The 55,766-nt window shown below is 65.9% G+C and carries 54 protein-coding genes, 1 tRNA gene, 3 pseudogenes and 1 other annotated feature (1 of these 59 running past the window's edge); of the genes and pseudogenes, 34 read left to right on the forward strand and 24 right to left on the reverse strand.

Going from position 1 to position 55,766, the window contains the following annotated elements:
• Positions 1–302 precede the first annotated feature (302 nt).
• Both ACFWO8_RS28745 and ligA read left to right on the forward strand, forming a co-directional pair.
• A complete protein-coding gene (locus ACFWO8_RS28745) occupies positions 303–1,967 on the forward strand; it encodes a bifunctional 3'-5' exonuclease/DNA polymerase (protein ID WP_378968362.1) in 1,665 nt (554 codons plus the stop codon).
• 175 nt (positions 1,968–2,142) lie between these two features.
• A complete protein-coding gene (ligA, locus tag ACFWO8_RS28750; RefSeq protein ID WP_378968382.1) occupies positions 2,143–4,134 on the forward strand; it encodes an NAD-dependent DNA ligase LigA in 1,992 nt (663 codons plus the stop codon).
• Positions 4,135–4,155: 21 nt separating this feature from the next.
• Here the strand turns inward: ligA and ACFWO8_RS28755 are convergent, their stop codons facing one another.
• From ACFWO8_RS28755 to ACFWO8_RS28780, 6 genes are read right to left on the reverse strand one after another with little or no spacing between them, the layout of a single operon-like run.
• Positions 4,156–5,766, reverse strand: a complete 1,611-nt coding sequence (locus ACFWO8_RS28755) for an acyl-CoA synthetase (protein WP_378968390.1) — start codon at positions 5,764–5,766, stop codon at positions 4,156–4,158.
• A 24-nt stretch (positions 5,767–5,790) separates the two neighbouring features.
• Complete coding sequence (locus ACFWO8_RS28760) at positions 5,791–7,029, reverse strand: hypothetical protein (RefSeq protein WP_378968400.1); 1,239 nt, start codon at positions 7,027–7,029, stop codon at positions 5,791–5,793.
• A 5-nt stretch (positions 7,030–7,034) separates the two neighbouring features.
• On the reverse strand, positions 7,035–7,586 hold the full coding sequence (locus tag ACFWO8_RS28765; protein ID WP_378968415.1) for a nuclear transport factor 2 family protein: 552 nt from the start codon (positions 7,584–7,586) through the stop codon (positions 7,035–7,037).
• Positions 7,586–7,813, reverse strand: a complete 228-nt coding sequence (locus ACFWO8_RS28770) for a ferredoxin (RefSeq protein ID WP_378968434.1) — start codon at positions 7,811–7,813, stop codon at positions 7,586–7,588. Before ACFWO8_RS28770 ends, ACFWO8_RS28765 begins: the two co-directional genes overlap by 1 nt.
• Positions 7,813–8,607, reverse strand: coding sequence for an SDR family oxidoreductase (locus tag ACFWO8_RS28775; RefSeq protein ID WP_378968443.1), 795 nt, complete (start codon positions 8,605–8,607; stop codon positions 7,813–7,815). Before ACFWO8_RS28775 ends, ACFWO8_RS28770 begins: the two co-directional genes overlap by 1 nt.
• Positions 8,607–9,812: a cytochrome P450 gene (locus tag ACFWO8_RS28780; RefSeq protein ID WP_378968449.1), complete on the reverse strand. Its 1,206-nt coding sequence runs from the start codon at positions 9,810–9,812 to the stop codon at positions 8,607–8,609. The genes ACFWO8_RS28775 and ACFWO8_RS28780 overlap by 1 nt, the downstream gene beginning before the upstream one ends.
• A 231-nt stretch (positions 9,813–10,043) precedes the next feature.
• Here ACFWO8_RS28780 and ACFWO8_RS28785 point away from each other — a divergent pair, with 231 nt between their 5' ends.
• The 9 genes from ACFWO8_RS28785 to ACFWO8_RS28825 are packed head-to-tail and all read left to right on the forward strand — an operon-like array spanning position 10,044 to position 18,554.
• Positions 10,044–10,943: an MlaE family ABC transporter permease gene (locus tag ACFWO8_RS28785; RefSeq protein ID WP_378968469.1), complete on the forward strand. Its 900-nt coding sequence runs from the start codon at positions 10,044–10,046 to the stop codon at positions 10,941–10,943.
• Positions 10,943–11,806 (forward strand): ABC transporter permease, encoded by an 864-nt coding sequence (locus ACFWO8_RS28790; protein WP_378968481.1) that lies wholly within the window; start codon positions 10,943–10,945, stop codon positions 11,804–11,806. Before ACFWO8_RS28785 ends, ACFWO8_RS28790 begins: the two co-directional genes overlap by 1 nt.
• Positions 11,807–11,810: 4 nt before the next feature.
• Positions 11,811–12,854: an MlaD family protein gene (locus ACFWO8_RS28795; RefSeq protein WP_378968495.1), complete on the forward strand. Its 1,044-nt coding sequence runs from the start codon at positions 11,811–11,813 to the stop codon at positions 12,852–12,854.
• On the forward strand, positions 12,854–13,852 hold the full coding sequence (locus ACFWO8_RS28800) for an MlaD family protein (protein WP_378968500.1): 999 nt from the start codon (positions 12,854–12,856) through the stop codon (positions 13,850–13,852). Before ACFWO8_RS28795 ends, ACFWO8_RS28800 begins: the two co-directional genes overlap by 1 nt.
• Positions 13,840–14,844, forward strand: a complete 1,005-nt coding sequence (locus ACFWO8_RS28805; RefSeq protein ID WP_378968510.1) for an MlaD family protein — start codon at positions 13,840–13,842, stop codon at positions 14,842–14,844. The genes ACFWO8_RS28800 and ACFWO8_RS28805 overlap by 13 nt, the downstream gene beginning before the upstream one ends.
• Positions 14,844–15,947, forward strand: a complete 1,104-nt coding sequence (locus tag ACFWO8_RS28810; RefSeq protein ID WP_378968516.1) for an MlaD family protein — start codon at positions 14,844–14,846, stop codon at positions 15,945–15,947. The genes ACFWO8_RS28805 and ACFWO8_RS28810 overlap by 1 nt, the downstream gene beginning before the upstream one ends.
• Positions 15,944–17,008 (forward strand): MlaD family protein, encoded by a 1,065-nt coding sequence (locus tag ACFWO8_RS28815; protein WP_378968524.1) that lies wholly within the window; start codon positions 15,944–15,946, stop codon positions 17,006–17,008. The genes ACFWO8_RS28810 and ACFWO8_RS28815 overlap by 4 nt, the downstream gene beginning before the upstream one ends.
• Positions 17,005–17,961, forward strand: a complete 957-nt coding sequence (locus ACFWO8_RS28820; protein ID WP_378968534.1) for an MlaD family protein — start codon at positions 17,005–17,007, stop codon at positions 17,959–17,961. Before ACFWO8_RS28815 ends, ACFWO8_RS28820 begins: the two co-directional genes overlap by 4 nt.
• Before the next feature lie 17 nt (positions 17,962–17,978).
• Positions 17,979–18,554, forward strand: a complete 576-nt coding sequence (locus tag ACFWO8_RS28825; protein WP_378968540.1) for a hypothetical protein — start codon at positions 17,979–17,981, stop codon at positions 18,552–18,554.
• 5 nt (positions 18,555–18,559) lie between these two features.
• Here ACFWO8_RS28825 and ACFWO8_RS28830 read toward each other — a convergent pair whose 3' ends face one another.
• Entirely contained in the window at positions 18,560–18,706 is a 147-nt protein-coding gene (locus ACFWO8_RS28830; RefSeq protein WP_378968549.1) for a DUF1059 domain-containing protein, read from the reverse strand.
• 88 nt (positions 18,707–18,794) lie between these two features.
• Between ACFWO8_RS28830 and ACFWO8_RS28835 the strand changes: the two genes are divergently transcribed.
• Complete coding sequence (locus ACFWO8_RS28835) at positions 18,795–19,451, forward strand: class I SAM-dependent methyltransferase (protein WP_378968566.1); 657 nt, start codon at positions 18,795–18,797, stop codon at positions 19,449–19,451.
• A 97-nt stretch (positions 19,452–19,548) separates the two neighbouring features.
• Here ACFWO8_RS28835 and ACFWO8_RS28840 read toward each other — a convergent pair whose 3' ends face one another.
• The 6 genes from ACFWO8_RS28840 to ACFWO8_RS28865 all read right to left on the reverse strand — a co-directional run bounded on the left by ACFWO8_RS28840 (position 19,549) and on the right by ACFWO8_RS28865 (position 25,901).
• Positions 19,549–20,571 carry a prenyltransferase gene (locus tag ACFWO8_RS28840; RefSeq protein ID WP_378968573.1) on the reverse strand — a complete coding sequence of 341 codons (1,023 nt, stop codon included), beginning with the start codon at positions 20,569–20,571 and terminating at the stop codon, positions 19,549–19,551.
• Positions 20,561–21,292, reverse strand: coding sequence for a class I SAM-dependent methyltransferase (locus ACFWO8_RS28845; protein ID WP_378968582.1), 732 nt, complete (start codon positions 21,290–21,292; stop codon positions 20,561–20,563). The genes ACFWO8_RS28840 and ACFWO8_RS28845 overlap by 11 nt, the downstream gene beginning before the upstream one ends.
• 31 nt (positions 21,293–21,323) lie before the next feature.
• Positions 21,324–22,568, reverse strand: a complete 1,245-nt coding sequence (locus tag ACFWO8_RS28850; protein ID WP_378968599.1) for a glycosyltransferase family 4 protein — start codon at positions 22,566–22,568, stop codon at positions 21,324–21,326.
• Complete coding sequence (locus ACFWO8_RS28855; protein WP_378968618.1) at positions 22,568–23,827, reverse strand: cytochrome P450; 1,260 nt, start codon at positions 23,825–23,827, stop codon at positions 22,568–22,570. The genes ACFWO8_RS28850 and ACFWO8_RS28855 overlap by 1 nt, the downstream gene beginning before the upstream one ends.
• 18 nt (positions 23,828–23,845) lie before the next feature.
• Positions 23,846–25,198 (reverse strand): cytochrome P450, encoded by a 1,353-nt coding sequence (locus ACFWO8_RS28860; RefSeq protein ID WP_378968629.1) that lies wholly within the window; start codon positions 25,196–25,198, stop codon positions 23,846–23,848.
• Between the two features lie 112 nt (positions 25,199–25,310).
• On the reverse strand, positions 25,311–25,901 hold the full coding sequence (locus ACFWO8_RS28865; RefSeq protein ID WP_378968634.1) for a TetR family transcriptional regulator: 591 nt from the start codon (positions 25,899–25,901) through the stop codon (positions 25,311–25,313).
• Between the two features lie 118 nt (positions 25,902–26,019).
• On the opposite strand from ACFWO8_RS28865, the gene ACFWO8_RS28870 reads away from it, so the two are divergent.
• The 5 genes from ACFWO8_RS28870 to ACFWO8_RS28890 are packed head-to-tail and all read left to right on the forward strand — an operon-like array spanning position 26,020 to position 30,071.
• Entirely contained in the window at positions 26,020–27,489 is a 1,470-nt protein-coding gene (locus tag ACFWO8_RS28870) for an aldehyde dehydrogenase (RefSeq protein ID WP_378968650.1), read from the forward strand.
• A 37-nt stretch (positions 27,490–27,526) separates the two neighbouring features.
• Positions 27,527–28,276 (forward strand): SDR family oxidoreductase, encoded by a 750-nt coding sequence (locus tag ACFWO8_RS28875; protein WP_378968657.1) that lies wholly within the window; start codon positions 27,527–27,529, stop codon positions 28,274–28,276.
• Entirely contained in the window at positions 28,273–29,160 is an 888-nt protein-coding gene (locus ACFWO8_RS28880) for an NAD(P)-dependent oxidoreductase (protein ID WP_378968669.1), read from the forward strand. The genes ACFWO8_RS28875 and ACFWO8_RS28880 overlap by 4 nt, the downstream gene beginning before the upstream one ends.
• On the forward strand, positions 29,157–29,537 hold the full coding sequence (locus tag ACFWO8_RS28885) for a carboxymuconolactone decarboxylase family protein (protein ID WP_378917104.1): 381 nt from the start codon (positions 29,157–29,159) through the stop codon (positions 29,535–29,537). The genes ACFWO8_RS28880 and ACFWO8_RS28885 overlap by 4 nt, the downstream gene beginning before the upstream one ends.
• Before the next feature lie 51 nt (positions 29,538–29,588).
• On the forward strand, positions 29,589–30,071 hold the full coding sequence (locus ACFWO8_RS28890) for a nitroreductase family deazaflavin-dependent oxidoreductase (RefSeq protein WP_378969173.1): 483 nt from the start codon (positions 29,589–29,591) through the stop codon (positions 30,069–30,071).
• Between the two features lie 4 nt (positions 30,072–30,075).
• Here the strand turns inward: ACFWO8_RS28890 and ACFWO8_RS28895 are convergent, their stop codons facing one another.
• Positions 30,076–30,912, reverse strand: a complete 837-nt coding sequence (locus ACFWO8_RS28895; protein WP_378968683.1) for an SDR family oxidoreductase — start codon at positions 30,910–30,912, stop codon at positions 30,076–30,078.
• Positions 30,913–31,003: 91 nt separating this feature from the next.
• Between ACFWO8_RS28895 and ACFWO8_RS28900 the strand changes: the two genes are divergently transcribed.
• Complete coding sequence (locus tag ACFWO8_RS28900) at positions 31,004–31,588, forward strand: TetR/AcrR family transcriptional regulator (protein ID WP_378968689.1); 585 nt, start codon at positions 31,004–31,006, stop codon at positions 31,586–31,588.
• Between the two features lie 3 nt (positions 31,589–31,591).
• Here ACFWO8_RS28900 and ACFWO8_RS28905 read toward each other — a convergent pair whose 3' ends face one another.
• Together ACFWO8_RS28905 and ACFWO8_RS28910 are read right to left on the reverse strand one after the other, a co-directional pair.
• Complete coding sequence (locus tag ACFWO8_RS28905; RefSeq protein WP_378968704.1) at positions 31,592–32,395, reverse strand: MBL fold metallo-hydrolase; 804 nt, start codon at positions 32,393–32,395, stop codon at positions 31,592–31,594.
• 10 nt (positions 32,396–32,405) lie between these two features.
• Positions 32,406–32,876 (reverse strand): grhN, encoded by a 471-nt coding sequence (locus ACFWO8_RS28910; protein WP_378968709.1) that lies wholly within the window; start codon positions 32,874–32,876, stop codon positions 32,406–32,408.
• Positions 32,877–32,978: 102 nt separating this feature from the next.
• Between ACFWO8_RS28910 and ACFWO8_RS28915 the strand changes: the two genes are divergently transcribed.
• Complete coding sequence (locus ACFWO8_RS28915) at positions 32,979–34,097, forward strand: helix-turn-helix transcriptional regulator (RefSeq protein ID WP_378969177.1); 1,119 nt, start codon at positions 32,979–32,981, stop codon at positions 34,095–34,097.
• 15 nt (positions 34,098–34,112) lie between these two features.
• On the opposite strand, the gene ACFWO8_RS28920 is transcribed toward ACFWO8_RS28915, so the two are convergent.
• Together ACFWO8_RS28920 and ACFWO8_RS28925 are read right to left on the reverse strand one after the other, a co-directional pair.
• On the reverse strand, positions 34,113–35,165 hold the full coding sequence (locus tag ACFWO8_RS28920; RefSeq protein ID WP_378968722.1) for a fused (3R)-hydroxyacyl-ACP dehydratase subunits HadA/HadB: 1,053 nt from the start codon (positions 35,163–35,165) through the stop codon (positions 34,113–34,115).
• Positions 35,166–35,264: 99 nt separating this feature from the next.
• Positions 35,265–35,768, reverse strand: coding sequence for a DinB family protein (locus ACFWO8_RS28925; RefSeq protein WP_378968727.1), 504 nt, complete (start codon positions 35,766–35,768; stop codon positions 35,265–35,267).
• A gap of 457 nt (positions 35,769–36,225) precedes the next feature.
• Between ACFWO8_RS28925 and ACFWO8_RS28930 the strand changes: the two genes are divergently transcribed.
• Positions 36,226–36,299: transfer RNA gene (locus ACFWO8_RS28930), tRNA-Pro, on the forward strand.
• Between the two features lie 580 nt (positions 36,300–36,879).
• Here the strand turns inward: ACFWO8_RS28930 and ACFWO8_RS28935 are convergent.
• Both ACFWO8_RS28935 and ACFWO8_RS28940 read right to left on the reverse strand, forming a co-directional pair.
• Positions 36,880–37,269, reverse strand: coding sequence for a hypothetical protein (locus tag ACFWO8_RS28935; protein WP_378968730.1), 390 nt, complete (start codon positions 37,267–37,269; stop codon positions 36,880–36,882).
• Positions 37,266–37,514 carry a hypothetical protein gene (locus ACFWO8_RS28940; RefSeq protein WP_378968734.1) on the reverse strand — a complete coding sequence of 83 codons (249 nt, stop codon included), beginning with the start codon at positions 37,512–37,514 and terminating at the stop codon, positions 37,266–37,268. Before ACFWO8_RS28940 ends, ACFWO8_RS28935 begins: the two co-directional genes overlap by 4 nt.
• Before the next feature lie 177 nt (positions 37,515–37,691).
• Here ACFWO8_RS28940 and ACFWO8_RS28945 point away from each other — a divergent pair, with 177 nt between their 5' ends.
• The 3 genes from ACFWO8_RS28945 (at position 37,692) to ACFWO8_RS28955 (ending at position 40,069) form a co-directional block, all read left to right on the forward strand.
• Positions 37,692–38,432 carry a helix-turn-helix domain-containing protein gene (locus tag ACFWO8_RS28945; protein ID WP_378968741.1) on the forward strand — a complete coding sequence of 247 codons (741 nt, stop codon included), beginning with the start codon at positions 37,692–37,694 and terminating at the stop codon, positions 38,430–38,432.
• A 4-nt stretch (positions 38,433–38,436) separates the two neighbouring features.
• Positions 38,437–38,907, forward strand: a complete 471-nt coding sequence (locus ACFWO8_RS28950; RefSeq protein WP_378968747.1) for an NUDIX hydrolase — start codon at positions 38,437–38,439, stop codon at positions 38,905–38,907.
• Positions 38,908–39,811: 904 nt separating this feature from the next.
• Positions 39,812–40,069, forward strand: coding sequence for a hypothetical protein (locus tag ACFWO8_RS28955; protein WP_378968752.1), 258 nt, complete (start codon positions 39,812–39,814; stop codon positions 40,067–40,069).
• A gap of 255 nt (positions 40,070–40,324) precedes the next feature.
• Here the strand turns inward: ACFWO8_RS28955 and ACFWO8_RS28960 are convergent, their stop codons facing one another.
• Both ACFWO8_RS28960 and ACFWO8_RS28965 read right to left on the reverse strand, forming a co-directional pair.
• Positions 40,325–41,359 carry an HAD-IIA family hydrolase gene (locus tag ACFWO8_RS28960; RefSeq protein WP_378968756.1) on the reverse strand — a complete coding sequence of 345 codons (1,035 nt, stop codon included), beginning with the start codon at positions 41,357–41,359 and terminating at the stop codon, positions 40,325–40,327.
• A 35-nt stretch (positions 41,360–41,394) separates the two neighbouring features.
• Positions 41,395–42,387 carry a LysR family transcriptional regulator gene (locus ACFWO8_RS28965; RefSeq protein ID WP_378968765.1) on the reverse strand — a complete coding sequence of 331 codons (993 nt, stop codon included), beginning with the start codon at positions 42,385–42,387 and terminating at the stop codon, positions 41,395–41,397.
• 225 nt (positions 42,388–42,612) lie between these two features.
• On the opposite strand from ACFWO8_RS28965, the gene ACFWO8_RS28970 reads away from it, so the two are divergent.
• The 10 genes and pseudogenes from ACFWO8_RS28970 (at position 42,613) to ACFWO8_RS29015 (ending at position 52,260) form a co-directional block, all read left to right on the forward strand.
• Positions 42,613–43,590, forward strand: a complete 978-nt coding sequence (locus tag ACFWO8_RS28970; RefSeq protein ID WP_378968777.1) for an L-tyrosine/L-tryptophan isonitrile synthase family protein — start codon at positions 42,613–42,615, stop codon at positions 43,588–43,590.
• Complete coding sequence (locus ACFWO8_RS28975) at positions 43,587–44,369, forward strand: TauD/TfdA dioxygenase family protein (RefSeq protein ID WP_378968783.1); 783 nt, start codon at positions 43,587–43,589, stop codon at positions 44,367–44,369. Before ACFWO8_RS28970 ends, ACFWO8_RS28975 begins: the two co-directional genes overlap by 4 nt.
• A gap of 232 nt (positions 44,370–44,601) precedes the next feature.
• On the forward strand, positions 44,602–45,615 hold the full coding sequence (locus tag ACFWO8_RS28980) for a styrene monooxygenase/indole monooxygenase family protein (RefSeq protein ID WP_378968790.1): 1,014 nt from the start codon (positions 44,602–44,604) through the stop codon (positions 45,613–45,615).
• Positions 45,612–46,754, forward strand: coding sequence for an LLM class flavin-dependent oxidoreductase (locus ACFWO8_RS28985; protein ID WP_378968797.1), 1,143 nt, complete (start codon positions 45,612–45,614; stop codon positions 46,752–46,754). Before ACFWO8_RS28980 ends, ACFWO8_RS28985 begins: the two co-directional genes overlap by 4 nt.
• Positions 46,751–47,971 (forward strand): styrene monooxygenase/indole monooxygenase family protein, encoded by a 1,221-nt coding sequence (locus ACFWO8_RS28990; RefSeq protein WP_378968804.1) that lies wholly within the window; start codon positions 46,751–46,753, stop codon positions 47,969–47,971. Before ACFWO8_RS28985 ends, ACFWO8_RS28990 begins: the two co-directional genes overlap by 4 nt.
• 1 nt (position 47,972) lies before the next feature.
• Positions 47,973–48,491, forward strand: coding sequence for a cupin domain-containing protein (locus ACFWO8_RS28995; protein WP_378968811.1), 519 nt, complete (start codon positions 47,973–47,975; stop codon positions 48,489–48,491).
• Between the two features lie 51 nt (positions 48,492–48,542).
• Positions 48,543–49,715: an MFS transporter gene (locus tag ACFWO8_RS29000; protein WP_378968816.1), complete on the forward strand. Its 1,173-nt coding sequence runs from the start codon at positions 48,543–48,545 to the stop codon at positions 49,713–49,715.
• Positions 49,712–50,600 (forward strand): annotated as a pseudogene (locus ACFWO8_RS29005) (sulfurtransferase). Before ACFWO8_RS29000 ends, ACFWO8_RS29005 begins: the two are co-directional and overlap by 4 nt.
• Before the next feature lie 32 nt (positions 50,601–50,632).
• Positions 50,633–51,364, forward strand: a pseudogene (locus tag ACFWO8_RS29010) (SDR family NAD(P)-dependent oxidoreductase); the annotation flags it as partial.
• A 38-nt stretch (positions 51,365–51,402) separates the two neighbouring features.
• Positions 51,403–52,260, forward strand: a complete 858-nt coding sequence (locus ACFWO8_RS29015) for an LLM class flavin-dependent oxidoreductase (protein ID WP_378968819.1) — start codon at positions 51,403–51,405, stop codon at positions 52,258–52,260.
• A gap of 694 nt (positions 52,261–52,954) precedes the next feature.
• On the opposite strand, the pseudogene ACFWO8_RS29020 reads toward ACFWO8_RS29015, so the two are convergent.
• Both ACFWO8_RS29020 and ACFWO8_RS29025 read right to left on the reverse strand, forming a co-directional pair.
• Positions 52,955–53,787 (reverse strand): annotated as a pseudogene (locus ACFWO8_RS29020) (IS3 family transposase); the annotation flags it as partial.
• Positions 53,378–53,509: a sequence feature (AL1L pseudoknot), on the reverse strand. (Overlaps the previous pseudogene by 132 nt.)
• A 532-nt stretch (positions 53,788–54,319) precedes the next feature.
• On the reverse strand, positions 54,320–55,552 hold the full coding sequence (locus tag ACFWO8_RS29025; RefSeq protein WP_378968823.1) for an IS256 family transposase: 1,233 nt from the start codon (positions 55,550–55,552) through the stop codon (positions 54,320–54,322).
• Positions 55,553–55,702: 150 nt separating this feature from the next.
• Here ACFWO8_RS29025 and ACFWO8_RS29030 point away from each other — a divergent pair, with 150 nt between their 5' ends.
• A protein-coding gene (locus ACFWO8_RS29030) for a hypothetical protein (RefSeq protein WP_378969182.1) crosses the window boundary here: on the forward strand, positions 55,703–55,766 show its beginning. 1,817 nt of this gene lie beyond the right edge of the window; the window shows 64 of its 1,881 coding nt (coding positions 1–64); the start codon lies at positions 55,703–55,705; the stop codon falls past the right edge of the window.

Consider the following 55,766-nt stretch of genomic DNA (forward strand, 5'->3'; position numbering starts at 1 on the left):
ACAGTGTGGCACCGGGGTACGACAACAAACCAGCCACCGGGAAGCACCTGGTCCCGAAAGCCATGCAAGACCATCGCGTTCAGGGCACGCTCGGCCCTGACGGGCCCCGTGTGGGCCTTCACCACCGCCCTGAAGCGCGGCACACTGGCCCACACCCGGTAGCTCCCGCGACTGGTCTGTTCGTGGGCGTGGGGACCCGGAGCAGGCCCGCGATCAGCATTTCGTACGTTCGGCGCGGTCCGTGCTGGTCGTCGGCGTGCGCGTGCCGGTGATTGTCGTACCCCGGTGCCAGACTCTGGCAGGTGCGATGGGCGATAGCGGAGACGGGCGAGGGCGGCGCTCGGTTGTGTCCGCTCGATCAGGACGGGCATCCGGCGGGACCGGTGCTCGACGAGCCCTCGCTCGTCGAGGCGGTGCGCGCCCGCCCCGAGGTCGAGCGGTGGGTATGGCGATCCACGGCCGAGATCTACCGTGCGTTGTCGGCGGCGGGTGTGTGGGTCGAACGTTGCTACGACGTGCAGGCGGCGGAGTCTCTGCTGATCGGGTACGAGGAAGGGCAGTCGGGGCAGGCGCGCTCGCTGGCGGCGGGCTGGGCACGGCTACACAACCTGGCCGTCCCGCCGGATGCTCCGGTGCGGGCCGCCGAGACGCAGCCGTCGCTGTTCGAGTCGGCCCCGGTGCCGCTGCCGCCAGGGATCGACGAGTTCACCGCCTTGCTCGCGGTCTATGCCGGGCAGGTCGCCCGCACTGCTCGGACCGAGCATCCCGAGCGCATGCGACTGCTGCTCGCCGCCGAATCGGCAGGCATGCTCGTCGCGGTCGAGATGGGCCAGCTCGGCATCCCGTGGCGCGCCGATGTGCACCGCGAACTCTTGGATTCGATGCTGGGCGAGCGCTTTCCGGGTGGATCGGAACCGCGGCGGATGGCGGAGTTGGCCGAGCAGGTGTCGCGGGCGTTCGGAACAGGGGTGCGGGTCCGGCCCGACCTGCCCGCCGACATCGTCAAAGCCTTCGGCCGCGCCGGAATCCTGCTGTCCTCCACCAGGAAATGGGAGCTCCAGCAGATCGACCACCCCGCCGTCGCCCCGCTGCTGGCCTACAAATCGCTGTACCGCCTCTACACGGCGCATGGTTGGTCCTGGCTCGAACAGTGGGTGCACGGCGGCCGCTTCCGTCCCGAATACCTACCGGGCGGCACAGTGTCTGGGCGCTGGACCACCAACGGTGGTGGCGCACTACAGATTCCGAAGATCATCCGGCAAGCGATCCGGGCCGACCCCGGATGGTCGCTGGTGGTCGCCGACGCCGACCAGATGGAGCCGAGGGTCCTCGCGGCGATCTCGCGTGACCCGGGACTGATGGACGTGGCAGGTCGTGGCGAAGACCTCTACGCGGACCTGGCCGCCCGCGGATTCGGCGGCGATCGCGATCAGGCCAAGATCGCGCTGCTCGGCGCCATCTACGGCCAGACCTCCGGCGACGCCCTCACCCACCTCGCCGGCCTGCGTCGGCGCTATCCGGCTGCCGTGGCCTACGTCGACGACGCGGCGCACGCCGGCGAGGAAGGCCGCCTCGTGCGCACCTGGTTGGGGCGCACCTGCACGCCGTTGTCGGTCGCGCTCGACGACACGGACGCGCCCCAGGACACGCGCACCGAGTTCGGCGCCAATTCCGCCGCCCGTGCCCGCGGCCGCTTCACCCGGAACTTCGTGGTGCAGGGCAGCGCCGCCGACTGGGCCCTGTTGGTGCTGGCCGGCATCCGGCACGCGATCCGCGACCTGCGCGCGGAACTGGTCTTCTTCCAGCACGACGAAGTGATCGTGCACTGCCCGACCGAGGAAGCCCCAGCGGTGGCCGCGGCGATCGCCACCGCCGCCGACACCGCGGGCCGGATCGCCTTCGGTCAGACCCCGGTCCGGTTCCCGTTCACCACCGCGGTGGTCGGGTGCTACGGCGACGCCAAGTAGGACAGCCACCCTCGGCGGCCCCGCGCGCGTAGACCACCTAGGCGGGAGCGTTTCGCATGTGAAATGTCCTGGTCACAGTGCGTCGGCGAGCGGCCGCGTCCGCATGAGCGTTTCGGTCGGCCGCGGAGCGTGCCAGATGCGCTAGTTGTCGGTGGGTGTCGGTAGCGTCTTGTCTGTGGAAACAGGGGAACGCATCCAAGAACTCGCCGCCCGGATGGTCGCGCTGCGCGACGCCTACTACCAGGGAGAGCCGCTGGTCGCGGACGCGGAATTCGACGCGATCGAAGACGAGCTGCGCGCGCTGATCACCGCGCATCCCGACCTCGCGCCGGACCCGAATCCGCTCGATCAGGTCGGTGCGCCCGCGGTGCTACACGCCCCGGTACGGCATTCGCGGCCGATGCTGTCGCTGGAGAAGGCGACCAAGCCGGAGCAGGTCGAGGCGTTCTTCGGTCGTTTCCCCGGTCAGTCGGTAGTCGTGATGCCCAAGCTCGACGGCTTGTCGCTGGCACTCGTCTTCGAGAACGGAAGACTGGCGCGTGCTGTGACACGCGGTGACGGCACCACCGGTGACGATGTGACCCCGCTGGTCCGTGCCCTCGTCGACGGGGTTCCCGAGCGGATCGACATTCCCGGCCGCGTCGAGGTGCGTGGCGAGGCGGTGATGTTGCGATCGACCTTCCTCGCCTACAACGCCGCGCACCCGGACAAGCCGCTGATCAATCCGCGCAACGCCGCGGCGGGCACCCTGCGGGCGAAGGACCCGGCCACTGTGTCCGAGCGGCGCCTACAGTTCTTCGGCTTCGACTTGGATACTCCCGCCGACGATGCCGCGCACGACCTGGGGGAAGGGCTGCGTGCGCTCGGAGTCGCGGGCGCGCAGATGCGGTTGTGTGCCGATGCCGCGCAGGCGCAGGCGGCGATCACCGAGATCGAGCAGGGCCGCAACGATCTGGACTACGACATCGACGGTGCCGTCCTACGGCTGGCCGACCGTGATGCCTACGCGGCGGCCGGAACCCGGTCCAACTCCCCGCGGGGTGCGCTGGCGTTCAAGTTCGCCGCCGAGGAGAAGACCACACTGCTGCGCGAGGTGATCTGGGACGTCGGCAAGACGGGCAAGATCGTCCCCGTCGCGTGGCTGGAGCCGGTGTTCGTCGGCGGCACCACGGTCACGAAGGCGACCCTGGCGAACCAAGAGGTGATCCGCGCCCGCGACATCAAAATCGGTGACACGGTGCTGGTGCGCCGCGCGGGTGATGTGATCCCGTTCGTGGCAGGCGTGCTCGATGCCGCCAAGCGCACCGGCGAGGAAATCGACATCGTGTCACCCACCGTCTGCCCCTCGTGCGGGCAGCCGGTCACCGAGCAGGGCAACAGTCGAGAACTGTTCTGCACCAACGTTTCCTGTCCGGCGCAGACCGTGCGCAGGCTGATCCACTGGGCCTCGCGCGCGGCCGCCGACATCGACGCCATCGGGGGCGTGTGGATCGAACGCCTCGCCGAGGCAGGCATTCTCGAAAGCCCGTCGGACTTCTACACCCTTACCAAGGAGCGACTGCTCGAATTCGACCGCGTCGGCGAGATTTCCGCCGCGCGCATGATCGATTCGATCGACGCCAGCCGCCAGGTCGGCCTACGCCGCGCCCTGATCGGCCTTGCCATCCCGATGGCCTCCGACGGCACCGCCGCTCGGCTGGCCCGCGCGGGATTCGGCTCCCTGGAAGAAGTCGCCGACGCGGGTGAGGAACGACTCGTCGCGGTGGAAGACATCGGACCGAAGGTCGCCGCCTCCTTGGTCGCACACCTGACACGACTGCGTCCTGAACTGGACCGCCTCCGCGAGCTCGGCGTCAGTCTGGACGTGCGTGAGGAAGACCTGCCGCCCGTCATCGCGGCAGGTGCGCCCCTCGAGGGAAAAACGGTCGTGATCACCGGCGCGATCAGCGACCCACGCTCCGGCGAGAAGGTGGCCCGCCCGACGTTCCAGCGCCTGTGTGAGCAGGCGGGGGCGACGGCGGCCTCCTCCGTCTCGGCGAACACCGACATGCTCATCACCGGCGCGGGAGTCGGTGACAGCAAGCTGGCCAAGGCGGGCAAGCTCGGCGTCGAGGTCGTCGACCAGGGCGAGATCTGGAAGCTGCTGATCGACGCCAAGGTCATCTGACATCGGCGCGATACGCCTCTCTCAATCAGTCCGATGGTCGGGGGAGCGGCCTGCGACGTAGTCCTTGGCCCAGCGGTAGTCGGGTTTGCCGCTGGGTGACCGGGAGATGGTCTCGGCGATCCAGATCTGTTTGGGCACTTTGTAACCGGCGAGATGGGGGCGCAGGTGGGTGCGGACGGCATCGAAGTCCAGGGTGCGGTCGGGGGCGATCGAGATGATCGCGGCGACCTGCTGGCCCCACCGTTCGTGGTCGACGCCGATGACGACCGCGTCGTAGATCGCCTCGTGGGATTTCACCACCGACTCGACCTCCTCGGGGAATACCTTCTCCCCACCGGTGTTGATCACCATGTTGCCGCGCCCGATCAGGGTGATGGAGCCGTCGGGCTCGGCGCGGGCCCGGTCGTCGGTGACCACGATGCGGGCTCCGTCGACCGTCTTGAACAGCCGGGCGGTGCGGTCGGGATCGTTGTAATAGCCGATCGGTACCGCGCCGGTCTTGGCCAGCCAGCCCTCCTCGCCGGGGTCGACGGGCCGTCCGTCTTCGCCGACCACCACCGCGCCGCGCCCGGTCTGCACCCGTGGCCCGCGCGCCGGATCGTCGTCCTTCTGCGCGAAACCGATACCGCCGAAACCGGTTTCGGACGACCCGATCGAGTCCGACACCATCGTCGTCGGAAACTTCTCCAGCAGCGCGTTCTTCACCGGTTGGGACAGCAGCGCGGCCCCCGAAGCGATGACCAGCAGCGACGAGGCGTCCACCGGTTCCTCGTCGAAGGCATCGATGAGCGGGCGTGCCATCGCGTCACCGGTGATGACCATGACGTGCGGATGATGCGTGGCAACCGACTGCCACACCTGCGCCGGATCGAAGCGCGGCTCGAACAGCACGGAATTGCCCGACCAGAGCGCGTTGAACGTCGGCATCATCGCCGCGGCGTGGATCAGCGGCGGGAGCACGAACCAGATGCTCGGCACCGCCTGCACACCGTTCGCGGACTGCTGATATTCGTCGCGCACCGGTTCGCCGCTGTAGAAGTCGACGCCGCCGCCGAGCACGCGCCACATGTCCTCCTGCCGCCACATGACGCCCTTCGGCATGCCGGTTGTCCCACCGGTGTACATCATGAACAGGTCGTCCGCGGTGCGGGTTACCTTGGGGCGGAACGGTTTTCCCGCCTCGATGAGCTGCTCGTAGAGGAGCGAGCCCGCACCGGGCACCCCGATATCGCGGTCGTCGTCGACGCAGATCGACTGACGCACAGTCGGCGTGAGCTCGAGGGCCGCGCGGACGGTGTCGCCGTAACAGGCGTGGTACACCAGCACTTCGAGGTCGGCGTTGCCGTAGACGTAGGCCAGCTCGGTCGGGCCGTACCGGTAGTTGATATTGATCGGGACGGCGGCCAGCTTGAAGCAGGCGATCAACGTCTCCATGGTTTCGATGCTGTTGTGCATCTGGAAGCCCACGTGCGTGCCGTGACCGACGCCCGACTCGGCCAACTGGTCGGCGAGCCGGTTGGCACGAATATCGAGCTCCCGGAAGGTCACTCGACGATCGCGCTGAATGAGGGCGATCCGATCGGGCATGGCGTCGACGGAATGTTCGAACAGGTCGGCGAAGTTGTTGGCCATCTCAGTCCATCTCTTGACGATCTCTCACACGACGGTGAGTGGCAGGGGTTTTCCGCGGTCGGTGAAGGCGAAACCCGCACCGGTGCTGAATCGGGTCACCGCGACCTCGGAAGCTTCTCGGAACGGTTGCTCGGCCAGGTCGATGTCGACGGTCCAGCCGTGCTGGTCCGTCCCGGCGACACGGGCGACGAAGCGCGGGTTGACCCCGCGGACAAGGGCATCGAGGGGCCGCAGATCTTCGGGAGACAGCATCGAAGACCAGGCCCCGTCGGTTCGAGCCCCACTGGCGTGCGGAAAACGCAGGCGCACACCGGATGGCAGCATCGAGATATCGATATCGGTGTAGCTTGCCGGGTTCAGCGCCGGATGTAGGCGAAGGACCGTGGCGAGCGCGTGCGGGTCGTCATCGAGGGCCAGGCATTTGCGGATGCGCTCGGAGGTCAGTCCGGCGATCCCGGCGAACTGTTTGCGCCCGATCCCGAGGGCGGTCGCCGCATCGGTGCGTTCCCTGATGGCGACCATGAACCCGAGGGTCAGTAGATGCTGCTGCAGGCAGATCTCATCGGCCATCCGCCGCAATGCCGCGTGCGAGAAATCGGCGAACCGCAGATCGCTCAGCAGCGGCCCGGTGTAGTCGGCCAGACCTTCCGCACGCGAATCGATCTCCGCCAATTCCAGCCCCGCGGCAACGGAATTCGCGACGAGCGCCGCGTTGCGTGGCACGGCGGGCGGGACGTGCGCGGGATCGATGACGACCGTCCACGCGCACACCGGGGTCCGGTCGGCGGGCCGGCGCGGCGGACGGTGCACCGGTCGGACCTGGGCGTGCGGGTTGGTGGCGAGGGCCGTCGCGTCGAAGGTCGGGTCCTCGATGTCGTGGCACATCGCCACCACGAACTCCTCGCCCATCGGCTCGACATCGGCCAGCGCACCGCAGTGATCGAGCCAGAACTCACCGTGATCGTGGTCGTCGACCCGGAACCGGAAGTCCATGAACTGCGGTGGCGCGCCGATATCGAGTTGCAGCCCTTTGAAGATGGTCTCGACGCTGTCCCCGGCGAACCCGAGTGCTCGCTGCATGCGGCGGGTGTAGATCGGGCTGGCCAGCTGCCACTCCTCGATCGCCACCGCTGTCATTCCCTCGCGACCGAAAGCGGCGATGGTGTGCGCCATCCCGGACCGGTCGATGAGGTGACCACACAGCAGCAACTCGGGGACCAGCGCGGCCAGCTGGTCCCTGGACAGCATGGTGAAGCCGCTCATCGGTGTCACCACAGGGAGGCGGGTGATTCGCCGACGCGGAACCAGCCGGGCAGTGGATCACGCGATACCGAGCGCTCGATGCGCTTGTGCATACCCGGCGACAACGCGTTGTCGGTGATCATGTCGAGGAACATCGCCGAGACATTGCCGAAGTCGAAGAAGTCGCGCTGCCAGGACCATTGGAAGTTACCGCCGTAGCGGAACCAGCTGCCGCCGATGCCCTCGGGAGAGTAGTGGCGGCCGTCGGCGCGCTTGCCCTCGTTGATCTGCTTCCAGAAGCCGATCACGGTGCCGCTGCGCTCGTCGATGACGAACTCCTGATACGGATAGGTCCAGCCTTCGAGGCCGAGCATCTCCTGACCGAGAGCGTAGTCGCGGATCTCCTCGCGGCCGACCGACATGAACTCCTGCTTGGGGCCGTAGTTCCAGCCGTAGGTCGCATCCACCGTGTACATCTCGGCGAGGGGCTTCCAGTCGCCCTTCTCCTCGCACCGCTGGTTCTCCACGACCCAGCGCCGAACCATCTCGTCGAGTTCGGACCGCTCGAAACTTGCCATCAGACTGTGCCTTTCGCAGAGGAGTCGGATTCGCCACCGGCGGCGATCGACAGAGCTTGGGTGGGGCAGTAGCGGATCGCGGCCTCGACGGCCTTGCGTTCCGCATCGCCCGGGGTGGCGTTCACGATCTCGACCAGGCCGCGTTTGGGCACGGTGAAGACGGCGGGCGCCTCGTCCTGGCAGACTCCGTGTCCCTGACACAGGTCCAGATCGACCACGATTCTCATCACGCGCCCCCGTCCGGCACCGGCCGCAGCGGCGCCTCGGGCTGCACCTCGACCAGCACCATGTGGGCGCCGCGAGGGACGGAGACCACCGTCGCGACCGCATCGGCGAGGTGTTCGGGACGCAACATGTAGGGGTGGCGGGCCATGCCCCAGTCCTTCCAGTCCTGCAGCACCGGTCCGACGATCTCGGGGGTCGTGTCCATCCCCATCCCGGTCAGTGTCGGGCCCGGCCGGACCAGTGAGGCGCGAATGCCGCTGCCTTCCAGCTCCATGCGCAACTGGCCGACCATCGCTTCGAGGCCGTTCTTCGCGGCACTGTAGGCGCCCGAGCGCGGCCGTGGGTTGTCGGCGCAGTCGGAGCTGATCACGACGAGATCGCCGCGTCGCCGCGCTGTCATCCCCGGTAGTACCCGGTGGATGAGGCGTTGCGCGCCGACGAGGTGGACCTGCACCTGGAACAGGAATCGCTCCGGGTCCATCTCGCCGACCAGCGAGAATTCGATGTCGCCCGCACCGGAGACGAGAATCTCGGTCGGGCCGAGCGTGCGCTCGGCGGCCGTCACGAACTCGTCGACGGAGGCGGCATCGGTGACGTCGAGCCGGTGGGCGTAGGCCTCGCCGCCGCCGGCGCGGATCTTGGCGGCGAGCTCCTCGCACAGCTCGACCCGGCGCGCGCCCAGCGTCACCGGATGGCCGAGCTGGGCCAGGGCGACGGCGGTCGCGGCGCCGATGCCGGAGGAGGCACCTGCCACCAGCACGGGCCTGCGGTCGGGATGGGGTTCGAATCGGGGCACTAGCTGACCTCTACTGTGATGGGGAGTTTGGCGAAGCCACGGACGTTCGTGGAGTGCACCCGGGCGATGCCGTCGGCGGCCACCTCGAAAGTCGCGACCCGCGAGGCGAATTCGCCGAGCACGATGGTGGCCTCCAGCCGGGCCAGGTGCGCGCCGAGGCAGAAGTGCACGCCCGCACCGAAACTGGCGAGCGCCGAGCTGCTACTGCGATCGATGACGTAGCTGTCACCGTCGTCGAAGGCCGCCGGATCGCGGTTGGCCGAGCCGATCAGCAACAGCACCTTCGCGCCCGCCGGGATGGTGCCGCCGTGATAGTCGAGGTCGACCGCCGCGGTGCGGGCCACGATCTGGCTGGAGGTGTCGTAGCGCAGGGTCTCCTCCACCCAGTCGCTGACCAGCTCCGGCTCGGCGACGACCTTGGCGTACTCCGCGGGGTTGGCGCCGGCCCAGTACAGCGCGTTGCCCAAAAGCTTTGTGGTGGTCTCGTTTCCGGCGACAACCATCAGGAACATGAAGCCGATGATCTCCTCGTCGGTGAGGGTGTCGTCATCGATCTCGGCATCGAGCAGCGCCGAGGTGAGATCGTCGGCGGGCGCGGCGCGGCGCTGGGCGACCATGTCGGCGTAGTAGCCGAACAGTCGGATCGAGGCGTCGATCGCGTCGACAGGTACGTCGAGCACGCCCTCTTCGCGGTGCACCACCAGGTCGGCCAAGCGGCGGATCTCGGCGCGATCGGGCTCGGGCACGCCCATCAGTTCGGAGATGACGTCCATCGGCAGCTTGCCCGCGACCTCGTCGATCCAGTCGAAGCTGCCGCGCGCGAGCGCCGGCTCGAGATGCTCCAGGGTGATCTCCCGGATCCGGACTTCCATCTCGGCGACACGTTTCGGTGTGAAACCCTTGAAAACGAGTCTGCGCATGCGCATATGCCGCGGATCGTCCATCGCCAGGAATGACATCACCCGATGTGCGTGCGGACCCCAGGCCGCCGGATCGAGGGAGACACCATTCGCGCTCGATAGCCGATTGCTGTCCCGAAATGCCGCGACCACATCGGAATGCCGGGAAAGCGCCCAGAAATCGAGCTCCGGATTGTGGTAAAGCGGCGCCTCGGTGCGCAATCGGTGGTAAGTCGGGTATGGGTCTTCATGGAATCCGTAGTCGTACGGGTCGAAAGTCACGGGTTCCACAGTGGCGCTGGTCATCGCGAATACCCCGGTTTCGATAGGTCGTCCCCTTCGGTGGCGGGGGCCGATAACCCCGAAGGAGACACGTAGCTGGACATGTGTCTGGACGGTACCACCGACACCAGTTCAGCACAACGGTTTCGGCGTCCCGCGAAGGTCTTCCGGCCGGTGAGGGCCGGGTTTTGGATCGGTCAGAGAAATGGACCAGTGTCTAGAATGTGGTCCAAATCATATGGTACGGTCGCCGACATGGCACGGGGAGACGGCGGAGTTGCACCGGCTGACGGTGGTGTGACGGGCGCTGGTAACCCGGCATCGCCGGAGGGGGAACAGGTCAGCGCTGGACAGATAGTTCGTCGGAACTTCTCCGACACGGTCCTTTCGAGTGTGGCAACTTTGGGCCGCGCATTGCGTATCGGTGCCGCGGCGATCTACATCGGTACGATCGACGCCATTCGAGGGCGATTCCAGGTGCACGAAACCCTCACGCAAGCCTGGTTTCTGATCAGAGTCACCGCGGTGCCGAGCATTTTGATGGCCATTCCGTTCGGTGTCATCGTTTCCGCGCAAGTCGGCAATATCGTGTCCGAACTCGGCGCCGATTCGATGATCGGTGCGGCAGGCGGACTCGGCGTCATCAAACAGGGTGCGCCGATGGCCACCGCGATGCTGCTCGGCGGAGCGGGCGCCGCCGCCATCGCGGCCGACCTGGGTGCGAGGACCGTCCGCGAAGAGGTCGACGCACTGCGGGTGATGGGCATCGACCCGGTGCAACGCCTGGTCGTGCCGCGCATCGCGGCCATGATGCTGGTCGCGCCGCTGCTCAATGTCCTGATCATCTTCATCGGGGTCGGTTCGGGCTTCGTGGTCGCGGTGGCGGCGTTGAACGTCACCCCGGGCAGCTACTGGCAGTCCTTCGGCGCCTTCACCACCTCGATCGACGTGTGGGTCTCGCTGGTCAAGGCGCTGATCTTCGGTTTCCTGGTCGTCGTCATCGCCTGTCAACGCGGGTTGGAGGCCAAGGGCGGACCGCGCGGTGTCGCCGACGGGGTCAATGCGGCCGTGGTGATGTCGATCGCCGCGGCCGTCGTCCTGAACACCGTGATCACCCAGGTCGTCACCATGTTCTTCCCGGTGAGGATGGCCTGATGAGCGCTCCCTACTATCCCGCCGCGCTGCGGTGGGTGGGCTGGCTACGCCGCCGTGGCATTCGTCCGTTCGGCCCGATCGAGTCGATCGGGTTCGTGCTCGGCTTCTGCTGGCAGGTGCTGTCGTCGGTGCCCTACACGCTCGTGCGCTACCGCCGTCAGACGATCACGATGGTGACGGACATGACCTGGGGTCGCGGTTCGGTGATCATCGGCGGCGGCGTGGTGCCGCTGATGCTGTTGCTCGGTGCCGCGATGGGCGCGTCCATCGGCATCGAGGCGTTCAGCGCGCTCGACCTGTTGTCGCTGGGGCAACTCAGCGGTCTCATCTCGGCCTTCGGCGTGACCCGCGAACTCGCGCCCATCGCGGCCGGGATCGGATTCGCGGCGCAAGCCGGGTGCCGGATGACCGCGGAGATCGGCTCCATGCGCATCTCCGAGGAGATCGACGCACTCGAGTCGCTCGGCATCCGGTCGGTGCCGTTCGTCGTGACGACCCGGGTGATCGCCGGGATCTTCGCCGTCGCACCGGCATTCGTGGTCGCGTTGATCCTGAGCTATTTCTCCTGTGCCTTCATCGTCACGACCATCCACGGGACACCGACCGGAACCTACAACCACTACTTCGATCAGTTCGTCGTCGGCTGGGATGTCTTCGCCGCGACCGTCAAGGTGATGGTGTTCGCGGTCGCTGTCGTGCTGATCCATTGCTATCAGGGCTATTTCGCCACGGGCGGTCCCGAGGGCGTCGGCATCGGTTCCGGGCGCGCCATTCGGGCGAGCCTGGTGGCGATCATCGCGCTCGACATGGTCGCCACCATTCTGCTGTGGGGATTCCAATCTCCCGTCACGTTCACCGGGTGATGCCATGCCTGCTTATGCCCTGCCGGGAACCGAAGTCGGGCCACTGCGCGCCCGCGTACTCGGCACCATCGCTGTCGTGCTCACGCTGCTCGGCGTGCTCGTCTGGCGAGTGGTGCCCGACAGTGAGCCCGCCGACCAGATCCAGGTCGCGCTGCTGGTCGGCGAGGTCGGCGAGGGCGTCGGGGAGGGGACCGACGTCCGGCTCGACGGCGTGCGCGTCGGCTCGGTCGCCGCGATCGACTTCGCGGGCCGGAGCAAGCAGCGAATCGAGCTGACGCTGAGCGGGTCTCAGCTGTTCGGCCTGACGAACGCGCTGACCGTCGACTACGCGCCGGGAAACCTCTTCGGCATCAGCGCCATCGAGCTGCACTCGACGGCGGGCGGCGCCGAACTGGTCGACGGTTCGACCGTCGACCTGACCGATCGCGAAGCCGATCGAGTCCACGACGCCACACTCTCGGCCCTGCTGAAATCGACGGGACAGCTCACCGACGAGGTGCTGACACCGAAACTCGTCGAACTGCTCAGTACGATCTCGCGCGACCTCACGGCCTTCACCCCACTGATGCAGGCGATCGGCACGACCGCCCGCTCCTATGCCGAGACCAGAGTGCTGCCGCCGTCGATGCTGTTCGAACAGTTCGGTTCGGCGCTGACCGGGTTGCCGCCGATGCTCACCGGCGGGCTGACGCTGCTGCACGCGGAGTACGCGAACAAGTACCTGGCGGTGCCCGACCAGCTCCAGCGCTTCGGCCAGATGTTCGACGGCATCCAGTACCAACTGCTGCCGACGGTCACCCAACTGCTCGGCACATCCCAACAGTATTTCGGTGGAATCCTGCCCATGATCAGCCTTGTCCTCGACCGCCTTTCCGCGTCGGTCAGCACCCCGGAACGCTCGGCGCAGCAGCTGAGCGAACTGCTCGCTCGCCTCGACACCGCCTTCCGTGACACACCCAACGGTCCGGTGCTCACCGCCGGGGTCGAACTGGATGTGGTGCCCGGCCTGGCGGCACCCCTGTCGTCGATACTCGGGGGCGTCCGCTGATGACGACACGTTCCCTGCTGCTGCGCGTCGCCACTGCGGTCCTGCTGATGGGTGTGATCCTGGTGGGCGTCCTGCGCGTGATCGAGCGACCCGTCGACGGCGAAACAGACACCTACACAGCGCTGTTCACCGACGCGAACGGCCTGCGTGATGGCGACGACGTGCGCCTCTACGGCGTTCAGGTCGGCAAGGTGCGTGCGGTCGAACTCGACGGCGCACTCGCCCGCGTGACTTTCACCGTCAGCCGGGATCGGGCGCTGTTCACCAACAGTGTCATCGCCATTCGATACCAGAACCTCACCGGTTTCCGGTATCTGGACATCGAGCAGCCCGAACAGCCTGCGGGCCGACGTGATCCGAAATCGGTCTTCGGCACCGCGGAAACGGTGCCCGACTTCGACATCACCCGACTGTTCAAAGGCTTGCAGCCGGTGCTGGCCGAACTCTCGCCCGATGATCTCAATCAATTCGCGACCAGCATTCTCGCGGTGATCCAGGGGGACGGAACGGGTCTCGGGCAGGCGCTGGGCGCGATCGACAAGCTCAGCCGCTACGCCTCCGATCGGCAGGCGGTGCTGGCGACCCTGGCGGGCAACCTCGCCCAGGTGGCCGATCATCTCGGCGGAAAGTCGGGCAACGCGATGACCCTGCTCACCAATCTGACCAACCTGTTCATCACCATCACCGAGAAACTGCCCGGACTCGTCGACTTCTCGAACGGGATTCCCGGTGTACTGCAACCACTTCGGAGCATGCTCACCGTCATCGGGGCCACCGGCGAACCCGGCGGAGACCTCGAGGTAGCGCTGCGAAGGGCATTCCCCGACCCGTACGACGCGGTGGCCGCGTTCGAGAGCCTGCCCGGTCTCATTCAGGCGATGACACAGGCGATTCCACCCACCGGACCCGACCTCACTTGCTCGCACGGGGATGCCACGGCGCCCCAACCTCTGCAAGTGCTCATCGCCGGACAGGGGATCGTGCTGTGTCACCGATAGGGCGCGGACGCGCCGCCGATCCGCGGGCAGGCGAATTGCGGTGGGGGATAGCGGGAATGTGTGCGGCTGTCCTGTTGCTGGTCGCGATCGGCGCGGTCTATGTCACCGGAACAACCGCGGAGCGTACGTATTCCGCCGAGATGACCCAGGCGGGCTCGGTTCGCACGGGCGACGACGTGCGGCTGGCGGGGATACCCGTCGGGAAGGTGACCTCGCTGACCCTGCTGCCCGATCGGGTCAGGATGGAATTCACCGTCACCGAGGACGCGTTCCTCGGTGATCAGACCACCCTCGACATCCGGATGCTGACCTTCGTCGGTGGCTACTACGTGGCTGTCCTGCCCGCCGGGACGAAACCGCTCGGCGCCGCGGTGATCCCCGTGGAGCGAGTCATCGTGCCCTACAACCTGACCAAGGCGTTCCAGGACGCGGTGGAGCCGGTGCGCCGGATCGACGGGAATGTCTTCCGGCAAGACCTCGCCGCACTGTCCACCGCGATCGACAAGAGCCCGGATGCCGTGCGGTCGACGGTGCGCGCGGCCGGCGACGTGGTCGCGATCCTGGACGAGCAGAACGCCGACATCTCCCGCGCCCTGTCCATCGCCGACGAATACCTGACCGCACTCAACGCGAACGCCGATGTGCTGGCGGATCTACTCATCACCCTCGGCACGCTCGAACAGATCATCCAGACCAACAAGGTGCAGGTCGCCGAATCCCTGCGTGACCTCGCGGTAATCCTGCAAGACCTGACTCCGCTCGGTCGGGCGTGGGACGCGTCGATCAGGCAGCGCGCCCAGCCGCTCGCCGATGCCATCCCCGCGCTGGAGGAGCTCGGCGGGCGTCTGGGCACCCTGCTCGATTCCGTGCGGGCACTCGGGCAACGGTTGCTGCCGTTGATGCCGGCGGGCGGTGGGGTGAGTGTCGACCAGTCCGGCGCGACGATCCAGCTGCCCGCCGTGTGCGTGCCACTGCCGGGAGGGGGCTGTTGATGCTGCAGAAGATCCTGGGATCGCGCGGGCTGATGTCGGCCGTGGTCGTCGTGACGCTCGTCCTCGCCGGTGCGATCGGCCTGCGGCTGAGCTCGCCGAATCCGCCGATGCGTAGCTACTGCGCCGAAATGCCGGACAGCATCGGACTTTACGAGGGCAGCGCGGTCACGGTGATGGGGGTGCAGGTCGGGCGGGTCACCGAGATCAGCATCGCCGGTGCGGTGGCGCGCGTCGAATTCGCCATCCGGGCCGACCGCAAGCTGCCGACCGACGTCGGGGCGGTGACCGTCAGCGACACCTTGATCGCCGACCGGCGGCTGGCCCTGATCGGCGCCGAACCCGCTGGGCCAGGCTGGAATTCGAGCGAGTGCATCACCAAGACGCTGACCCCCAAGAGCCTGACGCAGACCTTCGACGCCCTGGCCGGGCTCGCCGACCAGCTCAACGGTGCGCGAGATGCCGTGCAGCGCACCGCTATCGGGGCCGGAGTCGATGCGCTCGATCGCGCGACGGCGGGGACAGGCGATCAGATCAACGACATCATCGCCGCGCTGAGCCGGGCACTGGCCGCACCCGACGCCGCGATCGGCCACATCGGGCAACTGCTCGACGCGCTCACCGAACTCGCGCACCGGGCCCGCGGCGGCTGGTCCCAGGTGGAGACCACGGTGAGCGGGCTGCCGCAGACGTTCAACGACATCGTCACCATCGCGTTCCCGCCGGTTATCGAGCTCGTCGCCGCGCTCGCCGACCTGCTGCCCCAGCTCAACGACGTGATCGTGATGTTCGGGTCGCCCGCGCTGCGAGCGTTGGATTCCGTACCGGATCTTTCGCGCATGATCGCGGCGGGCGTCGGCTCGCTCGCCGACATCATCGCCATGGCGCCGGCCGTCGCTAGCGGCTTCGCCGGTGCCGTCGACCCGGTCAGCGGAGCGCTGAACATCGGCTACGCACCACCGAAACTCGTACTCGCCCAGCACGACACGGCCCAGGTCTGTGCGGCCGTGCAGATCATCACCGGGCAGCTCTGCCAGACGGCCGAAAGCGGTGCGATGACGATTCCTGCCCTGCCCGTCCTGCTCGGGGCGGTGAGCGCACGATGAGACGCGCCGCGCTGCTGCTGTTCACGGTGCTGCTCGCCGCCACCGGCTGCGGTTTCCAGCCCGCTGACCTACCGGTACCGGGATCGGGCGTCGACGGTCCCACGTATCAGCTGCGCATCGAGTTCGCCGATGTGCTCAATCTCCCGCAGGGCGCCAAAGTGATCGCGGCGGGCGTCCGGGTCGGCATGCTCACCGGCGTCACCCTCGTCGATCCTGTCGCCGCCACACCGGACCGGGCGGCCGAACCCGGCTATGCCGTCGCCGATGTCGCCATCGGGCAGTCGGTCCGGCTCTCGGTCGGCACCACCGCCGAACTTCGCCAGGAGACCCCGCTCGGCGACGTCCACATCGCGCTGAGCGAACCGGTGGAAGCGACGGCGGGCGAGCTGACACCGGGCGCGACCATCCCGCTCGCGGACACCACCCAGTCGCCCCCGATCGAGGACATCCTGGCCGGTCTGTCCACCTTCATCGGCAGTGGCGCGGTGACCGATTTCCAGAGCATCGTCCGCACGATGAACGGTGTGTTCCCCGACGATCCGCGCGACACCGCCCGCCTCGCGGACATTCTCGGCGCCGACATCACCGACCTCGGCGACCACCTGCATTCGGTCGACGCCCTGCTCGACGGGTTGGAGGCCACGGTCGAAGAGGGCATGCAGCAGAACCTGCCGATTCTCGACGTACTGCTCACGCCCTACGGCGTCCAACACACCACCGATGCGGTGAACGCGCAGATCCGGGTCATCTTCGTGCTCACTGCGCTCGGCCCGGTCGCGCCGAGCGCGCAGTGGCTCGGCCCGCTGCTGTCCTCCCTGGACGACACCACGCGCGCCCTGGTCCCCATGCTGCTGGGCAGCCGCCCGCTCGACGCCGATTCACCGTCGAACATGAAGGCGCTCATCGACCTGATCAATACCGATCTCGTCCCGTTCGCCACCCACGGCCCGAAGGTCGACCTGGTCGACGTCACCCTCGGGCCATCGAACCCTGGTATCACGCAGGACGAGCACACCGCCCGCATCGTCGACACCCTGCGAATGATCGGACTCGTGCGATGAATCTCCGTGCGGCAGTATCGCTTTCCGCGATCGCGGCGGTCCTGGTCTTCGGTGTCGGGTACATGTCGCTCGGCGTGCTGCGGCTGGACCCGCGATTGAGCTACATCACCGCCGACATGCGCCTCGACAACTCGGGCGGACTCGCCCCGAATTCGCCTGTCCTGCTCGCCGGTGTCCAGGTCGGCCGCACCGAGTCGGTGCGCAAGCAGGCGGGCGGGGTGCTCGTTCGGCTGCGGATCGACAGCCGCTACCGAATCCCGGTGTCCAGCGATGTCCGGATCGAGCAGCTGTCGGCCCTCGGCGAGCCCTACATCGCCTTCGCGCCGGAATCCGGTGCCGGCCCGTATCTCGAGGACGGCCAGGTCGTCGCGGCGGACCGGATCCACCTGCCGATGACCATCACGGCACTGTCGGCCCGACTGGTCGAGTTGCTCGACCAGATCCATCCCGAGGCGATCGCGAACCTGGTCGATACCTTCGACCGCGCGCTGGCCGGAACGGACACGGCGATGCAGACCCTGCAGCGGTCGTCGACCCTGCTCGCGGCCACCTTGCTCAGCCGCACCGAAGCCGTTCGGCAACTGTTCGCCGACATGCAAGCTCTCGGCGGCGACATGGCCTGGCTCGGGCCATCACTCGGTACGGCGGGCCCGCTGTTCGGCGAGTTCGGCGTGACGCTGAACGCGATCGTCGAGTCGGGATCCGAGCTCGTCGAGGCCCGTCCGGTGCCCGCCTACTTCACCGGTGACGGCCTCGTGCCGTTCCTGGCCGACCTGACCACCCTGATCGACGAGATCGGGCCGAGCATCGCCCCGCTGGGACAGATTCTCGGTCCGGTCGTCACCGATGCGGTGAACCGGACACCCGCCATCGACATCAGCACCCTGATCGACCAAGCCCTACAGAGCGTGGACGCCGACGGCACAGTGCACTTCCGGATCGGCGTCAAATAGCGGACAAAGGACAGCCCATGAGTACAGCGACCGAAGAAGCCACCACCACCGAGGCAGGCGAACAGTCGCCGCGCACCGTGTCCCTCCGACTGTCGACCGTGCTGGCCACCGCCACGATCGGCGTCCTCGTCGCCGCGGTCGTCACCTTCGCGGCGCTGTACTTCTCGGCCGAGGCGACGATCGCCGACCGGGACGCACGCGACGCCGACGCCCGGCACGTCGAACAGATCGCGTCGGACTACGGGGTCGGCGCGTCCACTATCGACTACCGCGACGTGCAGGCGTGGTTCACCCGGTTGCGGACCGGCACTACCCCGCAACTCGCCGCGAAATTCGACGCCACCGCACCGCAATTGGAGCAGATCCTGCTCCCACTGCAGTGGACGTCGAAGGCGACGCCGCTCTCGGCGACCGTGACCTCGGAAAGCGGTGGCATCTACAAGGTCAACGCCTACCTCGACGTGGTCTCCACCAGCGCCCAGACGCCAGAGGGCACCCGGACCACCGTCACCTATTCGCTCACCGTCGATCGCAATGCCGACTGGCAGATCACCGAGGTGGGTGGCCTGCAGAACGCGCTGCCGACCAAGTAGCCGACTCAGTAGGCGATGAAGAGGATCTCGTCGGGGGTGTAGTCGTGTCCGGGGTGGTTCTCGGCCAGGTGCGCCTGGGTCTGCTTGATCAGGTCGTCTTCGTCGGTGCCCCGAATGCTGACGCCGCAGGGGCAGTTCAGTCGAGTCTTCATCGGTGATCTCCTTTGGTTCCGACTATCCGAGCAGGTTTCCGGACAGTAGTCCGGATTGTATTCCAGTTCGTATGTTAGCGTGGCCCGCATGGGAGCTGTAGACGAAATCTCCGCCGGTACCAGCGACCTGTTCGCACTCGCCGAACAGACCATCGGATTCATGCCGCCGGACGAGGGACACGCACTCTACGCTGCCGCTCGCGCGTACGCGGGCGACGGAACCATCATGGAGATCGGCACCTACTGCGGCAAGTCGACGGTCTATCTGGGCGCCGCCGCCCGCGAAACCGGCGCTGCTGTTTTCACCGTCGACCACCACCGTGGCTCCGAGGAACACCAGCCGGGCTGGGAGTACCACGACACCACGCTGGTCGACCCGGAGACCGCTGTCTTCGACACCGTGACCACGTTCCGGCGCACCATGATTCGCGCGGGCCTCACCGACACGGTGACCGCGATCATCGGCTCTTCCACCGCCGCCGCACACATCTGGCGGGTCCCGCTGCGCATGCTGTTCATCGATGGCGGCCACACCGAGGAAGCCGCCCAGCGCGACTACGACAACTGGGTGCACTGGGTGGCAGGTGGCGGGCTGCTCGCCATCCACGATGTCTTCCCCGACCCCGCCGATGGTGGCCGCGCACCGTTCAACATCTACCGCCGCGCACTCGACAGCGGCAAGTTCACCGAGCTCTCGGTCACCGGTTCGCTGCGCATCCTGCAGCGCACCGCCGCGTGCGGCTGAGCCCCGCCGCCGCGTGCGGGTGGGCCCACCGCCGCGTGCGGGTGAGCCACACCATCGCGTCCGGGTGCGGAGCACCGCTGTCTGCGGCTGAGGCGACTCAGCGGGGGAGCGCGTCGCGGAAGATGCCATTGCCCGCGGTGGTGCGGGTGAGGGCGTCGGCGGCGAGCACGACGGCCGCCGCGGTCCAGGTGGTGCGTTCTTCCGGCCAGCGCTTGCCATCGGTGAAAACCAGTCCGGTCCAATAGGAACCGTCGAGTTCGCGCAGATGCTGCATATTGCCGAACAGCGTGGTGGCGGCCGCGGTGTCGCCGATGGCGTCCAGCGCGAGCACCAGTTCACAGGTCTCGGCGCCGGTGACCCACGGTGCGTCGGAGACGCAGCGGATACCGAGGTCGGCGACCACGAATTCGTCCCAGCGCCGAGCTATCAGCTCCGTGGCCGCCGCGCCGCGCACCGCACCGCCGAGGACGGGGTAGTACCAGTCCATGGAGTAGCGGCTCTTGTCCAGGAAGGCTTCCGGATGGTGGCGCAGCGCGTTGCCGAGCCGGTCGCGGGCCGCCGCCCAGTCCGGGCGTGGATCGCCCACCCGCTCGGCGAGCGTCACCGCGCAGCCGAGGCTGTGGAAGATGCTGGAACAGCCGGTCAGCAGCGCTTCCCCGGAGGACCCGGATTCGTTTGCCGACCAGTGGATCTCGCCGTTGACACCCAGTTGGAGGCCGAGGACGAAGTCGATGCCCGCGCGGACCGTCGGCCACAGCTCGGCGGCGAAGCCGGTATCGCCGGTGATCGAAAGGGCGTGCAGGACACCGGTGGCCAGGTAGGCGCAGAAGTTGGTGTCCGCGTCGTGGTTCTCGATTACGCCCCGGCGCAACTGCATCGGCCACGAGCCGTCGTCGCGCTGCGACTTCGCCGACCAGATGTAGGCCTCGCGGGCCTCGTCCCACAGGCCTGCCACGGTCAGTGCCATCGCGGACTCGATGTGGTCCCACGGATCGGTGTGCCCGCCGGTGAACCACGGGATCGCGCCGTCGGGTTCCTGTGCGGCGGCGATGGATTCGGCGGTCAGCCGAATGTCACGCGCGGAGACGACCCCGGGAACAGCCGGTAGCTCAACGGGCATCGCCGCGCACCGCCGGCTTCGTGAAGTAGAGCGCGACGGACTTGCCGACCAACGGGTTCAACACGCGTTCGGCCGTGCGCGTCACCGCGGGCGCCGACATCATGTCCCACACCAGCATGCGGTGATAGGCACTCACCAGCGGGTGCTTGTCATTGCGCACGCCGACAGCGCATTTCAGCCACCAGAAGGGTGCGTGCAGTGCGTGGGCGAAGTCCTGGTGGTGGTAGCGCAGACCGCGCGCGGTGATCTTGTCGCGCAGCTCGTCGGCGCGATAGATGCGGACGTGGCCGCCCTCGTTGGCGTGGTACTCGTCCGAGAGCGCCCAGCAGATACGTTCGGGTAGCCAGCGCGGCACCGTGACCGCCAGCGCGCCACCGGGTTTGACCACCCGCGCCAGTTCGGCGATCGCCTGTGTGTCCTGCGGGACGTGTTCGAGAATCTCCGAGGCGATGACCACGTCGAACTCGTCGTTGCCGTAGGGCAGATCGAGCGCGTCGCCGCGCACGGTCTCGGCCTTGGCGTATTCCGGCGCCTCGCCCGCCGCCGCCAAGGCCTCGAACATGACGTCGACGTCGGCCAGGTCGGCGGCGTTCTGGTCGAAGGCGACGACGTCGGCTCCGCGGCGGTAGGCCTCGAAGGCGTGTCTGCCCGCGCCGCAGCCGATGTCGATCACCCGTGACCCGGGGCCGACGCCCAAGCGGTCGAAATCGACGGTCAACATGGGGCCTCCTGGCAAGGATCGGAAGGGGTCGTCATCGGGCGGTGCCCGGCGGGGTGGAGCAGCGGCGGGCGATCGCCTGGTCATAGATCGCGACCGTCTGCGCGGCGACGGCCGACCAGCTGAACAGCTCGAGAACGCGAACACGGCCCGCCGCGCCCATGCTCTCGCGTCGGCCGGGGTCGTCGAGCAGTTCGCCGAGCACCCGGGTCAGCGCGTCCACGTCGCCCGGCTCGACCAGCTCGGCGCACTCGCCGACGACCTCGGGCAGCGCGCCTGCCCGGCTGGCGACCAGCGGTGTCCCGCTGGCCATCGCCTCGACGGCGGGCAGCGAAAACCCTTCGTACATCGAGGGAATGCAGGCGATCTCGGCCGAGGCCAGCAGTTCGGCCAACTCCTCGTCGCTCACTCCGCTGACCGGGGTGACGATATCGGCGATGCCGAGTTCGGCGATCAGCTTCTCGGTGGGGCCGTTCGGCTCCAGCTTCGCGACGAGCCGGAGCTCGACATCGCAGGTATGCCGCAGCCGCGCAACCGCTTTCAGTAGGTGCGCGATGCCCTTGAGCGGTTTGTCGGCGCTGGCGACCGCGACGATCCGCCCACGCACCCGCGGTGTCTCGCGCGGCCGGAACAATTCGGTGTCCACGCCGAGGGGAACGGTACGCAACTGTCCCGGCGTCACACCGAAGTCCGCCGCGATATCCGCGGCCGAAGCGGACGACACCGTGATGAGGTCCGGAATCCGCTGTGCGACTTGCTGTTGCATGCCGAGAAAGCCGTACCAGCGCCGCACGAACAGCTTGCGCCGCCACGGCGTCGCGGCCAGATCGACCGCGCGGTCGCGCGTGATCGGATGGTGGACCGTCGCCACCAGCGGCAGCTGCTCGGCGATGTCGAGCAGGCCGTAGCCGAGGCACTGATTGTCGTGCACCACATCGAAATCCCCTGCGCGCGAAGCCAACAGCTTGGCCGCGCGCAGGCTGAACGTGCGCGGTTCGGGGAACCCGGCCGTCCACATGGTGGCGAGCTCGAGCAAGTCGACGCGATCGCGGATCTCGCGCGGATGTGGTGTGCGAAAGGGATCTTCGTCGCGGTAGAGGTCCAGACTCGGCACCTCGGTGAGCCGCACCCGCGGATCGAGATCCTCGGGATAGGGCTGGCCCGAGAACACCTCGACCTCGTGGCCGAGCTCGACGAGCCCCTGACTCAGATACCGGACATATACACCCTGCCCGCCACAGTGCGGCTTGCTCCGGTAGGACAACAGCGCGATCCGCATCAGTCCCGTGCTCCTGACTCGTAGCTGACCTGCCAGTGTTTGATCCCGTTGATCCACCCCGACCGTAGCCGCTGTGGCTGCGACACCTCGGACAGGTCGGGCAGCACATCGGCGATGGCGTTGAAGATCAGATCGATTTCGAGCCGGGCCAGGTTGGCCCCGACACAGAAGTGCGTGCCGGTGCCGCCGAAGGCCAGGTGCGGATTGGGGTCGCGCAGGATGTCGAAGCTGAACGGGCGTTCGAAGGCATCCTCATCGAAATTGGCCGAGCTGTAGAACAATCCGAGGCGCTCACCCGCACGGATGCGTTGTCCGCCGAGCTCCGTGTCGGCGGTCGCGGTGCGCTGGAACACCGTCACGGGGGTCGCCCAGCGCACGATCTCGTCGGTCGCGGTGCGGGGGCGCTGCTGTTTGAAGAGCTCCCACTGTTCCGGATTGTCGATGAACGCCTTCATTCCGTGGGTGATCGCATTGCGGGTGGTCTCGTTGCCCGCCACCGCGAGCAGGATCACGAAGAACCCGAACTCGTCGGAGCCCAGCGCCTCCCCGTCGAGATCGGCGTGCACCAGCGTGCTGACGATGTCGTCGGCCGGTTCAGTACGCCGCTGTTCGGCCATGTTCCAGGCGTAGCCGAGGATCTCCATCGCCGCGGTCGACGAGGCGTCCGTAGTGGTGGCGTCGCCGTATTCCGGGTCGTCGTAGTTGAGCATCTGGTTCGACCAGTCGAACAGCTTGCGGCGGTCCTGCTGGGGGACGCCGACGAGTTCGGCAATGGCTTGCAGCGGAAGTTCGCTCGCCACCTGCTCGACGAAATCGCCGCCGCCCGCCGCCCGTGCCGCGTGCACGATCGCGGTGGCCCGTTCGGCCAACGCCGCGCGCAACCCCTCGACTGCGCGCGGCGTGAACCCTTTGGAGATGATCCGCCGGATCTTGGTGTGCTTGGGCGGATCCATGTTCAACAACAGGGCGCCGGTGAGTTCGATCTGCTCGGGTGTCACCTCGCCGGGTAGGCGGATGACCGAACCCTTCTGCTGGGAAGAGAACAGCTCAGGATTGCGCGAGATCTCCTTGATGTCAGCATGTGTGGAGATCACCCAGTAGCCGCCATCGCGGAAGCCACCCGACTGCGCGTCGGTCTGGGCGTTCCACCAGACCGGGGCGGTCCGGCGCAACTGGGCGAATTCCTGGACGGGGTTACGGGATTCCCACAGTGCCGGATCGGTGAAATCGAATCCGCTGGGGAGCGACGACGCTGTCACAGTGACCTCCGCCCGCGCTCAGCGCTGCCTGCGGCGGTAACGCACGCGGCAGGGTTGCTCGAGCTGCACCACCATCTTCGAATGATCGTTGCGGTAGGTGTCGGACGGCTGCGCGAGTTCGAAGTCCCAGTCCCGCAGCAGAATCGAGAAGATCGCCTTGAGCTGCATCAGCGCGAACGGAGCTCCGACGCAGCGATGCTTGCCCGCGCCGAACGGAATCCAGTTCCAGCGGTTGAGGATGTCCTCCTGGCGCGGATCGAGGTAGCGGCCGGGATCGAAGGCGTCCGGGTCGGGGAAGTCCTCCGGAATCCGATTGGAGATCGCGGGGGTGGCGGCCACCATGTCGCCGGGCCCGATCCGGTGCCCGCACACCTCGAACTCCCCGCGCGCCAGGCGCATGAGGATGATCAGCGGCGGATGCAGTCGCAGTGTCTCCTTGAGGGCGGCCTCCAGATTCGGAATCTGGCGCAGCGCATGGTAGCTCACGTCGGCGCCGTCGGCGTAGAGCTCGTCGAGCTCGGTAACGACACCGGCCAGCGTCTCCGGGTGGCGCAGCAACTCGATGATCGTCCAAGCCGCTGTGCCCGAGGTGGTGTGGTGGCCCGCGAACATCATCGAGATGAAGATGCCGGTGATCTCGCTGGCCGAGAACCGCAGCGCCCCGTTCTCGTCCTTCACCGAGATGAGGACGTCGAGCATGTCGCGATCATCTTTGCCCGCAGGGGGATTCGCCTCCCGCTGATCCATGATCGCCTGCACGAGCTCGACCAGGGCGATCCGAGCGGCGTCGCGGCGGGCGAAGCTCTCGATCGGCGCGTACGGATCGACGTAGGCCAGGGCGTCGGTGCCCTGTTCGAGCTCGTGATAGAGGTGCGCGAAGCGCCCGTCGAGCTGATTGCGGAACTTCACCCCGATCAGACAGGCCGATGAGGTGTAAATGGTCAGCTCGGCGAAGAACTCGAGCAGGTCGATCTCGCCCTCGTCGTCCCACTGGGCGACCATCTGATCCACTTCGTGGGCGATGGTGCCCGCGTGCCCGCGCATATGGTCCGCGCGCAGCGCCGAATTGTGGAGCATCTCTTTGCGGCGCTCGGGTGGTGCGTCGAAGACGACGCCCTCGCCGAAGATCGGCTTCATGAACGGATAGGCCGCGCCCTGGTCGAGATCCTCGTCGCCGGCACGGAAGAAGAATTCATTGGCCTCGGCGCCGGATAGCAGGACGACGTCGCGTCCCGCGAGTTCGAAGGAACCGACATCGCCGCACTCGGCGCGAACACGCCGCATCAGTGCGATCGGATCGGTGCGGAACTCGGCCAGGTGCCCGTGTTCGTCTTCGCCTCCGGATACGCGCTGCGGTTTGACCAGCGTCATTGGAAAGTCCTTCCCGGAATAATGTCCAGACACTATATGGACATGTGTCTGGACAGTACTACGGTTTCCTGATGCGCGACAGGGTTCAGTCCGAATCCGGTGGTCGAGCGCGCTAGTCGGTGGCGGGCTCGACCATCAACCGGCGCGCGCACATTTCGAGCAGATCGGCGACCTGTGCGTACGACAGCAGGCCCATGCCGCCCTGGAGGAGCGCGCCGGCGTACAGCAGTTCGAGGGCGGCCAGGCGTTCGGGATCTTTCGTGCCGAGAGCTTCGCCGAGTCGATGGCGGATCTGCATGCCGATGCGCACCCGCAGGTGTCGCACGTCGGGATCGTCGCCGAGCAGCGCGCTGCTGACCGCGCCCGCCAACGCGGGTTCGTCGGCCACCAGCATCGAGACCTGGCGCAGGACGGCGACCACGCGGGTGGTCGCGTCGGCATCGCCTACCTCCAGTGGGGGCATGGCGACCAGTCGTCGCCAGAACACCTCGGAGATCAGGTGCTCCTTGGAGGAGAAGTACGTGTAGGCGGTGGCTGTTCCGACGCCTGCCGACGCGGCGACGAGCCGGATCGTCGTCCCCGAGTAGCCCTCTCGCGACAGCACCTCGACGGCGGCGACCGTCAGGCGGTCCACGGTATCGGCCTGCTTTTCGGTCAAGCGTCGTCGAGTTGCTTCGATGCCGGTAGGCGCGGTTTCGGACATGTGTCTGGATACTACTACAGTCGGGTGTACGGGCCAATCGGCTCGTATGGTCTTGCGTCCGATCGATAAACCGAACTATATTCCGTACACCTGTCCAGACACGTATCGGAGCCTCGCTATGAACGGCCTCGTCCCCGCCGAAGGCACACCACTGTTGATCGGCGGCAAGTTGATCCCGGGTGGCTCCGGTGTCTTCGCGACCATCAATCCCGCCACCGAGGAGGTGCTCGGATACGCCGCCGACGCCTCGGGTGCCGACATGGACGCGGCCATCGCCGCGGCGCGCACCGCCTTCGACGAGACACAGTGGTCGCGCGATCCGGCGTTCCGCGCGCACTGCCTGCGCCAATTACGTGACGTGCTCGGCGAACACCTCGAGGAGCTGCGGGCGATCACGATCGCCGAGGTCGGCACACCGGTCATGCTGACCAGCGGACCGCAGCTGGAAGGGCCGATCGCCGATCTGTCCTTCGCCGCCGACTTGGCCGAGAATTACACCTGGGAAACCGATCTCGGCACCAGGGACCTGATGGGCATCGCCAGCCGCCGGGTGATCCGCCGCGAGGCCGTCGGTGTCGTCGGCGCCATCACGCCGTGGAACTTCCCGCACCAGATCAACCTGGCCAAGCTCGGGCCCGCACTGGCCGCGGGCAACACCGTGGTGCTCAAGCCCGCCCCCGATACTCCCTGGTGTGCCGCGATCCTCGGCCCGCTCATCGCCGAGCACACTGATTTCCCCGCGGGCGTGATCAATATCGTCACCTCCTCTGATCACGGACTCGGCGCCCAGCTGGTCCTCGATCCGCGAGTCGACATGATCACCTTCACGGGCTCGACCCAGACCGGGCGCTCGGTGATGGTCGGCGCGTCGGCCACGCTCAAGCGGACCTTCCTCGAACTGGGCGGCAAGTCCGCGGCCATCGTGCTCGACGACGCCGACATCGCCACGGCGGCCAGCTACACCGCGTTCACGGTCGCCGTGCACGCCGGCCAGGGCTGCGCACTCACCACCCGGCTGCTGGTGCCGCGCGAGTCCTACGACGCGGCGGTCACCGCGGCGGCCGGTGCCTTGCGCGGGCTCGCGGCCGGTGATCCGACAAATCCCGGAACCGTCTGCGGCCCACTGATTTCCGAGCGGCAGCGGGCGCGGGTCGAACGTTATCTCCAGATCGCGCGCGACGAGGGCGGGCGCATCGAGGTCGGTGGTGGCAGGCCCGCGGACTCCGAGCGCGGGTACTTCATCGAGCCGACCCTGATCAGCGGACTCGACAACACCGCGACCGTCGCCCAGGAGGAGATCTTCGGGCCGGTGCTCGTCGTGATCGCCCACGACGGCGACGACGACGCGATCCGGCTGGCCAACGAATCGCCCTATGGCCTGTCGGGTTCGGTCTGGGGCACCGATCCCGATCGGATCGAGCGGGTGGTCTCGGGGGTGCGGACCGGGACGCTGAGCGTCAACGGCGGGCTCTGGTACCACGCCGACGCGCCGTTCGGTGGCTACAAGCAATCCGGCATCGGCCGTGAGATGGGCGTCGCCGGTTTCGAGGAATACCTCGAGACCAAGTTGATCGCCACCCCCGCCTGACCTCACCGACATCGACCACACCCAGGAGCTGAACACCATGGCACGTTTCACCGGTCGCACCGCGATCGTCACCGGCGCCGCGCAGGGCATCGGCGCGGTCTACGCCGCCGCGCTGGCCGCCGAAGGCGCCAATGTCGTTGTCGCCGATCTCAATGCCGAGCGCGGCGAGGAGGTGGTCAAGCAGATTGTCGCCGACGGCGGCACGGCGGCCTTCCGGCGCGTCGACGTCGCCGATCCCGACTCTGCTGCCGCACTGGCGGAATTCACTGTCGCCGAGTTCGGCGCGATCAATCACCTGGTCAACAACGCGGCCATCTACGGCGAGATGAAGCTCGACCTACTGCTCACCGTGCCGTGGGACTACTACAAGAAGTTCATGGGCGTGAACTTCGACGGCGCGCTCAATGTGACGCGTGCGGTCTGGCAGCCGATGATCGCGGCGGGCGGCGGCTCGATCGTCAACCAGTCCTCCACCGCCGCGTGGCTGTACTCGGGGTTCTACGGGCTGGCCAAGGTCGGCATCAACGGACTCACCCAGCAGCTCGCCACCGAACTCGGTGGTTCCCGGATCAGGGTGAACGCCATCGCGCCGGGCCCGATCGACACCGAGGCCACCCAGACCGTCACGCCGGGAAATATGGTCAAGGACATGGTGAAGCGCATTCCGATCAAGCGGATGGGCACCCCGCAGGATCTGGTCGGCGCCTGCCTGTACCTGCTCTCCGACGAGGCGAGCTGGGTCACCGGCCAGATCCTCAATGTCGACGGCGGGCAGATCATCCGATGACCACCGAATCCGCGAGCGCCCCGGTCGGATTCATCGGACTGGGCAATATGGGCGCGCCGATCGCGCGACGGCTGCTGGAGTGGCCGGGCGGGCTGACGGTCTGTGATGTGCGCGCCGAGGTCACCGAACCGTTCGTCGCGGCGGGCGCGCGTTCGGTCGCCGATCCGGCGCAGGTCGCGGCGCACGCGCGGATCATCTGCGTGACCGTCATCGACGACGCGCAGGTGACCGAGGTCCTCACCGGCCCGGCGGGCATTCTCAGCACCGCGGCACCGGGCACGGTCGTCGCGGTGCACTCCACCATCAGTGACCGGACCGCGCAGGAGTTGGCCACCCGCTGCGCCGAGCACGAGGTCGAATTCGTCGACGCGCCCGTCAGCGGCGGCGCGCCCGGCGCCACCCAGGGCAGGCTGGCGGTGATGGTCGGCGGCAGTGCCGAGGCGGTGGACCAGATCAGGGCGCCGTTCGGGTGCTTCGCCGACCTCATCGTGCACGCCGGTCCGGTGGGTGCGGGCACGCGAATGAAGTTGGCGCGCAACCTGCTCCACTTCATCTCGTTCACCGCCGCCACCGAGGCGCAGCGGCTCGCCGGCGCCGCCGGACTCAGTCTCACCGCGCTCGGCAAGGTGGTCCGGCACTCCGACGCGGTAACCGGCGGGCCGGGCGCGATCATGCTGCGCGACACCACCGCGCCGATCGAGGAGGACGACTTCTGGTTCCCCATCCTCGGTCACGTCCGCGATCTCGGCGAGAAGGACCTGTCCCTCGCGCTCGAACTCGGTGATCGGCTCGAGGTCGACCTGCCCCTGGCGCAACTCGCCATCGAACGCCTGGCCGACGGCCTCGGCGTCGCCCACCCTGTGCTCGACAAGGAGTCGTCATGACCACCAACGGAGAAACTCCCGCCGACGTACGGCAGCGCGGCCTGGCCAAGATGAGCGAAGTCTACGGCTGGGAATTCGCCGACGGCCCCGGCGAGCATTTCGCCGTCACCGCCGACCACCTGTTCGCCGACATCTGGTCGCGTCCCGAGCTGACGGTCCGGGAGCGCCGCCTGTTGCTGATCGGGGCGCTCACCGCGCAGGGCAATCTCGACGTCGCCGAGATCCAGATCGGCGCGGCCTTGCGCAACGGTGAACTGTCCGAGGAACAGCTGCGCGAGATCGCGCTGTTCCTGTGCCATTATGTCGGCTGGCCCGCGGGCACGAAGCTCGACGGCACTGTCGGCAAGGTGATCGCGCAGGAGCGGCGCAAGAAATGAGGCACTCCGAACCCGGCCGTCCGCGACCGCTGTAGCGTGCGGTCGATGGGTATGCCGAAGAATCAGCCGAAAGGGCTGAACGCGCCGATGACGACGCAGATCATCCGATACGGATCACGGATGCAAGCGTGGGTCTATCGCCGCACCAACGGCCGCGTCGGCGGCACCTGGCGGATCGGCGCCGGGTTCCGCCGCCCGGTGCCGACCCTGCTGCTCGAACATCGAGGTCGCAAGTCCGGCAAGGTCTTCGCCGCGCCGCTGCTCTACCTCGTCGACGGCCAGGACCTCGTCATCGTCGGCTCACAGGGCGGTCTCGCGAATCACCCGCAGTGGTACCTGAACCTGCGCGCGGACCCGAACGCGCACGTGCGGATCCGCGCCGAGCACTATCCGGTCCTGGCCCGCGTCGCCGAGGTCGACGAGCGGAAACGGCTGTGGCCGAAGCTGGTCGAGCTCTACGCCGATTTCGATGCCTATCAGTCGTGGACGGAGCGGGAGATCCCGGTGATGATCCTCTCCCGCACCGGCGTCTGAGCGGTCAGTCGGGCGAGAGCCGGTCGTCGTAGGCGCGGCGGGCGTCGCGGTCGACGTCGATGAAGGTGCGGTGCACGCCCAACTGCCGAGCCATGAATTCACCGACCGGGCGCGGGGTCAGCTTGTTGAAGGCGGCGAGGACGCCCGCGAGACGGGTCACCGAGACGCGGCGGCGTGGCCGGGCGATCAGTGCGGCGACTGCGGCGGCGACGTCGCCCGGGTCGGCGAGCAAGGCGCGTGGTGCGCGGGTTCCGGCGATCATCTCGGTGCGGGTGAACGTCGGCAGCACCGCCGAGAACCGCACACCGGTGCCGCGGTGCTCCAGGCGCATGGTCTCGGTGAAGCTGAGCACAGCCTGTTTGCTCGCGCAGTAGGTGGCCATCCCCGGTGTCGGGTTCTCGCCCGCCATCGAGGCCATGTTCACGATGTGGCCGCGGCCGCGAGCCAGCATCTTCGGCAGCACGAGTTTGGTGCCGAGGGCGACGCCGTAGACATTGATGTCGAGAATCCGGCGGGTGATCTCGTCGGACTCCTCGGTGAACCTCCCGACCGGCATGATGCCCGCATTGTTGATCAGCACATCGATAGGGCCGCAGGTCTTTTCGACCTCGGCGAGGAACGTCGCGAACGACGCGGGGTCGGTGACGTCGAGGTGCAGCGCCACCGTCGCGGCGATCTCTGTTCCGGTGCGGGTAACCGTGGTGGCGTCGATGTCGCCGATGGCAACGACCGATCCGCCTTCGACGAGCGCGCTCGCGACCGCCCGTCCGATGCCGCGGGCGCCGCCGGTGACAACGACCACCTTGCCGACGGTGGACCTGGCGTCTTGTTCATTAGACATGTGTCCAGATTCTATTCTGGACATTCTTCTGAATCAACCCCCGCGGTGCGGTTGACCGAGGCATCGGAACTGGCGAGTAACATCCGGACGCATGTCTGAAAGCGATTCCATCGGCCTCGAAGCGACCCGGCGTCGATTGACCGGCAAACAGGCCGACACCGTCGATCGGCTGACCAGGGCCGCGCTGGTAGTACTGGCCCGAGACGGCTTTTCCGGCATGACGATTCGGCTGGTCGCCGCCGAGGCGGGCGTCGCCACCGCGACCGCGTACACCTACTTCTCCTCCAAGGAGCACTTGGTCGCCGAGATCTTCTGGCGTCGACTGCTGGCCTCGCGCTCACCCGCGAGCGATGATCCCGACTCGACGGTGCGGGTACTCGCCGAGCTGCGCAACATCGCGCTGCTGGTGGCCGAAGAGCAGGAGCTGTCCGGGGCGGTCACCGGCGCACTGCTCGGCTCGGACCCGGACGTCGAGCACCTGCGCACCCGCATCGGGATCGAGATCCGCGGCCGGATCGCCCGGGCGCTCGGCCCCGACGCCGACAACGAGGTCATCGAATGGCTCGAGATCATCTACGCCGGTGCGCTGGTGCGGGCCGGGATGGGCTACGAGTCGTACTCCCAGATCGCGGACCGCATCGAGCGGGCCGCGCTGCGGATTCTGCGATCCGCCTGACGCTCACGGCTGGGGTTCGAAGCTCGCCAGCATCTGCTCCAGCGCAGCCTGATCGGGACCGACGAACGGCGCGGCATGCGGCGCCTCGGCAAGCATGTCCAGATATTCCGACGTCCGTCCTTGGGCGGGCGGAAGGTGTGTACTGAGGATCCGTCGCGGATCGAACGCACGCAATTCCGACACGGTGGCAAGGTATCTACTCTCGTCCACGACGTGCACCCACGGGCTGTCCACCGCCGCCCAGAGGTGTTGCGCCGCACGAATCTCGGTCGGCGGCGCGTAACCCACGTCGTCGGCGGTCGCGAGTTCGGCGCTCGGCATCGGAGCCCCGAAACAGTCCGAGGTGAAACATGATTCGCTGCTTTCGTCGTAGAACCCGACGGTGCTCGGGTTGTCGAACAGGGGTGGGCGAAACGCGGTGAGACGTCGGTCACCGACGTCGAGGGACTGTCCCGGATTCAGCAGATACACGCGATCCATCGGGACCGGTCGAGCGCACGACATGATGCCGACGCCGAGGAATGTCGTGACCAACCGGGCGTTAGGGGCGGCGTCGAGCAGGTCGAACAGCGATCCGGTGTGGTCGCGATCGGGATGGGTGAGCCAGATCCATTCCACGTCGACAGGATCCACCACCGAACTCAGCGCTGCCATGAATCCACGGTCGGGAAGGCTGAGCCCGGTGTCGACGACGACGGGTTCCGTCGCGTGCAGAACGTAGGCATTGACCGGTAGATGGCCGATACCCGGAACCTCCAGTTCGTCGGCGAGAACGGTGATGTCGTGCTGAATTCGATTGATACGCATGGCATTTTCCTCAGTCCTCGAAGTCGACCCGGATGATCGAGCGCGCGATGGCAGCGAGATCGTCGGCGGTCGGGTCGTATCCGCGCGTGATCTTCAGACCGAGCTCGAACGGGCGGGCACCGTCATCCATCGCTGCTCGGATCGCGGCGCCGACGTGCGACGGCGTGGCATCGACGAGCACGGCGCGGCCGTGGCGGATATGCCCGCGATGGGTGACGGTGACCGGTGCCCCGCCGGCCAGATTGTGGCGCCACGGTCGCTCGGTGAAGATCAGCGTCTCGTCACCGACGCGGTGCAGACAGACCGGGATCCGCAGGTTGCGGCCCGTGCGGCGGCCGGTGAATTCGACCATTCCCTGCCGCCGGATGCGGCTGCCGAGCGATCGGGTCGCCAGCACGCGCCGCACGACAGGATTGATCAGTCGCATCAATTCCGGCGGCGGCGGACTGAGGCGCACCTTCGCGGTTCCGGTATTCGTCATATATCCAGGCTAGGAATCTCCCCGCCACCGCGGCATCCCACAAACCTGGTATTTCCCCTGGTCCGACTGCGGCCTACCGTTGATCTGGTGAGCACGGATTCGATGCAACGCGCCGCCGACAAGATCGGACGGCTGTGCCGGGAGCCGCACGATCTGGTGTCGCTGTGGCAGGAGACGACGGAGGTGCTGGCCACCGTCGTCCCGCACTACTGGACGCCGTGCTGGTACACCCTCGACCCGGCGTCGCTGCTGATGACGAGCCACTTCCACCTCGGTCTCGCCGAGTTTCCGCCGCAGTGGCTGGCCGCGGAGTACGGCGAGGACCGCCACGGCATCGTCGATGTCGTCCGGTCGGTGACCGGACTGTCGACCTTGCACGAAGCCCTTGGCGGTGACCCCTCGAAAAGTGTACGCTGGCAACGCAATATGACGATGGGTGGGGACCAGGAACTGATCGCGCGCCTGCGCACCCGCTCCGGTGAGGTGTGGGGAGCGCTAGCGCTCTATCGCGAACCCGGTGCCGCGATGTTCGACTCCACCGAGAAGGAATTCGTGGCGACCGTGGCGCCGACCCTGGCCGACGGCGTACGCCGGGCCCTGCTGATCGGGCAGGCAGGCGAACCCGAATACGCGGACTCGCCCGGTCTGCTGGTGCTCAACTCGGCATGCGAGATCGAATCGGCCAGCGCCGGTGTGCAGCGCTGGATATCGGACCTGCCGGACGGCGACTGGGATCGCGAGAAGCTGCCCAGCGCCGTGGTCACCCTCGCCGCGCGCGCGTTTCGCAACGCGGCTGACGATCGGCCCGACGAGGTGCTGGTGTCACGAGCGCTGTCCAAATCGGGAACCTGGGTAGTGTTGCACGGCGCCCGCCTGACCTCGACGGCCCACACAAGGGTCGCGGTGATCATCGAACCCGCCCACCCCAGCCGCATCTACCCGCTGCTGATGTCGGCCTATGGCCTCACCGAGCGCGAACGCGACGTCACCCGGCTGGTGCTACAGGGCGCCTCGACCTCGCAGATCGCCCACGACATGACCGTCTCGGCACACACCGTGCAGCAGCATCTGAAGAGCATCTTCGACAAAACCGGCGTCCACAGCCGCCGCGACCTGGTCGCCAAGGTGTTCTTCACCCACTACGAACCCCGCTTCCGGGATAACGAGCACCGCGTCACCGCCACCAAGCCGGTCCGGGGTGGACCCTGGCCGACGTACTGACCGACGGCGGTGCGGCTATCGGTCCGCGCACTGGATCACGGCAACGGCCCGTCCGAAGATCTTCCTGTCGTCCTGTTTGGCGGTGATCGCGACCGTCGCCGTTTTGCGGTCCGGATCGACAGCCTTCACTTTGCCGGTGTACTCGACCGTGGCTCCGCCGGTGGGGACGTAGACCGGACTGGTCAGCCGTACCGCGTATTCGGTCACCACGCCGGGATCGCCGGCCCATGAGGTGACATATCCGGCGCCTATGCCGATCATCAGCATGCCCTGTGCGACCGGCGATTCCAGGCCTACCGATGCTGCCGCTTCGTTGTTCCAGTGAATGGGGTTCGGGTCGCCGGCCACGCCTGCGTAATTGACCAGGTCGCCGAGCCGCACGGTCACGCTTCTCGGCGGAAGTTCGTCGCCGACGGCTATCGCGCTGAACGGCAACATATTCCGGCCCAGGTCTGCGGCTGTGGCCCGACGTGGCCGAGCGGGTTGCTCGGGCGTGTGGCGTTGTCGTGGAATCGAGGTGCCATGGCGGAAGTTCTGCATCAGCAGTCCGTCGCAGATGTTCGTCGCGGCGATGTTCACCTCCGGCCTGCCGACGAAGGACGTACGTACGGTGATGACTTCGTCGCCGTTCTGGTCGGTGACCGAACACTTGAATCCGAAGAGGTCGCCTCCGAACGCTTTTCGGAACGACTCGAATTCGACCTCGAAGCGCAAAGCGTCGCCCGCCAGGATCGGCCGGTGGACAGTGAGGCACTGGTCGGTCTGCATGATCTGGCTGAGATCATAGCCCTGGACGACTCGATCGAACATCCCGATCTGCGCCAGAAACGCTGGTATCGAGATGAAGGTCAAGGGCGCCACGAGGCCGGCGTAACCGTAGTCGGCGGCCGCCTCCTCGGTCTGGTGCACAGGGTGACCATCCTGAACCGCACGGGCGAACTCGCGGATCTTCTCGCGCCCGACGACATAGCAGTCGCTGGTTCGATAGGACTGCCCGACCAGCGACGAGGATGTGTCTGAATCGCCGGATGAATCGAGCAACCTGGAGTCGTCTGGAGTCGGGCGCACATCCCGCAAGCTAGCTAATGATCAACAATTCGGGCGATATTTGCTGTTCCTGGAGTGTCGCAAGGATACGGGCGGCTGGGCGGCCGTCGAACCACCGTTTCACGGCCACGATTGTCGAGGTGAAGGCTGGTCGAGCTGTTCGCGGAGGATATCGCCGTGGCCTGCGTGGCGGGCGAACTCCTCGATCATGGCGAGCAGCGTCCATCGCATGCTGACCGTCCCTTCGCGGGGATTGTCCTTGGTCTCGTCGAGGTCGAAACGGGCGGCGATCACCCGTGATCGCCCGCTCGCACGCTCGAATTCGGCGATCACCTCGGCCAGCGACTCGTGGTCCGCGACGACAAAAGTGCCCTCGTCCCGGTTCGAGTATCCGTCGCATTCGGATTCGTCGAGTCCGGCCCAGAATCGCTGGAACCAGATCCGTTCCGCCGCGGCGGCATGTTTGATCAACGAGATCGGTGTCGTCAGCGACGCGACGAGTCGCCGACGGGCATCGACATCGGACAGGCCGCGCACGGTTGCGATGAGTGCTTCGCGGTTGCGATCGAGCGTGTTCTCGATGATCGCTCGCTCAGCACCGGTGGTAATCGGGTTGGTAACCATAGACTTTCACTCCATTCTCTTGCTGATCGAAGTCATCGGCGAGGCTGGACAATCGGCAGGGGGCCGCTTCAGCAACTGATCTCGGGTCGGGCACCACGCGTCCAGGTACGGGGGTGAACCAGGGGAGGGGAGAACCTGATGTGCTCGTCGCGGAATGCGCGCTGAGGGACGTGACGCGGGTCGATCTACACCGCATCAAACTGGTCGATCACCGAAGACTCGATGTCGCCTGGAGCCAGTATGGCACAGGCTGATCCACCCTGGACTCCCCGGGCTTCGAAGCCGCGCAACGTCACGGAACCAAGTGGGACCCCGACGAACTCAGCACCCTCACCGACCCCACCGCATCCCGGGCGATGCTCCTTCGGATCGGCAAAAAGGTGCATCTACCAGCCGATTAGTACCTTCGCCAACAGGTGAGGTAATCTTTTCGAGCACCCGGAGACGGGGGCAAGAACGGGCTGTGGCGCAGCTTGGTAGCGCACCTGACTGGGGGTCAGGTGGTCGCAGGTTCAAATCCTGTCAGCCCGACAGTGAAAACCCCCTCTGACCTCGGTCGGAGGGGGTTTCGCTTTTTCGGAGATTTGACGTTTTTTGGCCAATTCCCACAGAAACCCCACGTTTTTGAATCCGAACGCCTGTCCAGTGTCTCGTGGTGCCGCTCAATCGGGTCGCGGAGAGACGGTCGATGCGGTCGGTTAGGTGTGGCTGTCGCGGCTCTATCCAAGGACCGACCGCGCGCCGAGCCTTCGGCGGCTCGCTTTCCCTCCGGATGATGGAACGGACCACTGGATCGAGGGGGAGTTGCGCCACCACGGCGCGGACCTCTTCGAGGATCAGCAGTGCGTGCGACGAGCGAATCACGCCTCCCATGGTCCATTGCACTCTCTCGGGCCTAAGCCAGGCTCGGCAGAAACGATCGCTGCCCCCTGCAGCGAATCAGGCAGTTCGATGCAATCGCCAGCGGCGTATTTCCGGGCAGGCCATCCAGGAGCGGACGATGCGGAGTCCGTCGTCGCCACAGTGATAATCGTTGGGTAGATGAAGAAACATCCCAGTCCGCGGTCCAACACGCCAGTCTGGCGGAGGAGCTCACGCGACAGCCACCGTTTCACTCCGGTGTGAGGTCCTCCGCCCAGCGGCGACACTCCTCCAGTGAGAACCCTGCACGGCGTCCCGCAAGGTCAACACCTTCGCGGTCTTGGGTCAGCCACCAGAACCCTTTCCGGAAGGTCGCGAGCATCTCGTTGCCCACGGGGTGCGGTCCGACTGTGATGGCCCACCGGCGGCACTCGTCGAGAGTTGTGGCCAGGCGTCGGCCTATCGGTTCGTTACCCTCGCGGTCCGAGGTCACCCGCCACCATCCGTGATATCGGTTCGCCCACATGCCGTTTGCGAGGACGATCGGCCCAACCATGTCGACGAGTTCGGCCGCCGCCAAGGCCGCGACAACATCCGCGTCCAGCGCCGCCAACTCCCGTACTGTGCGCTCGTCGGTCACATCGACCCGTTCGCCGGTCGCGGGACGATACGACCCGCCGCGACAAGCACGTCCCACGCCGAGGCCTTCCGCGCGCATTGCCACCGCTCGCACGTCCGATGATTCTGCATCACCGTGTGCGCCTGATCGTCCGTCAGCTGCCCGGCTGGTGCGGCGTGATCGAGCACCGGCGACGGTCTGCCTTGCTGTTCGGCCTCTTGCGCCAGGCGAGCGATGATGTCCCACACCGTCGGCTGTTTCGGCACGGTCGTTGTCTGCCCCCACATGGCGGCCCTCTCTCTCAAGGGTTGGTGTGCCTCCGCCGCCGGGGGATATAGGGTCACCCGGCGGCGCGGCTGAACTCAGCGTCCGCTGATCGCCGGGACGACGGAACCTCCTACGTTTCCCACTTGAGGACGTCCCGATGGGTGTACAACGTCCCTATGTCGAACGAGCGGTTGCGCGCCGCAATAGCCGCGCGAGGATGGACACACGCGAGACTGGCCGAGGCCACGAATGTGGATCCGAAATCGGTTGAACGCTGGGTGAACCTCGGTCGAGTTCCGCGGCGGCGCACCGCAATCCAGGCTGCCGAGTGTTTAGGCGAGGATGTCCATGCCCTGTGGCCTGCCCTGCAGCAGGCGCGCACGGCGCGTGCCGTCAGCCCCGAACTCGTTGCCCTCTACGACCAGCGAGCAGATGTCTCGGCGTCGATGTTCGTCAACCTGCTCGCGCCGGCGCGAGACCACATCGACATCCTGGTCTACGCGGCGGTCTTCCTCCACGAGGCATACCCGCGGCTCAACGATCTATTGACCGAACGCGCCGAAGAGGGCTGCGCGATACGAATAGCCGTGGGCGACGCCGACAGCGCCAACGTCCAACAACGAGGCATGGAAGAGAGATTCGGTCACGGCATCGAATCGCGCTGCCGCCTGGCCTTGATGCACTACCGTGAATTGGCAGCAACGCCGGGCATCGAGCTGCGGACCCACGCAACGACGCTCTACAACAGCATCTTTCGCGCCGACGACGAAATGTATGTCAATGCCCACGTGTGGGGCGTGAACGCATACGGTGCGCCAGTATGGCATCTGCGCCGTACCGTCGACGGTGGTCTGTTCGACACATACACCGACAGTTTCAACGCGGTCTGGCAAACCGGCCGACCGGTGAAAGGCTGAGCCGATGGCGCGTACCGAGTTCTATGACGACCCAACCGCACCGGAGCCGAATAGCCTTGTGGTTGCGGCGTCCGCCGTGGTGTGCGACGACATCGGCCGAATCTTGCTCCAGCGGCGCACCGACAGCGGCCTATGGGCACTGCCTGGCGGCGGTATGGAGATGACCGACAGTCTCCCCGGCTGCGCGGTGCGGGAGGTCAAGGAAGAGACCGGACTCGACATCGAAATCACCGGGCTCGTCGGTACTTACACCGATCCGCGGCACGTGATCGCGTATAGCGATGGCGAGGTTCGGCGCCAGTTCAACGTGTGCTTCCTGGCTCGTGTCATAGGGGGTGACCTCGCCATCTCCGATGAGTCCACAGAGTTGCGGTTCGTAGCCCCCTCCGAACTGGACAGCCTCGACATCCACCACACGCAGCGACTCAGACTGACCCACTACCTCGAGGGGCGAAGCGCGCCCTATCTCGGCTGACGATTCGGCGACAGCCACGCGTCAGTGCGCCAGGTAACCGGGCGCATTGCTCACGACAGTAGAAGCCTGCGCGTGTCAGGAGCCCGACCTTGCCAGAGCGTAAATGGCCGGTGCGCGACAGTTCGTCCGGCCCTCGGACGTGACGCGCGCCCGTTCGACACATTCTCAACGTGGTCTATCGCTGTGTCCAGTGGCCGATTTCTAACCACCGATAAGTACTCCCTATTGGCGGTCAGACGAGCATACCAGTTTACGGTTCGCATCCTTGGCGGCTTGCGACTGGCCGGGGGAAAGCCTTGGACTCGCAGCTGAGCCCTTCCTATTCCCGGCAGATGCTCATCCAGGCGGGAATCTACGGGTCGGTGATACTGAGTCACCGATAGTCTGCAGCGCAGTCTTCCGCCGCTCAAGTAGTGGGCCGCCCACTGTTTCGACGATCCGGTATCGAAAGTGAGGTGAGGGGTATCGATCGATCCCGCAGCACTCTTCCATTGAGCTCAATCCGATTTCCCTCGCGTCCGGTGGCCGAACCCTGGCGGGGTTCGGCCACCGGCTCCGTCTGACAGCGATTTCGAGGAGGACCCGATGACCCGTTTTACCGACCGCCTCGCAGGCCGACCGTGCAGACCAGGAGGCCTTCGTTTTCGACGCCGACCGCGAGGTGGGCCTCGACGTCACTGCGGTACTCGCCGATGCCTGTGAACACAGCATCGACACCGCTGACATGTCCGACCGCATCGACCAAGCATGGAGCGTGCCCTGTGCGGACGACGGCATCTCATGCCTCGCCTACTGACCCGCACATCGATTTCGACCCGCACCGGCACACCGCCCACCGGTTCTGAATCCTGGCGGCCCGGCCGGGTCGATTGGTTCGACGCCAAGAAGGGTTCGGATTCCTGACTTGGACCGGGGTGGGCCCGCGGTGTTCTGCGACTACACCGCCATCGCGGCGCCCGGCTACAAGACGCTGCACGCCGGACAACGCGTGGTGTTCGCCGCGACCGACACCGGCAGCGGGCACGAAGCCCGCCGGGTCCTGACCTACGGCCAACCCTCCACTGACATCGACGCTGCCACGCGGACCCCGCTGCCGCGGAGCAGCGCACGGTCGCAGTCCTGGTCGCGCCGAACATGCTGCCGGCGAGCGCTGGCCGGCTGACCTCGATTACGAGGTGTTTCAGCCGCCTGTGGACGGATGGGCTGGCTATCGTTGATCGGCCGCCAGACGCGGTGTTAGGTGATCGAACCCGTGACGATACGAGGGGTTACCGATGGGCTCCGTTGCGTTCGACCTGTTGTGGCAGTTGTTGACATCGCTTCTCACTGGCCAATCCTCGGGACATCCGCCTTTCCCGTGGCCATTCAGCTGACTTGTTCGGGCGGTACCGATTCCGTATTGGCCTCGGGCCCGAGTTCAGTGGAGGCGGGACCAGTCCTGCCAAGTGGCCAGCGCCTTGCTCGTCTCGAGGTCCGGTCGGGCCCAGGCGGCATGGCAGAGTGTGCGAGCAGCGTCCAGTAGCTGCGTTCGGGTCGGCATGGTGCTGCTTGGTGGTCGCAGAGTCAGGTCATGATTGGATGCGGATACCGTCCACCCGGCGCAGATCCATCGATACCCGTCGTGGGTCACAGATTCTCTGGTGTGAAATAGCTCCTGCAGGTCGAGCCCGAGGTAGGTGGGGCGATGAGGGGGCGGGGCGATCAGCAGGTCACGTAGTGTCGTGATTCCCGTCAGGACGAGCAGGCTGGGCAGCCCCATTCGATTGCCGCCGGCGATATCGGTATCCAGGGAGTCACCGATTACCAGGTGGGGGCCGCTGGTGCGTGACAAGGCTTCCTGGTAGATCGGCTCGTAGGGCTTGCCTGCAAATTCAGGAGTTGCGCCGGTGGCCAACCGGACCGCTTCGGCCAATGCGCCGTTGCCGGGCGCGATTCCGCCTTCACGGGGAACCGCGATATCGCTGTTGGTGACGATCCACGGAACGCCACGCCCGACCGCGTACGCCGCTTCGGCCAATTGGCGCCAATCGACATCGGGTGCGAAGCCCTGGACGACGAGATCGGGGTCGTCGTCGGCCTTGTGGACCGGTGTCAGGCCGTGTTCCCACAGCGCAGTCTTCATGGCTACGCCGCCTACCATCAGTGCTCGTGCCCCGGGAATCCGCCGGGCGGCCAACGCTGCTGCGGCGTGGGCGGACGTCACGACGTCGCGCTCAGTGGTGGGCAGGCCGAGTTCGGTGACCAGTGCGGCGACCTCGTGCGGGGTGCGGGAGGCGTTGTTGGTCAGGAACAACGTTCGGAGCCCGGCCGAGCGCGCTGAGGTCAACGCATCCACGGCGCCGGCCACGGGCGTTGTGCCGTGATAGACAACTCCGTCGAGATCGATCAGCGCGCTCGCGAAGCGCTGCGCCAACGGCAGTCTCGTCCAGGCTGGCTGCTGCTCTTGCGGCATGGATCCCCCAATCAAAAGCCTTGTACCTCAACACATTACGTGGTGTCCGCAGCTGCCTTCGCTTGCTTGGTTGCATCCGCTCGGGTGGAGCGACCCTGCCGATAACCGTTGACGACCTCTTTCAGGATGGCCAACTTCGCCGGCACCGGATTGCCCGGGTGCCAGGCGATGCCGAAGGTGCATTCGGTGAGGTCTTCGACGTCGAGGTAGCACAGGTCGGGTCGGGGGTAGAGATCGGCGGCGACTGCTGGAACGAAGGCGACTGTGCCGCCGAGCGAGACGGTGGACAGCACCGACTCGAAGCTCGAGCCCGGGTGTGCGGCATAGCGGACCTGGGAGCCGTCCGGGCGCGGATTCACCGACCAGAAGTCGTGGCCTGCTCGGAACGTCGGTGATACCAGGCTGATCACCCGATGCTCGGCGAGATCGGTCAGCTCCAGCGACGAACGCACGGTCAGCGGATCGGAGCTCGCGATGCACGCCAGACGTGGTTCGACAGCGAGTGGTTCGCAGTGCAGGTCGTTGGGCACCGGAAAATGAGCGAAGGCCGCGTCGATCTCACCCGATTGCAAGGCCAGGAGTTGATCGCTGAATCGATCCAGCACTCGAACGTCCGGACCGAGATCGGGGTGCAGTTCAGTCAGCGCCGCGATGATGCTGCGGGTCGAATCCAGCGCGGTGAAACTCTCGCACACCCCGAGCCGAAGACGTTCGGAGCCAGAGGTCATGCGACGTGCGATATTGCGCAGCTCATCGGCGGCATCCACCACGCTGCGGGCTGTGGGCAACACAGCGCGCCCCGCGGCGGTCAGTTCGACCCGGCGGCTGGAACGATGGAACAGTGCGACGCCGAGGCGCTCCTCGAGGGAGCGGATCTGCTGGCTGAGGGCGGGTTGGGTCAGATACAGCCGACGCGCGGCGCGACCGAAGTGAAGTTCCTCGGCGAGGGTCAGCAGCAGTCGCAGCTGATGAGCGGTCGGATCGTCGATGCTGGCCAGACGGAGCTCGGATTGATCAATAATCGACACATTATCAAATTACACCGATTCTAATCGTTGCGCCATTGCTGGTCGGTGTGCCCGCCTGGCAGGCTGTTGATACGGAAGGTCGGACATCATGAGATGCCGACCGACCGCCGGATCGAACGCAGGCTGTGCGGTAAGCGGTTCGAATCGGGTCAACGGGGACCGAGAATCACAGGTATCTCCCGGCGTACTGGGGGGGGATTTTGAGTTTGGAGAGTGGCTGCTGCCATGTCTGTGGAGACCGACATTTCGCGCAAAGTTCTGGAATTTTTACACCGATATCAACGTGTCCATCAGTCTGGCGAGGGGGTTCCCACAACGACGGATCGAATCGGTGAAGCCTACGAGAATCGTAAATCGAAGATTGATTCTTTCGTCCGTCGCAACGAGCCCATTCATTTTGTGATACCAGCGTTTCCAGCGAAGTCGCCGAATCGTAGTAAGGTGCTGGGGTCGACTCCGGATCTGGGGGAGAATATAGCACTCGGATTCTTGCAGTCGCTGTGTGACTACGTCGGCCACTTCTATTCGCCGGGAGCACGTATCACTATTTGTTCGGACGGTCATGTATTCGGCGACGTGGTCGGTGTATCCGACATTCTTGTGACCGAATATCGCGATGAAATCGAGAAGCTTGTCGCCACCGCGGGGTGGATGTCGCTGGACATTTTCGGATTAGACGATGCTTTTGGTAGCCGGGACTACCCGAAGCTGCGCGACGTGCTCGAGTGTGACTACTCCGACTCGCTCGAAGAATTGAAGGAAAGCATTCGCACCGACGCTGCTACGCGCGCGCTCTTCGATGGTATTCATCGCTTCATGTTCGAGGATGCGATGAGTGCGTGCGAGGGCGATTTCTCGAAAACGAAGATTCGCAATAAATCGAAGGCAAGTGCCTATCAGACCATTCGGCGTAGTAATGCATGGAGTCGCGTGGTATCGGAACATTTCCCCGATGCGCTCCGGTTGTCGATTCACCCGCAGCCGCCGCATTCGGAGAAGTTCGGGCTGCATCTGGTGGGAACAAGCGACAGTTGGCTCACCCCGTGGCACGGTGTCGTGCTCGACGACGGCGTCCACCGCCGACTCGTAAAGCGTTGGAAAGCAGAAGAACTCGGGGCGACCATGGTCTCGCGGCACAACCGCCCGAGTCATTTCGTCGCACCACAGATCGCTGCGGATCCTAAGGAGGAACTTTCGGCATGAAGGTCTCACATAACCCTCTGCGACCATTCGGTCGCGTGGTCGAGGCATACGGTGACGCGCAGATCTCCGATATTCCGGTCGAGACCTTGGCCCGATGGGCCGTGGAGTCGCGTGTGCTGGTGCTACGCGGCTTCTCGTTGCTGGAAACACAGGAATTCGCCGACTACTGCCGACGTTGGGGCGATGTGCTCGAATGGGAGGTCGGCGAAGTCGTCGACCTCGTCGTTCAGGACGACCCGAAGAACTATCTCTTCGCAAGCGGCGATGTGCCGTTCCATTGGGACGGCGCCTTCGTAGAATCGGATCCACGATGGTTTTTCTTCCAGTGTCTAGATGCGACTCCAGATGCCGGTGGTGAAACCGTATTCTGCGACACCACTGCCGTGTATCGAGATGTCGACGATGCGACTCGAAACGTGTGGTCGAAGATCAGCCTGACCTACTCGACAGAAAAGCTGGCACATTACGGGGGCGAGGTCACCGAGCAACTTGTCTCGCAGCATCCGGCGACCGGCCTTCCGGTGCTTCGTTTCGCTGAACCGCTGGATCCGAACGTCTATAAGAACCCAGTCTCGGTCACCGTGGACGGTGTCGAGAATGATGCGCAGGAGCTATTCGTGAAGGGGCTGTCCGAGCGCTTGCACCGCCGCGAATACTGCTACGACCATGCCTGGCAGAAAGGCGATATCCTCATCGCCGACAACTTCTCGCTCGTGCACGGACGAAACGCGTTCAGTGGGCCGACGAATCGGCACCTGCAACGTGTCGAAGTGATCTGATATGGGTAGGTCTATCGGAATTGTCGGGGCAGGCATATCCGGTCTGCATCTCATACTCAGGCTGCAACAACTCGGAATCGAAGCGACCCTTTATACACGCCAGAATCCGGACGAGATCCGAAGCGGCCCGCCGCTGAATTTCGTCACCCGTTTCGGATCCACCAGGGAACGGGAAAATTCGCTCGGCATCACTGATTGGTCGTCGAGCGAATTCGACAACGCGTGGATGCACATGCGAATCGACGGTAAACAATCACTTGCCCTTCGGGGCGCGTTGCCGCGACCGGCCAGCTCCGTCGACTTCCGGATGTATCTGGCCGGGCTGCTCGAATCGGTGATCGGGCGCGGCGGGACCGTGGTGCAGAGCCGACCGGCCGACGGCCGCGATCTCGCCGACCTCGCCGCGAACCACGACCTGCTGATCGTCGCGGCGGGGCGCGGTGAGCTGCAGCAGGTGTTTCCCCGTGATCCGGCGCGTTCGCCGTTCCGGGTGGCGCCCAGAGTTCTTGCGGGCGGACTGTTCCAGGGCATTGCGCCGCCGGAACCGCCTGGCATGAGCATGAACATGGTCCCGGGGGTCGGGGAGATCCACGCGCCGACCTTCCATTCCTTCGACGGGCGAGTAACAGCTGTGCTGATCGAGGCGGTACCTGGTGGGGTATTCCAGCCCGTGACTGGGCCTGAGCATCGCGACGATCCCGAACTGTTCGCAAAGCGGGTACTCGACCTCATCACTACCTATGCGCCCTCACTACGCGAGCGCGTCGATTACACCGAGTTCGGTCTGACCAGGCCGATCGATGTCATGCAGGGCGCGTTGGTGCCCACGGTCCGGCGCGGGTGGGCCGAAATGGGCGAAGGCCGGCATGCCCTGGCGATCGGCGACGCGTGGATCGTGAACGACCCGCTCACCGCTCAGGGAGCCAATCTCGGTTCGGCGCAGGCCTTTCAGGTCGCGCAAGCACTGGCATCGCACCGCGGTGCCTTCGACGCGAACTTCTGTATGGCGCTGTCCGAAAAGTTGTGGGCGACGGCGCAACCGGTCGTCGACTGGACCAACATGTTTCTCGGTGCTCCGGCGCCACAGGTCCTCTCACTTCTCACCGCCGCGTCCGGTGACCAGCGCATCGCCGACGCGTTCATCGCGAATATGGATGATCCACCAGCGATGTGGCACAGCATCAGCATGCCCGAGCACACCGCGGCATTCATCGAAGCGGCTCAGTCGACGAGGAGCAAGCAGTGACAGTGAACGTCGGATTGGTGTGGGACGCCGTCGGATCCGTCGACGGCGGGCGTGGCTTGCTCGACCTGGCTCGCACGCACGGGCTGGATGCCTTCCTGGTCTTCGACCACTTGATCAACGCCTTCCCCAGCCAGGCATGGGATATCGACTTCACCTACCTGGCGTCGCAGGCGCCGAGCCCGGACCAATGCCTCGACTTCGCCACAGTGCTGGGCAACTTCGCACCACAAGCGGGGCCGGTCCAGCTTGTAATCGGTGTCACCGACGCGAATCGACGCCACCCCGCGGTTCTGGCGCAGACGGCATTGACGCTGGCGCAGTTCACCGAGCGCCCGCCGGTGCTCGGCATCGGAGCAGGCGCGTTGGAGAACCTCCAACCCTACGGACTACCGCACGATCGCCGAGTCGACCGGGTGGAGGAGGCGCTGCAGATCCTGCGAATGCTGCTCGGAGGACCCGGCCCGCACGATTTCCGAGGCAAACACTTCACCCTGGATCAAGCATTGATGGGTCTGCGGGCTCCGGCAGGTTGCGAGCCACGGCTCTGGGTCGGCGGCAGTCGTCACCGGATGCTCGCCCTGACCGGCAGATACGCGGATGGGTGGCTGCCGGCGGAACTCATGGTGCCAGACGAGTACACGCGCCGATTGCGGGTCGTCCGGCAGGCAGCCGAGACCGCAGGCCGGGATCCGGCGACGATCGTCGCCTCCGGCGGGGTGCCTATCGTGGTCGCCGAAACCGATGAAGCAGCCCATGCGCTGTTGGACTCTACCGCCATCCGGTTTCTCGCTCTGCACGCCGGAGCCGACGCGTGGGCCGCGCACGGTGCCGAGCACCCCTTCGGCACTGGCTACCAGGGGCTCAAGGATCTGTTGCCGCACATGCTGACGCGCGAGGACGTCCAGCAGGCAATGTCCGTGATCCCGGACGGGGTCGTGGCAGATCAGGTACTCGTCGGGAGCAGACAGACCGTGCTCGACCGAATAGGCGAGCTGGTCGAGGCGGGTCTGCAACACCCGATGCTGATCCCGGTGTCGGCCATGGCTTCGCCGGAGGCAGCAGCGTTCACCCTCGAGTCGGTGGCATGGCTGACTCGCGAACTGCGTGCTCCCGTACAGATCGGAGAGATCACCGTATGACCACCATCGGCATTGTCGGCACGGGAATTTCCGGGCTGCAGCTCGCCCTGCGGCTACAGCAACTCGGGATCGAGGTCGTGGTCTACTCCGCTCAGGAACTCGACCAGCTCGCCACCGGGCGACCTCGCAACTTCCCCGCCCGATTCGGCCCCACCCAGCAACGAGAACGCCAGCTCGGAGTCTTCGACTGGGACACCGCCGACGCCCAGGTATGCCGCTGGGATGTCACCGTCGGCGCAGGTGATCACACACTGGCATTCCACGGGGAGCTGCTGCCCCCGTCGAGCGTCGTGGACTTTCGGCTCTACCTGCCGCACCTGTGCGCCAGGTTCGCCGAGCGGGGCGGAAAAGTCATCGTCGGAGAACGACCGATCACCGAAGTGGCCGAGCAGCACGACCTGGTCGTGGTGGCCAACGGCGATCGCTCGATGCGAGAGTTGTTCCCGCGTGACGCATCGCGCTCGGTGTTCGATGCTCCCCAGCGGATCCTCTGCAGCGGCTTGTACCGCGGAATCAGCGAGGACACACCACAATCGCTGGACCTGTGCCTGATCCCCGGTATCGGGGAGATCTTCCGTATCCCGTTCCTGACACCACAGGGCCGCGCTGATGTGCTCGCGTTCGAAGCTGTTCCCGGCGGACCGCTCGAACCGATCTCCCGGGTCGATCCCGCCGTCGAACCCGTGAGGTTCTACCGCGACGTCCTCGCACTGCTCGGCGAATTCGCGCCCGGACTGCGAGAACGTGTCGATGGCCAGGATTTCACGCTCATCGGACCCGGCGAGCTGGCGCAGGGCAGTGTGACACCGATGGTCCGCCACGGCTGGGCAACCTTGCCGAACGGCAAGTGCGCCATCGCGATCGGCGACGCGTGGATTACCAATGACCCATTGACGGCGCAGGGTGCGAATCTCGGTTCACACACAGCGTTCGCACTCGCCGACCTGCTTGTGGCGCAGGCAGGCGGATACGACGAGACGTTCTGCCGGGCCGCCTCAGAGCAGCTGTGGACGCATGCCCGCAACGTTGTCGACTGGAGTGCCGCGTTTCTCGGGCCTGCGCCGGCGCACACCACCGCACTGTTCGCGAGGGCTGCCGAGGACAAACGGATCGCCGAAGCGTTCATCAACAACTTCAACGACCCGGTCGCGATGTGGCAGAGCTTGGCCGGGCCCCGGGGAACCGAGTCGTTCCTCGCCGAATACATCGAGGAGTGACATGACCAACTTGGACATCGAGATCGACGACAAAGGGATTCTGATTCCGGAAGCCGACCAGACCGCAGTCACCCTGCTCGACGGACTCGCACATATCCGCGTCCCGGGTAAGGCGACCCGGGACTCCTTCACAGTGGTGGAGCACATCGGTCAGCGCGGATACAACACCCCGCTGCACTACCACCACATCGAGGACGAGGTGTTCATGGTGCTCGACGGTGCGCTGCGCATGGTCTGTGACGGCCAGGAGCAGCTCGCCGAGGCAGGGACGACGATGGTCATCCCACGGATGGTCGCCCACGGATTCGTCGCGATCTCGAACGAGGTCAGGTTCCTCACCATTCACTCGACGCCGGACTTGGGCAACAAACCCCAGTTCGACCTGTTCCTCGCAGCCGAGATGCCTCCGGCGCAGGCGACCCGGATGCCGACCGAGGAAATCGGCCCCGATCTCGACCACATCATTTCGCTCGGTACCACCTACGGGTATAGCTACGCCGGTCCTGCGCCGACGCCCTAGCGCCGGGCCCTTGCCCATCAACCAATTCCTACTCGGACAGAGAAGAGAACCATGCGGTTGAGTCTCGCATCACTTGTATTGTGCGTCTTCGGCATCACCACCGGTGAGTTCGTCATCGCGGGGATCCTGCCCGATGTCGCCTCCGATCTGGACGTGTCCATCCCGGCCGCGGGACTCCTTGTCACGGCCTACGCCATCGGAATGATCATCGGTGGGCCGACACTGACCGCGCTCACCACGCGGTTTCCCCGCAAGCCCCTGATGGTGACGCTGCTGGTGGTCGCCGTCGTGGGCAATATCGCATCGGCGCTCGCACCCGCGTACGAGGCCCTGTTCGCAGCCCGGATCCTCACCGCGCTGGTGACATCGACCTTCTTCGCCAACGCGATCGTCACCGCGGTGTCGACAGCACCGGAAGGAAAGCAGGCCTCGACGGTGTCGAAGCTGGTCTTCGGCATGAACATGGCGATGATCCTGGGCGCGCCACTGGGCACGTTCATCGGCTCCCAGTACGGATGGCGTGCCACCTTCGCCGCGGTCGCCGCGGTCTGCGCGCTCGGGTCGCTGCTGGTGATCCGGCTGGTCCCCGCGGTGGCGAACGCAGGCGGGTCCGCGATGGCCGAGATGCGGGTATTCCGCAGTCGTGATGTGCAATTGGCGATCGCGATCACCGCGATCGCCAATGCCGGAGTGCTGATGGTGTTCACCTACTTCTCGCCGCTGCTGACCGATGTCAGCGGCTTCACCAGTGGTTCGGTCGCCGGCTGGCTGCTGGTCTACGGTGTCGGCGCGACCGTGGGCAATCTCATCGGCGGCCGCCTGTCGGACCGTGCCCTGATGCCTTCGCAGATCGGGTTGCTGACCCTGTTGACCGCAGCGCTCGCGCTCATGTGGCTGGTCAGCACCAACGTTGTGCTCATCGCGGTGATGGTGTTCGCCCTCGGCGCACTGGGCTTCTCGGTGATCCCCGGAATGCAGTCACGGGTGCTGAGCACCGCGGCGGCGGCGCCGACACTGGCCATGGCGGTGAACGCGTCGGCCTACCAGCTCGCGGCCGCCTTCGCGGGCTGGCTCGGCGGGCGGGTCATCGACAGCAGCGGTCTTCGATCGGTGTATCTGGTCGCAGCGGCCGTCACCGTCGCCGGAATCGCCCTGAGCGGAGTGGCGTGGTACCGCGATCGCCTGGCCACCGACGTCGACGACTCGAAAGTGGCTGTGGCATGAGCGGATCATCGAAGGTCAGTGGGCGCGCAACCGTGCTGGTGAGTGGCACCTGGGCCGAGGACAATCTCGGCACACCCGGTCTGGTGTTCATCGAAACTGGCAACGAGCAGGCTGACTATCTGCACGGCCACGTGCCGGGGGCGGTATGGATCGGTTGGTCAGAGTTTCAGGATGATCTGACGCTGGGCCTGATCGGGCCGCACAAATTCGCTGACTTGCTGTCCGCGAAAGGGATCAGCAACGACGACACCGTTGTCATCTATTCCGTGGCCTCCAATCTGCTGGCGGCACTGGTCTATTGGTACTTCACCCACTACCGACACCGGTCGGTGAAGCTCCTCGACGGCGGTCGCCGCAAGTGGGAGTTGGAGAAGCGCCCGCTGGCCACGGACACGTTCGCACCTCACCCAGCGGTCTATCAGGTGCCGACGCCGGACTCGTCGGTGCGTGCCGGACGCGACGACGTCCTCGCCGCGATCGGTGCGACGAGCATCGTCGACGTCCGAACACCGGACGAGTACAGCGGCCTGCTGTTCGCGCCCGCCTTCGCCGGACCTGCCTTCGCCCCCAGGCAACAGCCCGCACGAGGTCGCCCAACGGTCGGGACATATTCCGGGAGCAATCAATCTGCCATGGGACATGGTCGTGAATCCCGACGACACCTTCAAATCCGACGACGAACTGGCGGCGCAGTTCGCCGGGCTCGACGTCGAGGCCGGCGTGATCACCTACTGCTGGGTCGGTGCTCGCTCAGCCCACACCTGGTTCGTACTCCGGGAATTGCTCGGCCACGACGACATCAAGAACTACGACGGATCGTGGGCCGAGTACGGATCGTTGCTCGGTGTTCCGGTCGAGCGCCCTATACAGAAAGGAAGCCAATGACCGTAGGCAATCTCCACGGCAAGGTCGCTCTGGTGACCGGAGCCAACTCAGGTATCGGTGAAGCCGCGGCGAAGATCCTCGCCGCGCGCGGAGCCAGTGTCGTGCTGGCGGCCCGGCGAATCGACCAGCTGGACAGGGTTTGTGCCGAAATCGCCGAACTCGGCGGTAAGGCTGCCAGCATCGCTACCGACGTCACAGTGGACAGCGATCTGGAAAATGCTGTCGCCACTGCGGTAGACCAGTTCGGCGGGCTGGATATCGCGTTCAACAACGCGGGGGCACTCGGCACGATGGGATTTGTCGCCGAGCAGAACCCCAGCACATGGACTGCCGACGTCAACACCGTGCTGACCAGCACCTTCCTGTCGATGCGCCACGAGATCATCGCCATGCAGCGGCGCGGCGGCGGCGTCATCATCAATAACGCCTCACAGTTGGGCGTCGTGGGATTCGGCGCAGGTATCAGCGCATACGTCGCGGGCAAACACGGCGTGATCGGGCTGACGAAGGCCGCGGCTCTCGAATATGCCACGCAGAACATCCGGATCAACGCGGTGGCGTTCGCGTCGGTGGATACGCCGATGTACCGGTCCTCGGTCGGAGCGGACGAGGACACTGCGGCGATGTTCCGTTCACTACATCCACTGGGCCGTATCGCCACTGCTGACGAAGCGGCCTCCTCGGTCGCCTACCTCGCGACAGAGGAAGCGGGATTCTTCACTGGCTCGGTGCTGGTGATGGACGGCGGCTGGACTGCCCAGTGACAGTCGGCCCGTTCCAGCACGAGTCCCGGTTCGGAGTAATGCTGTATCCGGACGAGATTTTTCCAGTTCTGCTCGAACGGATCCGCTGGCTCGAAGAGTTGGGATTCGATCAGGTCTTCCTGCCCGACCACAGCGGCGATCTACGGGATCGACGGGGACGGTGGTTCGACAGCTGGGCGGTGCTGGCCGCCGCAGCGGTGAGCACCCGGCGAATCCGCCTCGGGATGCTTGTCGCGAACCAGATCCTGCGCCCACCGTCACAACTGGCCCAACAAGCCATCACGATCGACCACGCCTCCCACGGTCGCTTCGAACTAGGGGTCGGCGCTGGGCTGTTCGCGTGGGACCACCACAGCGTGGGCGAACATCCTTGGCCGCCCAGGCAGCGGATGCGCCGGTTCACCGACTATGTGGCGATCGTCGACGGCCTGCTGTACGCGCGCGAGGAGACGTTCAGCTACACCGGAGACGAGCTCTGGGTAAAAGAGGTCCCCACAGCTCCTGGTTCGTGGCAGTCACCCCGGTTGCCGCTCATCGTGGGAGGTCAGTCACCCACGGTGCTCCGGGTGGCAGCAGCGACCGCGGACGTGTGGAACACCCATGGTCCGCCCGGCGCCTCCGATATCCAGACCCTGCAGGCTACGGCGGAGCAGACCCACAGAATCGACCACCTCGCCGAAGCAGCCGACCGCGATCCGGCGATGATCCGCCGGTCATACACGATTTTCGGGCCGTGGGATCCGCGCTGGGGTCGACACACTTACGAGGAGATCTTCGACCGTTTCGGTGCGGTAGGGATGACAGATTTCGTCCTGGACTGGCCGGTCCGTTCACAACTCGACGAGTTCGAACGCATCGCGCGGGAGGTGCTGCCCGACCGCCGAACTCGTGGCTGACGCCGACCACCATAGTTCACAGCACTAGGAATTTCGGCATCTCCGCACCTGCGGGGGAGTGTCTTCCCCCGCAGGCGCTCTCAGCGCCCCTGGGACCTGTCGGCCTCGCACCCCCCAAAAAAAGGGTTCCGCTCGGCGGCACAGAGAGTCCGGTCGATCGGCGGTAGCCGGTGGTGACGACGTGGCATACCGGCGACGACTGCATTCGCCACTGCTCGGCCCGGACCTATCGTTTGTCGAGGTCCTGCCAGCCTCGCGCAGCGCCCGCCGATCCATCGAATGGTTGCTTTCCACCATAGTGCCGACGGTGCCGCGGCGGGGGTATGCCCCCGGATCGTCCGATTCCTAAACCTGCCCGTCACGTCTACACTGTGAAACGCCAACCATTAGTTTGCATCAAGCCTGTGCGCGGCCGATTACCCAGTCACGAACGCCCTGAACTCGTTACCAGCGAGCTCGGGGCGTCGTTGCGCGGCTGGAAGGGCCGGACCGGGAAAAGGGGTCAGCGGATCGAATACACACGGCGGGGGATAGGCAGCCTGAGCGCCGATAAGCACACCCACGTCTTCGGGATGCGTCGGGCATCTTCGGGAACCTGCGGAAACGCTGTGCCGACTTCATGACCTCTCAAGCGTTGTCGTGCCCAGCGACGCCCGAACCCCATCGACTCCCTCGCTGGCCTCCCCTAAGGGCAGCCGAGGATCCGACCGGCGAACGCGTCGATGACGAACGCGGTATATACCCACCCTGAGCTGGTGCGCACGTAGGTGAAATCCGCGACATGCAGAAGATCCGGTGCCTCGACTCCGAACCCGCGCTCGACCAGATCCGGTGGCCGCAACGCCGTAGGGTCCGCGATGGTGGTGCGGATCTTCTTGCGTCGGGTCGCGCCGGCCCAGCCGTTCACGCACATCAACCGCTCGACAGCGCAGCGAGCGACTTCGATGCCCTCGCGACGCAGGTGAGCCCACATTTTCAATGACCCGTACAACGCTTCGGGTTTGCGGCGGCCTCGCTCGTCGCGCTCGACGTGGTAGGACGTGAGGACACCGCTGATCGTGGCGCCCCACACCGCCCGCGCCGAAAGCGGTCGTGTGCGCCAGGCGTAGAAGGTTCTCGGGGCGATCTTGACACCATGGCCGGTCAGGACACGACAGATCGGTGCGACCCCGTACTCGTCGCGGTGCGCGAGGATGAACCGGCAGATCACTTCTGTGGCGGGTCGCACTCCCGCGCGAAGAAAGACGTCGCGGCTTTGAGGATCTCGATGGTCTTCTCCAGCTCACGGTTCTTACGCCGCAACGCGTTCAGCTCCGCAGCTGTATCCTCCGAGATAGATTGCGGAGCAACGGGATTCGTTGTTGTTGGTTGTGTTTTGCGGACCCAGTTCCGGACGGTTTCGGGGTTCGCGCCGATCCGTTCGGCGACGGTCTTGATCGCGGCCCATTCCGAGGGGTAATCGCCGCGGTGGTCGACGACCAGGCGGACGGCCTTCTCGCGGACCTCGTCGGGGTAGAACTTCGGCATGGAACTCACCTTCCCAAGGAAGAAGGTGCGCATCAAACCCGGGACGATTCAGTTCGAGAAGGTGTGATGACCCTGTGCACACGGCTGCAGCGATTCGAACAGTTATCGACTCGTTGTGTGTTCCTGCGCGTGGAACGACCTGCGTCAATGCGAAGGTTCGTGGTGCTGGATGGTTCGGAAATGCCGTGCTCGTTCACGCCTACAGGGGGTTGAGTGGTGTCGTTCCGCGTCAATTGGTTTCGCGCAACGTGGCGGTGCCAGAAGCGATCGCCCATCGCGATAGTGATCGTAGCGTCCATCACTGTTAGTGCTGTCGGGATCCTTCCCGGAGCAGCCCAGTCTGCGTACCCTGTCCAGGGCGCAATCCTGCAGGAATACAACGAAGTCGGAGGGTTCGCGTTCTTCGGTGAAGCGACCACCGACGAACGCACAGCGCCGGACGGAGTAGGTAAATATCAGTTCTTCTCCAACACGCACAGGTCAAGTCCAAATGCGTGGTGTATCGGGATGATCTCCGCGTGACCCGATTCGGTCAGGCGGTCAGGGCTGCAGGGTCCTCCTGTTCGTCGGTGGGTTCGGTCAGGCCGCGGGAGCGGGCCAGGACGTCGAGGCCGAGGTAACGGCGGCCTTCGATCCATTCGTCGTGTTGTTCGGCCAGGACAGCGCCGACCAGGCGGATGATCGCGGTCCGGTCGGGGAAGATCCCGACGACGTCGGTGCGACGCCGGATTTCCTTGTTCAACCGTTCCTGTGGGTTGTTCGACCAGATCTGGCGCCAGATCTGTTTCGGGAAGCCGGTGAACGCGAGCAGATCAGCGCGGGCCGCATCCAGGTGCGCGGCGACCTTCGGCAGTTTCTCCGCCAGTGCGTCGAGCATCCGATCATATTGCGCAGCAACCGATTCCGGGTCGGCTTGGTCGAAGACCGAGTGCAGCAGGGTCCGGACCCAGGGCCACGATGTTTTCGGGGTGATCGACATCAAATTGACGGTGTAGTGGGTCCTGCAGCGCTGCCAGGACGCGCCGGGCAGGGTCGCGCCGATCGCGGCAACCAACCCGGCATGCGCATCACTGGTGACCAGCTCGACCCCGGAAAGACCGCGGGCGACGAGGTCGCGGAAGAACGCCAGCCAGCCGGCGCCGTCTTCGCCGGAGGTGACCTGCAAGCCGAGGATTTCGCGGTAACCATCGGCGTTGACGCCGGTCGCGACGAGGGCGTGGACGTTGACCACCCGCCCGTTCTCCCGCACTTTCAACACCAGCGCGTCCGCGGCGACGAACGTGTAGGGGCCTTGGTCGAGGGGTCGGGTGCGGAACGCTTCGACCTGAGCGTCGAGGTCGGCGGCCATGATCGATACCTGCGATTTCGACAACTGGGTGACGCCGAGGGATTCGACGAGTTTCTCCATTCGCCGGGTCGATACGCCGAGCAAGTAGCAGGTCGCGACCACTGAGGTCAGGGCGCGTTCGGCACGTTTACGCCGTTCGAGCAGCCAGTCGGGGAAGTAGCTGCCCTGACGCAGTTTCGGGATCGCGACATCCATGGTCCCGACGCGGGTGTCGAAGTCGCGGTGCCGGTAGCCGTTTCGACTGTTCACCCGGTCTTCGCTGCGTTGCCCGTAGTCGGCGCCGCACATCGTGTCGGCTTCGGCGTTCATGATCGTGTGGACGAAGCTCGACAGCATTTCCCGCAGCAGATCGGGGCTGGCTGCGGCGAGTTGGGTGTCGAAGGGCTTGCTGGGGTCGATACGCTGGATCGAGGTCATCGCGTGAGGTCTCCTTCAAGTGACTTTGGACGGTCTCTTCAAGGGTCACGCGGTGACCTCCCTATTCTCGGCTACGACACGCTCGGAGCTGGGCTGCTCCGATAGTCGGGCCGTACACCACGCTATTGGACGCAACCCACGCACAATGCGATCTATTGGCATCCCAACATCAGCAATGGGCACGCCAACCAGATCGGCGGCGCGATATTGGACA

This window comes from Nocardia sp. NPDC058480 (assembly GCF_042720495.1).
GTDB lineage: Bacteria > Actinomycetota > Actinomycetes > Mycobacteriales > Mycobacteriaceae > Nocardia.

Excerpts from the sequence above, each read along its gene's own strand:
- ACFWO8_RS28895 (WP_378968683.1), bottom strand. The coding sequence starts at position 30,912 with ATGTCTAATGAACAAGACGCCAGGTCCACCGTCGGCAAGGTGGTCGTT.
- ACFWO8_RS28795 (WP_378968495.1), top strand. The coding sequence starts at position 11,811 with ATGCCTGCTTATGCCCTGCCGGGAACCGAAGTCGGGCCACTGCGCGCC.
- ACFWO8_RS28800 (WP_378968500.1), top strand. The coding sequence starts at position 12,854 with ATGACGACACGTTCCCTGCTGCTGCGCGTCGCCACTGCGGTCCTGCTG.
- ACFWO8_RS28905 (WP_378968704.1), bottom strand. The coding sequence starts at position 32,395 with ATGCGTATCAATCGAATTCAGCACGACATCACCGTTCTCGCCGACGAA.
- ACFWO8_RS28810 (WP_378968516.1), top strand. The coding sequence starts at position 14,844 with ATGCTGCAGAAGATCCTGGGATCGCGCGGGCTGATGTCGGCCGTGGTC.
- ACFWO8_RS28860 (WP_378968629.1), bottom strand. The coding sequence starts at position 25,198 with ATGACGCTGGTCAAACCGCAGCGCGTATCCGGAGGCGAAGACGAACAC.
- ACFWO8_RS28790 (WP_378968481.1), top strand. The coding sequence starts at position 10,943 with ATGAGCGCTCCCTACTATCCCGCCGCGCTGCGGTGGGTGGGCTGGCTA.
- ACFWO8_RS28980 (WP_378968790.1), top strand. The coding sequence starts at position 44,602 with ATGCGAATCGACGGTAAACAATCACTTGCCCTTCGGGGCGCGTTGCCG.
- ACFWO8_RS28825 (WP_378968540.1), top strand. The coding sequence starts at position 17,979 with ATGAGTACAGCGACCGAAGAAGCCACCACCACCGAGGCAGGCGAACAG.
- ACFWO8_RS28780 (WP_378968449.1), bottom strand. The coding sequence starts at position 9,812 with ATGACCAGCGCCACTGTGGAACCCGTGACTTTCGACCCGTACGACTAC.
- ACFWO8_RS28845 (WP_378968582.1), bottom strand. The coding sequence starts at position 21,292 with ATGTTGACCGTCGATTTCGACCGCTTGGGCGTCGGCCCCGGGTCACGG.
- ACFWO8_RS28755 (WP_378968390.1), bottom strand. The coding sequence starts at position 5,766 with ATGGCCAACAACTTCGCCGACCTGTTCGAACATTCCGTCGACGCCATG.
- ACFWO8_RS28970 (WP_378968777.1), top strand. The coding sequence starts at position 42,613 with ATGTCTGTGGAGACCGACATTTCGCGCAAAGTTCTGGAATTTTTACAC.
- ACFWO8_RS29015 (WP_378968819.1), top strand. The coding sequence starts at position 51,403 with ATGCTGTATCCGGACGAGATTTTTCCAGTTCTGCTCGAACGGATCCGC.
- ACFWO8_RS28910 (WP_378968709.1), bottom strand. The coding sequence starts at position 32,876 with ATGACGAATACCGGAACCGCGAAGGTGCGCCTCAGTCCGCCGCCGCCG.
- ACFWO8_RS28785 (WP_378968469.1), top strand. The coding sequence starts at position 10,044 with ATGGCACGGGGAGACGGCGGAGTTGCACCGGCTGACGGTGGTGTGACG.
- ACFWO8_RS29000 (WP_378968816.1), top strand. The coding sequence starts at position 48,543 with ATGCGGTTGAGTCTCGCATCACTTGTATTGTGCGTCTTCGGCATCACC.
- ACFWO8_RS28880 (WP_378968669.1), top strand. The coding sequence starts at position 28,273 with ATGACCACCGAATCCGCGAGCGCCCCGGTCGGATTCATCGGACTGGGC.
- ACFWO8_RS28830 (WP_378968549.1), bottom strand. The coding sequence starts at position 18,706 with ATGAAGACTCGACTGAACTGCCCCTGCGGCGTCAGCATTCGGGGCACC.
- ACFWO8_RS28840 (WP_378968573.1), bottom strand. The coding sequence starts at position 20,571 with ATGCCCGTTGAGCTACCGGCTGTTCCCGGGGTCGTCTCCGCGCGTGAC.
- ACFWO8_RS28770 (WP_378968434.1), bottom strand. The coding sequence starts at position 7,813 with ATGAGAATCGTGGTCGATCTGGACCTGTGTCAGGGACACGGAGTCTGC.
- ACFWO8_RS28850 (WP_378968599.1), bottom strand. The coding sequence starts at position 22,568 with ATGCGGATCGCGCTGTTGTCCTACCGGAGCAAGCCGCACTGTGGCGGG.
- ACFWO8_RS28990 (WP_378968804.1), top strand. The coding sequence starts at position 46,751 with ATGACCACCATCGGCATTGTCGGCACGGGAATTTCCGGGCTGCAGCTC.
- ACFWO8_RS28815 (WP_378968524.1), top strand. The coding sequence starts at position 15,944 with ATGAGACGCGCCGCGCTGCTGCTGTTCACGGTGCTGCTCGCCGCCACC.
- ACFWO8_RS28835 (WP_378968566.1), top strand. The coding sequence starts at position 18,795 with ATGGGAGCTGTAGACGAAATCTCCGCCGGTACCAGCGACCTGTTCGCA.
- ACFWO8_RS29025 (WP_378968823.1), bottom strand. The coding sequence starts at position 55,552 with ATGACCTCGATCCAGCGTATCGACCCCAGCAAGCCCTTCGACACCCAA.
- ACFWO8_RS28865 (WP_378968634.1), bottom strand. The coding sequence starts at position 25,901 with ATGTCCGAAACCGCGCCTACCGGCATCGAAGCAACTCGACGACGCTTG.
- ACFWO8_RS28950 (WP_378968747.1), top strand. The coding sequence starts at position 38,437 with ATGGCGCGTACCGAGTTCTATGACGACCCAACCGCACCGGAGCCGAAT.
- ACFWO8_RS28915 (WP_378969177.1), top strand. The coding sequence starts at position 32,979 with ATGCAACGCGCCGCCGACAAGATCGGACGGCTGTGCCGGGAGCCGCAC.
- ACFWO8_RS28975 (WP_378968783.1), top strand. The coding sequence starts at position 43,587 with ATGAAGGTCTCACATAACCCTCTGCGACCATTCGGTCGCGTGGTCGAG.
- ACFWO8_RS28820 (WP_378968534.1), top strand. The coding sequence starts at position 17,005 with ATGAATCTCCGTGCGGCAGTATCGCTTTCCGCGATCGCGGCGGTCCTG.
- ACFWO8_RS28875 (WP_378968657.1), top strand. The coding sequence starts at position 27,527 with ATGGCACGTTTCACCGGTCGCACCGCGATCGTCACCGGCGCCGCGCAG.
- ACFWO8_RS28890 (WP_378969173.1), top strand. The coding sequence starts at position 29,589 with ATGCCGAAGAATCAGCCGAAAGGGCTGAACGCGCCGATGACGACGCAG.
- ACFWO8_RS28765 (WP_378968415.1), bottom strand. The coding sequence starts at position 7,586 with ATGGCAAGTTTCGAGCGGTCCGAACTCGACGAGATGGTTCGGCGCTGG.
- ACFWO8_RS28960 (WP_378968756.1), bottom strand. The coding sequence starts at position 41,359 with ATGCCGCAAGAGCAGCAGCCAGCCTGGACGAGACTGCCGTTGGCGCAG.
- ACFWO8_RS28760 (WP_378968400.1), bottom strand. The coding sequence starts at position 7,029 with ATGAGCGGCTTCACCATGCTGTCCAGGGACCAGCTGGCCGCGCTGGTC.
- ACFWO8_RS28945 (WP_378968741.1), top strand. The coding sequence starts at position 37,692 with ATGTCGAACGAGCGGTTGCGCGCCGCAATAGCCGCGCGAGGATGGACA.
- ACFWO8_RS28995 (WP_378968811.1), top strand. The coding sequence starts at position 47,973 with ATGACCAACTTGGACATCGAGATCGACGACAAAGGGATTCTGATTCCG.
- ACFWO8_RS28925 (WP_378968727.1), bottom strand. The coding sequence starts at position 35,768 with ATGGTTACCAACCCGATTACCACCGGTGCTGAGCGAGCGATCATCGAG.
- ACFWO8_RS28885 (WP_378917104.1), top strand. The coding sequence starts at position 29,157 with ATGACCACCAACGGAGAAACTCCCGCCGACGTACGGCAGCGCGGCCTG.
- ACFWO8_RS28900 (WP_378968689.1), top strand. The coding sequence starts at position 31,004 with ATGTCTGAAAGCGATTCCATCGGCCTCGAAGCGACCCGGCGTCGATTG.
- ACFWO8_RS28870 (WP_378968650.1), top strand. The coding sequence starts at position 26,020 with ATGAACGGCCTCGTCCCCGCCGAAGGCACACCACTGTTGATCGGCGGC.